The 57,671-nt window shown below is 38.3% G+C and carries 51 protein-coding genes and 1 pseudogene (1 of these 52 running past the window's edge); 18 read left to right on the forward strand and 34 right to left on the reverse strand.

The features are described 5' to 3' along the window. From IX38_RS05210 to IX38_RS05255, 10 genes and pseudogenes are all read right to left on the reverse strand, one after another. Positions 1 to 613, reverse strand: a pseudogene (locus tag IX38_RS05210) (lectin-like domain-containing protein); the annotation flags it as partial. Between the two features lie 156 nt (positions 614 to 769). Beyond that, positions 770 to 1,246 (reverse strand): ribonuclease HI, encoded by a 477-nt coding sequence (rnhA, locus tag IX38_RS05215; protein WP_034702577.1) that lies wholly within the window; start codon positions 1,244 to 1,246, stop codon positions 770 to 772. A gap of 68 nt (positions 1,247 to 1,314) precedes the next feature. Then, the gene (dnaB, locus tag IX38_RS05220) at positions 1,315 to 2,904 is read right to left on the reverse strand and encodes a replicative DNA helicase (protein WP_034702579.1); all 1,590 of its coding nucleotides are present in this window, start codon (positions 2,902 to 2,904) and stop codon (positions 1,315 to 1,317) included. 281 nt (positions 2,905 to 3,185) lie between these two features. Next, positions 3,186 to 5,306, reverse strand: coding sequence for a T9SS type B sorting domain-containing protein (locus IX38_RS05225; RefSeq protein ID WP_034702580.1), 2,121 nt, complete (start codon positions 5,304 to 5,306; stop codon positions 3,186 to 3,188). A 102-nt stretch (positions 5,307 to 5,408) separates the two neighbouring features. Next, positions 5,409 to 7,547 (reverse strand): T9SS type B sorting domain-containing protein, encoded by a 2,139-nt coding sequence (locus IX38_RS05230; RefSeq protein ID WP_034702581.1) that lies wholly within the window; start codon positions 7,545 to 7,547, stop codon positions 5,409 to 5,411. A 91-nt stretch (positions 7,548 to 7,638) separates the two neighbouring features. Next, complete coding sequence (locus IX38_RS05235) at positions 7,639 to 8,874, reverse strand: MFS transporter (RefSeq protein ID WP_034702582.1); 1,236 nt, start codon at positions 8,872 to 8,874, stop codon at positions 7,639 to 7,641. A 93-nt stretch (positions 8,875 to 8,967) separates the two neighbouring features. Further along, the gene (locus tag IX38_RS05240) at positions 8,968 to 9,330 is read right to left on the reverse strand and encodes a hypothetical protein (protein WP_034702583.1); all 363 of its coding nucleotides are present in this window, start codon (positions 9,328 to 9,330) and stop codon (positions 8,968 to 8,970) included. Between the two features lie 69 nt (positions 9,331 to 9,399). Beyond that, the gene (locus tag IX38_RS05245; protein WP_034702584.1) at positions 9,400 to 10,899 is read right to left on the reverse strand and encodes a GH3 auxin-responsive promoter family protein; all 1,500 of its coding nucleotides are present in this window, start codon (positions 10,897 to 10,899) and stop codon (positions 9,400 to 9,402) included. A 126-nt stretch (positions 10,900 to 11,025) separates the two neighbouring features. Continuing rightward, a complete protein-coding gene (locus tag IX38_RS05250; RefSeq protein WP_034702585.1) occupies positions 11,026 to 11,271 on the reverse strand; it encodes a hypothetical protein in 246 nt (81 codons plus the stop codon). A gap of 182 nt (positions 11,272 to 11,453) precedes the next feature. Further along, positions 11,454 to 11,846: a hypothetical protein gene (locus IX38_RS05255; RefSeq protein WP_034702586.1), complete on the reverse strand. Its 393-nt coding sequence runs from the start codon at positions 11,844 to 11,846 to the stop codon at positions 11,454 to 11,456. A 254-nt stretch (positions 11,847 to 12,100) separates the two neighbouring features. Between IX38_RS05255 and mfd the strand changes: the two genes are divergently transcribed. The 7 genes from mfd (at position 12,101) to pth (ending at position 20,925) form a co-directional block, all read left to right on the forward strand. Beyond that, entirely contained in the window at positions 12,101 to 15,469 is a 3,369-nt protein-coding gene (gene mfd / locus IX38_RS05260; protein WP_034702587.1) for a transcription-repair coupling factor, read from the forward strand. Between the two features lie 356 nt (positions 15,470 to 15,825). Then, positions 15,826 to 16,647, forward strand: a complete 822-nt coding sequence (locus IX38_RS05265) for a hypothetical protein (RefSeq protein ID WP_034703104.1) — start codon at positions 15,826 to 15,828, stop codon at positions 16,645 to 16,647. A 3-nt stretch (positions 16,648 to 16,650) separates the two neighbouring features. Next, positions 16,651 to 17,466, forward strand: coding sequence for a hypothetical protein (locus IX38_RS05270; protein ID WP_034702588.1), 816 nt, complete (start codon positions 16,651 to 16,653; stop codon positions 17,464 to 17,466). 9 nt (positions 17,467 to 17,475) lie between these two features. Next, the gene (locus IX38_RS05275; RefSeq protein ID WP_034702590.1) at positions 17,476 to 18,216 is read left to right on the forward strand and encodes a hypothetical protein; all 741 of its coding nucleotides are present in this window, start codon (positions 17,476 to 17,478) and stop codon (positions 18,214 to 18,216) included. Between the two features lie 153 nt (positions 18,217 to 18,369). Beyond that, complete coding sequence (locus IX38_RS05280; RefSeq protein ID WP_034702592.1) at positions 18,370 to 19,245, forward strand: hypothetical protein; 876 nt, start codon at positions 18,370 to 18,372, stop codon at positions 19,243 to 19,245. A gap of 98 nt (positions 19,246 to 19,343) precedes the next feature. Then, positions 19,344 to 20,276, forward strand: a complete 933-nt coding sequence (locus tag IX38_RS05285; protein WP_034702595.1) for a hypothetical protein — start codon at positions 19,344 to 19,346, stop codon at positions 20,274 to 20,276. An 85-nt stretch (positions 20,277 to 20,361) separates the two neighbouring features. Next, positions 20,362 to 20,925, forward strand: a complete 564-nt coding sequence (gene pth, locus IX38_RS05290; protein ID WP_034702597.1) for an aminoacyl-tRNA hydrolase — start codon at positions 20,362 to 20,364, stop codon at positions 20,923 to 20,925. A 175-nt stretch (positions 20,926 to 21,100) separates the two neighbouring features. Here pth and IX38_RS05295 read toward each other — a convergent pair whose 3' ends face one another. The 10 genes from IX38_RS05295 to IX38_RS05340 form a co-directional block, all read right to left on the reverse strand. Further along, positions 21,101 to 21,736, reverse strand: a complete 636-nt coding sequence (locus IX38_RS05295) for a carbonic anhydrase (protein ID WP_034702600.1) — start codon at positions 21,734 to 21,736, stop codon at positions 21,101 to 21,103. A 44-nt stretch (positions 21,737 to 21,780) separates the two neighbouring features. Further along, the gene (locus tag IX38_RS05300) at positions 21,781 to 23,373 is read right to left on the reverse strand and encodes a SulP family inorganic anion transporter (RefSeq protein WP_034702602.1); all 1,593 of its coding nucleotides are present in this window, start codon (positions 23,371 to 23,373) and stop codon (positions 21,781 to 21,783) included. A gap of 143 nt (positions 23,374 to 23,516) precedes the next feature. Continuing rightward, a complete protein-coding gene (locus tag IX38_RS05305) occupies positions 23,517 to 23,816 on the reverse strand; it encodes a hypothetical protein (protein ID WP_034702606.1) in 300 nt (99 codons plus the stop codon). 21 nt (positions 23,817 to 23,837) lie between these two features. Next, positions 23,838 to 24,506 (reverse strand): carbonic anhydrase, encoded by a 669-nt coding sequence (locus IX38_RS05310; RefSeq protein WP_034702608.1) that lies wholly within the window; start codon positions 24,504 to 24,506, stop codon positions 23,838 to 23,840. 346 nt (positions 24,507 to 24,852) lie between these two features. Next, positions 24,853 to 29,943, reverse strand: coding sequence for a T9SS type A sorting domain-containing protein (locus IX38_RS05315; protein WP_034702611.1), 5,091 nt, complete (start codon positions 29,941 to 29,943; stop codon positions 24,853 to 24,855). A gap of 431 nt (positions 29,944 to 30,374) precedes the next feature. Further along, complete coding sequence (locus tag IX38_RS05320) at positions 30,375 to 30,926, reverse strand: serine O-acetyltransferase (RefSeq protein ID WP_034702614.1); 552 nt, start codon at positions 30,924 to 30,926, stop codon at positions 30,375 to 30,377. A gap of 9 nt (positions 30,927 to 30,935) precedes the next feature. Continuing rightward, a complete protein-coding gene (locus IX38_RS05325) occupies positions 30,936 to 32,087 on the reverse strand; it encodes a glycosyltransferase (RefSeq protein WP_034702616.1) in 1,152 nt (383 codons plus the stop codon). A gap of 6 nt (positions 32,088 to 32,093) precedes the next feature. Beyond that, positions 32,094 to 32,972: a glycosyltransferase family 2 protein gene (locus IX38_RS05330; protein WP_034702618.1), complete on the reverse strand. Its 879-nt coding sequence runs from the start codon at positions 32,970 to 32,972 to the stop codon at positions 32,094 to 32,096. Next, positions 32,927 to 34,060 carry a glycosyltransferase gene (locus IX38_RS05335; protein ID WP_034702620.1) on the reverse strand — a complete coding sequence of 378 codons (1,134 nt, stop codon included), beginning with the start codon at positions 34,058 to 34,060 and terminating at the stop codon, positions 32,927 to 32,929. The genes IX38_RS05330 and IX38_RS05335 overlap by 46 nt, the downstream gene beginning before the upstream one ends. Positions 34,061 to 34,068: 8 nt before the next feature. After that, positions 34,069 to 34,638: an acyltransferase gene (locus IX38_RS05340; RefSeq protein ID WP_051884495.1), complete on the reverse strand. Its 570-nt coding sequence runs from the start codon at positions 34,636 to 34,638 to the stop codon at positions 34,069 to 34,071. Between the two features lie 44 nt (positions 34,639 to 34,682). On the opposite strand from IX38_RS05340, the gene IX38_RS05345 reads away from it, so the two are divergent. Genes IX38_RS05345 through IX38_RS05355 form a run of 3 tightly spaced genes read left to right on the forward strand, consistent with a single transcriptional unit; the run spans position 34,683 to position 36,680 of the window. Next, on the forward strand, positions 34,683 to 35,657 hold the full coding sequence (locus IX38_RS05345; RefSeq protein WP_034702621.1) for a 3-oxoacyl-ACP synthase III family protein: 975 nt from the start codon (positions 34,683 to 34,685) through the stop codon (positions 35,655 to 35,657). A 31-nt stretch (positions 35,658 to 35,688) separates the two neighbouring features. Continuing rightward, a complete protein-coding gene (locus IX38_RS05350) occupies positions 35,689 to 35,922 on the forward strand; it encodes a phosphopantetheine-binding protein (RefSeq protein ID WP_034702624.1) in 234 nt (77 codons plus the stop codon). Beyond that, a complete protein-coding gene (locus IX38_RS05355; protein ID WP_034702625.1) occupies positions 35,922 to 36,680 on the forward strand; it encodes an SDR family NAD(P)-dependent oxidoreductase in 759 nt (252 codons plus the stop codon). The genes IX38_RS05350 and IX38_RS05355 overlap by 1 nt, the downstream gene beginning before the upstream one ends. On the opposite strand, the gene IX38_RS05360 is transcribed toward IX38_RS05355, so the two are convergent. Genes IX38_RS05360 through IX38_RS05370 form a run of 3 tightly spaced genes read right to left on the reverse strand, consistent with a single transcriptional unit; the run spans position 36,677 to position 39,231 of the window. Further along, a complete protein-coding gene (locus tag IX38_RS05360; protein ID WP_034702627.1) occupies positions 36,677 to 37,843 on the reverse strand; it encodes a glycosyltransferase in 1,167 nt (388 codons plus the stop codon). The two genes, IX38_RS05355 and IX38_RS05360, sit on opposite strands and share 4 nt — an antisense overlap. Next, entirely contained in the window at positions 37,843 to 38,682 is an 840-nt protein-coding gene (locus tag IX38_RS05365) for a glycosyltransferase family 2 protein (protein ID WP_034702628.1), read from the reverse strand. Before IX38_RS05365 ends, IX38_RS05360 begins: the two co-directional genes overlap by 1 nt. A 6-nt stretch (positions 38,683 to 38,688) precedes the next feature. Further along, entirely contained in the window at positions 38,689 to 39,231 is a 543-nt protein-coding gene (locus IX38_RS05370) for an acyltransferase (RefSeq protein WP_051884498.1), read from the reverse strand. Between the two features lie 104 nt (positions 39,232 to 39,335). Between IX38_RS05370 and IX38_RS05375 the strand changes: the two genes are divergently transcribed. The 8 genes from IX38_RS05375 to IX38_RS05405 all read left to right on the forward strand — a co-directional run bounded on the left by IX38_RS05375 (position 39,336) and on the right by IX38_RS05405 (position 46,128). Next, positions 39,336 to 40,106, forward strand: coding sequence for a class I SAM-dependent methyltransferase (locus IX38_RS05375; RefSeq protein ID WP_034702632.1), 771 nt, complete (start codon positions 39,336 to 39,338; stop codon positions 40,104 to 40,106). Positions 40,107 to 40,221: 115 nt separating this feature from the next. Then, the gene (locus tag IX38_RS05380; protein ID WP_034702635.1) at positions 40,222 to 41,250 is read left to right on the forward strand and encodes an acyltransferase family protein; all 1,029 of its coding nucleotides are present in this window, start codon (positions 40,222 to 40,224) and stop codon (positions 41,248 to 41,250) included. 30 nt (positions 41,251 to 41,280) lie between these two features. Next, the gene (locus tag IX38_RS23335; protein WP_262483436.1) at positions 41,281 to 41,412 is read left to right on the forward strand and encodes a hypothetical protein; all 132 of its coding nucleotides are present in this window, start codon (positions 41,281 to 41,283) and stop codon (positions 41,410 to 41,412) included. Between the two features lie 14 nt (positions 41,413 to 41,426). Further along, on the forward strand, positions 41,427 to 43,154 hold the full coding sequence (locus IX38_RS05385; protein WP_034702637.1) for an HAD-IIIC family phosphatase: 1,728 nt from the start codon (positions 41,427 to 41,429) through the stop codon (positions 43,152 to 43,154). Positions 43,155 to 43,162: 8 nt separating this feature from the next. After that, positions 43,163 to 43,402, forward strand: a complete 240-nt coding sequence (locus tag IX38_RS05390; RefSeq protein WP_034702640.1) for an acyl carrier protein — start codon at positions 43,163 to 43,165, stop codon at positions 43,400 to 43,402. After that, positions 43,402 to 43,782, forward strand: coding sequence for a VOC family protein (locus IX38_RS05395; protein ID WP_034702642.1), 381 nt, complete (start codon positions 43,402 to 43,404; stop codon positions 43,780 to 43,782). Before IX38_RS05390 ends, IX38_RS05395 begins: the two co-directional genes overlap by 1 nt. Continuing rightward, positions 43,782 to 45,200, forward strand: coding sequence for an MBOAT family O-acyltransferase (locus IX38_RS05400; RefSeq protein ID WP_034702644.1), 1,419 nt, complete (start codon positions 43,782 to 43,784; stop codon positions 45,198 to 45,200). The genes IX38_RS05395 and IX38_RS05400 overlap by 1 nt, the downstream gene beginning before the upstream one ends. Before the next feature lies 1 nt (position 45,201). Next, entirely contained in the window at positions 45,202 to 46,128 is a 927-nt protein-coding gene (locus IX38_RS05405; protein WP_228377915.1) for a hypothetical protein, read from the forward strand. On the opposite strand, the gene IX38_RS05410 is transcribed toward IX38_RS05405, so the two are convergent. The 11 genes from IX38_RS05410 to IX38_RS05455 form a co-directional block, all read right to left on the reverse strand. Further along, positions 46,120 to 47,058, reverse strand: coding sequence for a glycosyltransferase family 2 protein (locus tag IX38_RS05410; RefSeq protein WP_034702649.1), 939 nt, complete (start codon positions 47,056 to 47,058; stop codon positions 46,120 to 46,122). The two genes, IX38_RS05405 and IX38_RS05410, sit on opposite strands and share 9 nt — an antisense overlap. Positions 47,059 to 47,060: 2 nt before the next feature. Next, on the reverse strand, positions 47,061 to 47,996 hold the full coding sequence (locus tag IX38_RS05415) for a glycosyltransferase family 2 protein (RefSeq protein WP_034702650.1): 936 nt from the start codon (positions 47,994 to 47,996) through the stop codon (positions 47,061 to 47,063). After that, positions 47,993 to 49,012, reverse strand: coding sequence for a glycosyltransferase family 4 protein (locus tag IX38_RS05420; protein WP_165570707.1), 1,020 nt, complete (start codon positions 49,010 to 49,012; stop codon positions 47,993 to 47,995). The genes IX38_RS05415 and IX38_RS05420 overlap by 4 nt, the downstream gene beginning before the upstream one ends. A 130-nt stretch (positions 49,013 to 49,142) precedes the next feature. After that, positions 49,143 to 50,945, reverse strand: coding sequence for an asparagine synthase (glutamine-hydrolyzing) (gene asnB / locus IX38_RS05425; RefSeq protein WP_034702656.1), 1,803 nt, complete (start codon positions 50,943 to 50,945; stop codon positions 49,143 to 49,145). 48 nt (positions 50,946 to 50,993) lie between these two features. Beyond that, the gene (locus IX38_RS05430; RefSeq protein ID WP_051884500.1) at positions 50,994 to 51,863 is read right to left on the reverse strand and encodes a glycosyltransferase family 2 protein; all 870 of its coding nucleotides are present in this window, start codon (positions 51,861 to 51,863) and stop codon (positions 50,994 to 50,996) included. Further along, positions 51,857 to 52,624, reverse strand: a complete 768-nt coding sequence (locus tag IX38_RS05435) for a class I SAM-dependent methyltransferase (protein ID WP_117585879.1) — start codon at positions 52,622 to 52,624, stop codon at positions 51,857 to 51,859. Before IX38_RS05435 ends, IX38_RS05430 begins: the two co-directional genes overlap by 7 nt. 48 nt (positions 52,625 to 52,672) lie before the next feature. After that, complete coding sequence (locus IX38_RS05440; RefSeq protein WP_034702658.1) at positions 52,673 to 54,271, reverse strand: hypothetical protein; 1,599 nt, start codon at positions 54,269 to 54,271, stop codon at positions 52,673 to 52,675. A 6-nt stretch (positions 54,272 to 54,277) separates the two neighbouring features. Then, the gene (locus IX38_RS05445; protein WP_034702660.1) at positions 54,278 to 55,063 is read right to left on the reverse strand and encodes a class I SAM-dependent methyltransferase; all 786 of its coding nucleotides are present in this window, start codon (positions 55,061 to 55,063) and stop codon (positions 54,278 to 54,280) included. Beyond that, entirely contained in the window at positions 55,060 to 56,604 is a 1,545-nt protein-coding gene (locus tag IX38_RS05450; RefSeq protein ID WP_034702663.1) for a hypothetical protein, read from the reverse strand. The genes IX38_RS05445 and IX38_RS05450 overlap by 4 nt, the downstream gene beginning before the upstream one ends. 5 nt (positions 56,605 to 56,609) lie before the next feature. Further along, a complete protein-coding gene (locus IX38_RS22885; protein WP_165570708.1) occupies positions 56,610 to 56,774 on the reverse strand; it encodes a hypothetical protein in 165 nt (54 codons plus the stop codon). Beyond that, positions 56,771 to 57,671 carry the 3' portion of a glycosyltransferase family 2 protein gene (locus IX38_RS05455; protein ID WP_034702665.1) on the reverse strand. Its footprint extends 26 nt past the window's final position, so 901 of the gene's 927 nt are visible here — the last part of the coding sequence; its start codon lies off the right edge, out of view; its stop codon occupies positions 56,771 to 56,773. Before IX38_RS05455 ends, IX38_RS22885 begins: the two co-directional genes overlap by 4 nt.

A 57,671-nucleotide genomic window follows, 5' to 3' on the forward strand; every position in this document is an offset into this window, starting at 1 on the left:
TTATTTTTACAATCCAGTTGGTAGGAACGGCTGGATCTACCTGGGCTGTTACTTCGACGTGTTTATAAGTCGTGCCCTGAAAGGGTTGGGTGGTATTCAGATCCGGAGAATGAAAAGAACTTCCAGGAACATTGAAAAATTCCACGTTGTTGGCATCTGTTGTATTGGCAACCTGTCCATAAGCAACGTGTACCTTGCTCATTGTTGCAGTAGTTGTGTTATTATAAGTGTCAAGCCCTACAATAAACCCTACTGCATTTTGGGAAACTCCAAGACCTGAGCCTAATACGCTTGCGATGGGAGGATTCGCTAAATACCAAAATGCGATTCCGTCTCCGTTGGATGTTTGGTTAGAATCCATTCTGAAATCGAATTCCACTCTCCATTTGTCACAGTATTTTAAATTGATCTGTTCATTGAGCCTTATGGATCCGGATTGATCATTGGCATCCGGAGTAAGCTGAACAAAATCGCCTATTATCTGTGTTGGAGAAACCGTTGTCCATCCAGTCGTATTTACGGGGTTTCCGGTTAGCTGATAGGTCTGGGAAAACACTCCTCCTGACAAGAAAAGCAGAAAGAGGGAGATATAAGACAGTAAAAATTTATTCATTGAATCGGGATTACTTTAATTAGAAGATGTAAATATATTAAATCCCAATTAATTAATGGGTATTTAATGTTAATTTTACCGAAAATGATAATTATCTTTCAATAAATGATATAATAATCAGTTGAATATTGAATGTTGCGAAAGTAAATCAGTTTTTTAAAAAAGAGAATTGTTTTCCAGCCCTTCAAAATAAGTATCAGTTTCAAGGTCAGATGAATTAGCAGCGGCTACGGCAAGCTTGTCGCAGAGTTCATTTTCAAAGTGTCCTGCATGCCCTTTTACCCAGTGCATTTTTGGTGTATGTTTGTTGTACATTTCAATGAATCTTTTCCAGAGATCCGGATTTTTTACATTTTTCCATCCTCTTTTGATCCATCCGGCAATCCAGTTCTGGTTCACGGCATCAGCCACATATTTGCTGTCTGTGTAAATATGAATATCGTTCTCCGAAGATTTTAGTTTTTCCATAGCGGAAATAACAGCCAGAAGCTCCATCCGGTTGTTGGTGGTTTTCCGGAAACCTTTGGAGAATGTTTTCTGATAATTTTTTTCAGGAACGCGCATGAGAATTCCATAGCCTCCTTTTCCGGGATTTCCGCTGCATGCACCGTCAGTATAAATTTCTATTCTCAAAAGTTCAGGTATATAAAATCAGTATTCATTTAAAATCAATCTGTTATTCAGTTTAAATACTGTTGGCTTTAGAACGGGAAATCATCATCGTCATCAAGATCGTTCATTGAGGATCCTGAAAGTTTTGAGCTATCCGGAAGATCAAATGCAGCACCAGGCTGGATGGTTGTTTTGATCTTGTCAAAACCGCTGGGTTCGCCGGAGCCGAAATTGGAAGGATAACCTCCCATACCACCGTCAAAAGCAGATTCAATATCACCGAATTTTGCAAAATGCTTCAGGAATGATAATCTTACATCGGCTGTAGCACCATTTCTGTGTTTTGCAATGATCAGCTCTGCCTGGTTTTCCGTTGGGGTTTCCTGACCTTCTTCGTCATTATCCCAAACGGCAATTTTATAGTATTCAGGTCTGAAAATAAATGATACAATATCCGCATCCTGCTCAATCGCTCCGGATTCCCTAAGGTCAGAAAGCTGAGGCCTTTTTCCGGGACGGGCTTCCACACTTCTCGATAGCTGTGAAAGAGCAATAACAGGGACATTAAGTTCTTTGGCAATAGCCTTCAATGAACGTGATATCATGGAAATTTCCTGTTCACGGTTTCCAACTCCTTTTCCTCCGCTTCCGGCGGTCATCAGCTGAAGGTAATCTACCATGATCAGCCTTACGCCGTGCTGCATGACCAGTCTCCGGCATTTTGCACGGAAGTCGAATATGGAAAGGGAAGGGGTCTCGTCAATGAAAAGCGGTGCGTTTTCAAGTTCGGACACATTGGAGAACAGTCTCTGCCATTCATCATCATCCAAAGTCCCTTTTCTCAGTTTTTCAGAAGAGATTTTCGTTTCCGAAGCAATCATCCTGGTGATAAGCTGTACGGATGCCATCTCCAGAGAGAAAAGCACCATCGGGATCTTGTGGCCAACGGCTATATTTCTGGCCATTGACAGAAGGAACGCTGTTTTACCCATTGCCGGACGGGCTGCGATAATGATGAGGTCGGAATTCTGCCAGCCTCCGGTCTCTTTGTCAATATCCCTGAATCCTGAAGGAACTCCTGAAAGTCCTTCTTTATCTTTCAGGGATTTAATCGTTTCGATAGCCTGCTTTACCAGTGAATTGGCCGTGTCGAATCCTTTTTTTATCGTACCGTTGGTAATTTCAAAGAAAGATTGTTCGGCTTTATCCAAAAGTTCAAATACGTCAGTAGATTCTTTATAGGAAGAATCGATCACATTGGCAGAAACGTTGATAAGGCTTCTTAATATATATTTTTCAAGAATAACACGTACATGATATTCAATATGGGCAGAGGAGCTTACCCCCATCGTAAGATCGATGATATAATGGTCGCCACCTGCCTGGTGGAGTTTATCTTCTTTTTTCAGTTCCTGGATAATCGTCATCAGATCCACAGGATGGTTGCCTTCATAAAGCTTTAAAATCGTGGCAAAAATAACCTGATGCCTCGGGTCATAAAATACTTCAGGTGTAAGAAGGTCAATAGAATGATCAAGCCCTTTTTTATCAATTAAAAAAGTTCCTATAACCAGTCTTTCAAAATCTACAGCATTGGGTGGCATTTTTCCATCCGCAATAGACAGCTCTCTTGCAAAATTTCCGTGTGTAAGGGATGATAATGTTTCTTTCTGCGCCATGATGCAAAGATAGTTTATTTAGAAAAAATAATTAAAAAATAGTAACTAACAAGTTATCAGCAATCTCCCGTAAGCTGTAATGGGCATACGCATGTGAATGTTAGTAAAAAAGGGATCAAAAATAGAAAATTTTCAACGAGTAATATTCATTGAGGTGAAATTGATCAATTGTTTTTTTAATTTTCAGATAAGAAAGGTGATTTTTGGGGTTAATTAAAATATAATGTACAAAAAAAGACTGTCGCAGATGACAGTCTTTTTTGTATAGCATAAGAATAAGCTTATTCTTTATTCTTTAACAGTATCCATCCTGAATATTTCGTTTCGGTACTGTTTTTATCGTTTTCGTTCCATGAGATCGTATACCAGTAAGTACCGGTAGGGATTTTTTTGCCGGAAGCAGTTCCGTCCCATTTATAATCTCTCATTTTATTAGCTTCGTAAAGCTTGTTTCCATATCTGTCATATACGATAAAAACAAGGTTTTTCTTATAAGACAGGGCAGAATAGTCGATCTCGTCGTTCACCTTATCTCCGTTCGGAGTGATTGCATTGATCAGATTCGGTACAGTAACTGTAATTTGAACCGGGGTACAGTTGTAAGAATCCTTTAAGAATATCTTATTTTCTCCTCTTGGAAGTCCGCTGAATGTATTAGTCGATTGCCAGTTGGTCCCGTCTATTGAATACATATAAGGAGGAGTTCCGCCTGAAGCATTCACTGTAATAGTATTGTTGCTGATGTCTACACTTGAGATTACCGGTTGTGAAGAAGCAGAAACCGTTACGGTCTGAAGCGTGAAACATTTTCCTGTTTTCAGCTTCACCCAGTAAACTCCTATTCCTGCATCGTTAATAGCTTGTGTGGTATCACCGGTACTCCATTCGTATCCGTCAAATCCAGGCCCTGCATCCAGTGTTGTTTTACCTTCAGCACAGATCGTTTTGTCTTTCAGAACGGCAGATTTTACCGGAGGAAGAACTTTTAGTGTGATCTTAGCAATCGCATAACACTGATTGGTATTGGTAACTCTTACATACACTTCAGTACTTGTCGTAAGGTAGGTGGCCGGAGTACCAATCGGGTTGGTTTCAGCTTTAGCATCGTTTAATGTTTTATAGAATTTTTTTGTCTGTCCTGCCACGGCTCCTACATCCGCTTTTGTCAGGTCAAATTTAGCTTGCATGATATCATTTTCGATATAGCACTCTTCCAGTAAGGCATCCTTTAGTGTAACCACCGGATGGAAAGATAATGTGATTGCGGCTGTTGCTGTACATCCAAACGCAGAAATTACCTTAACGTATACTATTTTCTCAGCCGAAATATAATCCGAAGGGTTTGTGATTTCGTTAGTATCAGCATTCAGATCGGCAAGGGTAGGATAATATTTTTTCGTAACGGTACCTGTAAATACATCTGCCGTTGTCAGGTCAAATTTTCCGGTACCTTCACCATTGTTATTACATGCGAAAATAGTAGCATTTTTTGCGGTTATACTTGCATTTACAAATTTGAACTTACCGCTTATGAAGCATTTATTGATAACGCTGTTTGGGTTTTCCGGATCCAGGTAACGGATTCTGTAGTAATAAGTAGTCGTCCCGTTTACGGTCGTTATTGTAAGTGGATCATCCCCTGTAATAACATCATTGACATTATCATGGTAAGTCACCTTGAAATTAGGGTTGTTTCCGTTGATAATACCAGGAGTAAGGGTATCAAAATTAAATTGTGAAGGAAGCCCGCACACCATCACCGTTGAAGGATCGTTTGCATCAGCTGCAGGAATACCAGGTGGAAGAAAAGGGTTAGGTGCCAGAACAGGATCATTAAATGCTGAACTCAGGCTGGCAGTACCGCCCCAAATCATTTTGAATCCGTCCGGAGAGCTTCTGAAATTGTCTACGACCAGATAATACGTTTCTCCTGCCTGTACCTGCATGTAAGGGCTCCACTCAAATGAATTCCCTGCCTGTCCGTTTGTATTGGGAGGTGGAGGAGGAGGTAAGGTTAGGGTAAGTCCCGTATTGCCCGTTGGAGTACTACCGTTGTAGTTACATCTCAGCGGTGTTACAAAAACGTTATTGGTGTTTAAAGAGGTACATCCATTAGTGGTAGGACCATATACTGCAAAATCGTAATCGTCGGCATTAACATTAGGATCAATAACGAATGTAAGAGTTCCAGATGTGGCAATAGTAAAAGTATACCATACCGAGAAATTTTCACTTCTGCCCAAACATCCGTTTGCGGATAAATTCTCTACAACATTTCCATGTCCTGATGGAGTGTATGATAGTTCAGAGTTTCCGCAAATAGGGATTGCGCTAATGCAATCGGACTGTGCGTAAAACACCTGCGCTATAAATAAAATTAAAAGGAGTAATGTTTTTTTCATGTTTAAAATGATTTTTGTGAGACAAAATCTGAGTAAAATAAAGTTATCAGCATTTATGTTGAAAAAAACCGCCCCGTAGAGCGGTTTTATTTTGACAGGAGATTATTCTCTATTTTTTACCATTATCCATCCTGAGAATTTGAATGGAGTATTCTTTTTATCATTTTCATTCCACGTTACAGAATACCAGTAAGTTCCCGTAGGAATCTTTTTGCCGGCTACTGTTCCGTCCCATTTAAATCCATTAGATTTATCAGCCTGGTGGATTTTGGTACCATATCTATCAAAGATACTGAATATAAGACCATTTTTACCCGATAATGCTGAATAATCTATAACATCATTTACACCGTCTCCGTTTGGAGTGATAACATTAATAAGGTTAGGTACAACAACTGTTATCTCAATAGGTTCGCAGTCATACGAATCTTTTACATATACTGTATGGTCTCCTCTTGAAACATTGGTGAATACGTTGGAGTCCTGCCAGTTAATATTATCCATAGAATATTTGTATTCAGGAGTTCCGGCAATTACATTCACGGTTATGCTTGTGTTAGAGATATCAATGCTTGAAACAACCGGCTGTTCAGAAGCATATATTTTTACATCCTGTAATGTGATACAGTCTCCGGTTTTTAATTTCACCCAGTATGTTCCTACGCCTACGTTGTTAATAACCTGTGTGGTTGCTCCTGTGCTCCACTCATAACCATTGAATCCAGGACCTGCATCCAGGCTGGTTTTATCCTCAATACAAATGATCTTATCTTTAAGCACGTTAGAGTAAACAGGGGAAAGTACGGTTAATGTTACTTTCGCAATAGAATAACATCCCTGCGCGCTAATTACTTTTACGTAGATTACTCCGGATGGAGCGGTATAGGTTAAGAAATTTAAAATTTCATTGGTTCCGTTTACTGCATCTGTTAGAGATGGGTAATATTTTTTTGTAGCACTTGTCAATGTAGTTACTGGTGCATTGCCTAGGTTGAATGTTCCCAGTGAAGGATTTGTTTGAAGGAAACATGTTCTCAAAGAAGCATCAGTCACGGGCACCAGCGGATGGAACTTCAGGGTGATCTCTGCTGTTGCTGTACATCCGAATTCATTGGTTGCCTTTACAAATATTTTTCCTTCAGCCGATACGAACTGGTATATAGCAGGGCTGGTGATCTCATTTGTTCCTGCATTAAGGTCGAACATCGTAGGATAATACTTCAGCACATCGGTTGGTGCAGCTCCTATAGTAGCAGTGGTAAGATCGAACATTGCTGTCCCGGAGCCATTATTGCTGCAGCTTGTAAGCGTAGCATTTGTTAAAGTAAAGCTGCCATTTCTGAATTTGAATTTTCCTGTAATAAAACAGCCGTTCATAGGGTTCGTAGGGTTCACAGGGTCCTGATATACAATTCTGTAATAGTAAACTGTTGTAAGGTTTACAGTCTCTGTAGTCACAGGATTTCCTCCTGTAATGGCATCGTTTGTATTTTTATGGTAAGACACCTTGAAATTCGAGCTGTTACCGTTAATAATTGCTGTACTCAGTGAAAGAAAGTTAAATGGGGTAGCAAGTGAACATACCGTTACCTCGTTCGGATCATTAGGATTGGCTGCCGGAAGTCCGGGCGTAACAAACGGAAACGGAGCCAGAGTAGAATCGTTGAACGCAGAGCTTAAACTGGCGGTACCTGTCCATGTCAGTGAGAATCCATCCGGAGAACTTCTGAAGTTATCTACAACAAGATAATAAGTCTCACCGGCCTGTACTACCATATGTGGGCTCCATTCATTCTGGTTTCCTGCATTTCCATTGGTATTTGGCGGTGGTGGCGGCGGTAGTGTTAATAATAGCCCGGTATTTCCCTGTGAGGATCCGGTACCGTTGTAGTTACATCTCAGTGGCGTTACAAAAACGTTATTATTGTTCAAAGAAGTACAGCCGTTAGTGGTAGGGCCATAAACTGCAAAATCATAATCGTCGGTATCAACGTTAGGATTAATAACAAAGGCTAATGTTCCGGAAGTTGCTGCCGTAAACGAGTACCATACCGAAAAGTGTTCATTGTCTGTATCGTTCAGACAAGAATTGATTCCAATACCTTCCAGTACGTTTCCTGGTCCGGCAGGGGTATAGGAAATATCTGAGTTTCCGCAGATAGATATTGCACTAATACAATCTGACTGAGCATATAAGATGCGGGAGCAGATGATTAGAAAAACGAGTAATGCTTTTTTCATAAAGGGGGATTTAAAAAAAACAAATATAAAAAATTATTAAAGTTAATTTAAAGATTTTATGATATATTTAATAGAATCGACTTATTATTGTCTAATAATTCATTTTTCTCAGCTTGGGATTTGTGCTTGCTACAAGAAGAGCTACCAGTACCGTCATGGTTCCCCCGAAGACTACAGACCTTACTACACCTAGTAATTTTGCCATCAGACCGCTTTCAAACTGCCCCATTTCATTACTCGACATGATGAATATGGAATTCACACTCAGTACGCGGCCCCTGATATGATCGGGAGTTTTCAGCTGTACAATTGTTCCCCTGATCACCACCGAAATTCCGTCAAGCATTCCGCTCATTACAAGGAATATAAATGAGAGCCAGTAAAGCTTTGAGAGCCCGAATCCGATGATGCAGAGCCCGAATCCGGCAACAACGACAAGAAGGATCTTCCCCTGGTTCTTTCTTAACGGAACAATCGCCAGAAGAGTGATGATACACATAGAACCTATATCCGAAGCGGCATTCAGAAGACCGAAACCTTCCGCTCCCGCATCTAAAATATCAGTGGCAAATACCGGGATCATAGCAACAGCCCCGCCAAAAAGAACCGCAAACATATCAAGGCATAATGCCCCCAGAATTTCTTTCGTTTTAAAAATATAGGAAATGCCCTCACGCATGCTTTCCACAACATTTACATCCTCTTTTTTATATTCGGAATGCTGCTGTTTCAGCTGCCAGAAGAATAACGAAGCAACAAATATCAATGAAATGATGACAACCAGAGTCCATTTGACTCCGAAGTAACCGATAAGAAGCCCGCCGGCAGCATGTCCGCATACCGAAGATATCAAAAAGGTGGCCTGGTTCAGGGTTACTGCATTCGGAAGATTCTCTTTCTTTACAATTTTGGGAATCATTGACGGAACAATAGGCCCGATAAAAGCTCTTGCAATTCCTGTGAAAAATATAACACTGTATATAAAATAAGTGATTTCGTGTCCGTTGAAATGCATTTCCACGTTGAAAAATGCCGGGATCAGCAGCAGCCCGATCAGGAAAATGTATGCATAATTGCAGATCAGAAGCAGTCTCTTCTTTTCATTCATATCAATTACATGACCGGCATACAAGGCACAGCTTACCGCGGGAATAACCTCCGAGAGCCCGATCAGGCCTATTGAAAAAGGATCTTTTGTTAGCTGGTACACCCACCATCCTAATAAAGTTGCGAGCATTCTGAAGGCTAAAACGATAAAAAATCTTCCCGTAAGAAGATTCCTGAATTCAACATTTTGCAATGTTTTTAACGGTGTAAAGGAAATCATACACAAAAATAGCCCTAAATATTTATTTAAGGCTGTTTGTATGAGGATTTTTTAAATGATAAATCAAATAGAGTCCGAAAGATAAAATCTATTTTAGTCCGCTCTTAATGAACTGATCACGATGGCTGCAACGCCTGCTGCACCAATCACGGCGGCACCGGCTGTTACCCTTGCTTTAGATCTGTCTTTTACAGCAGCTACATTGGATTTCGGGATAATCACTTCTGCACTGTCCTTTTTGCCTGCAGTTCCTATCAGGTTATCACCGTCAATGTTTCGGAACAGCATTTTCTGTTTTGGAGAACCATCTTTCATGGTAACAACATACATTTTTCCAGCCTGAAGATTAGAATAATTGTTTTTTGAAATGTCCTCGCTGTACTTTGTGGTAGCGCAGGATGAAATTACAAATAAAGATGTTAGTAAAGATGATTTTAAAAGTACAGATGCTTTCATTATTATTTTTTATTTTTTCAAATTTATAATTTTTTTCGAATATATGTTTTTGGAATTGAAAAAATATCTTTAAAGTTTGTAAATTTCCAACAGATCTGCGATTTTTCTGTCATTGGCAAGTCTTGGTGTTTTATTCTGGCCTCCCAGTTTGCCCTGCGATTTTGCATACTCGTGGAAAGCATTCTTTTTTAGCGGAGTAATATGTAGCTGCTGAAGGATATTTCCTGTAATAAGATCATCATAATATGTATTTCTTGCCCGAAGCTGTTCGTCCAGCTCACTCCTGAATAACTCTAAATTTTCCGGTTCTTTTTCAAATTCAATCAGCCATTCATGATAAGGAAGGCCTTCCGTAGGATTCACCTGCGGGGCAAGGTGAAATTCCGTGATCTGGGCAGCATTTTTTTCCACCGTGGCTTTCATTGCTTCTTCTACCTCGAAAGCAATTACGTGCTCTCCAAAAGCAGAAGTAAAATGTTTCGTTCTTCCGCTCACCAGGATTCTGTACGGATCTTTACCGGTGAACCTTACAACATCTCCTATTGAATAAGCCCACAAGCCTGAATTGGTACTAAGGATCAGGGCATAATCTTTATTGAGCTCTACATCTTTTAATGTTAATCTTCGCGCTTCAGGCTTACCATACTCCTCCAGGGGGATAAATTCATAGAAAATTCCATGATCTGTTAAAAGAAGCAGCCCTTCCTTAGTATAGTCATCCTGAAAAGCAAAAAAACCTTCAGATGCCGGAAACGTCTGAATGATATCCACTTTTCCGCCAAGGAGATCATTCATTTTATCCCTGTAAGGCTCGTAATTAACGCCTCCCGTAACCAGCAGCTGGAGATTGGGGAAAAGCTGTTTGATCTTTTTACCGTGTTTTTCAGTAAGCTTCTCAAAATACATGATCAGCCAGGGCGGAATTCCGGAGATCAGCGTCATGTTTTCATGTTCAGTTTCCTCAATAATCTTCTCTACCTTGGCTTCCCAGTCCTCCATTATATTCGTATTCCAGCTGGGAAGGCGGTTCTTTTGAAGATAACCCGGGATGTGATGTGCCACAATTCCTGAAAGGCGTCCCGTTTTTATTCCGAAAACTTCTTCCATTTCAGGGCTTCCCTGCAAAAAGATCATTTTCCCGTTCACAAAATCCGCATTGTTTTTCTGGGCAATATAATGGAATAGTGCACTCTGTGCACCTGCAATCTGGAAAGGCATTCCCTCTTTTGAAATCGGAATGTACTTTGAGCCGGAAGTGGTTCCTGAAGTTTTTGCAAAATATTCGGGAGTCTCTGTCCAGAGAATGTTGGCCTGCCCTTTTTTTACCCTTTCAATATAAGGTTTCAGATCTTCATAATCAGCAACAGGAACCCTGTCCTGGAATTCTTTTACAGACCGGATGCTTTCAAAATCATGTTCCCTTCCGAAAAGAGTTTTCTCTGCCGTTTTAACCAAAGACAGCAAAAGGGCTTCCTGATTTTTTACTGAGTTTTTTTTGAATTCCCCGCTTTTCAGGACATGTTTTTTTGCCCAGACAAGCGCCGCCTTTTTCTTGAAGAAGTTTAACATGCCTCAAATTTATAAATAAGTATAGAATATGAAATCATTTTCAACCCTATATGCCAAAAAAAACCGGTGAATGAGTCACCGGTTCTTCGAAATTTGATTATGAAAATAACAACTATATGTTAAAGTTTACTTGTTTGCTTTTTGCCTCTTGTCTGGAGTGCCGTCTTTTTTAAGATTCTTGTTTTCTTTATACCTTTTGTCAGGTGTTCCGTCCTTTTTCATTTTTGCTGCCGGCTGAGCTGTTTTCGCTGCCGGAGCCTTTACTGTTTTTGTTGTTGGATGAGAGGCAGCTGTAGTTGCCGGAGTAGTCTGTTGTGCGCTTGCAAATCCCAGTCCTAAGGCCAGTGACATTGCTGTTAGTAAATTTTTCATAGGATGACTGTTTGTTTTTTCTTGAGTAAAGGTATACAAAAAGCAGGCTGGAAAATCAGTATTTTCAACCTTAACTAAAGTTTATTACTGCTTAAAAAAAACTTAAATAAAAGGTCTTTAAAATGAAATAAGCCTGATTCTTTTAAAGAATCAGGCTTACATGTTAAGTATGAATAGTTGGTTTAACGTGTACAGTTGGCAGTCCAGGTTTTACCATCCTTGATATACAGAATTTTCAACTCATTATTGTCTATTCTTATATAAGATGTGGCACTTGCGCCAACCATTACAAGGGTATGGTCTCCCTGTTGTTGAAATTCCACTCCGTTAAGATCCGGGATCCCGTTTGAAAATGCGAAATTATATTTTGTTCCGCTGGCGATTTTAGTTACAAATACACTTCCGTTATCTGTGCTGTTGTTGGTAGATCCGTCATTATAAGAAATGTTTCCTTTATACGTTCCCGCAAAGAAGTCATTGTTTACAGGATCATCATCATCACTACACGCTGCAAAAGATAATGTGGCAACAAAGACCAGCATAAAAATTCCTAAGATTCTGATTGCTTTTTTCATAATTCTATTTCTTTAAAGTTTGATAGGGTAATTTTCCCAAACACTATGCCACTACGGAATAATGGGATTTTTTTAACTTTTAATTAAATAAATTAATAAAAAATTAAGGTTTGGGTATGTATAGGGTACCACATGCTATGTTTTCGGTAATTCCTGATTTCCGCTGAAAGAAAAAAATATCCTTATCTTTGTTGCAAGCAAACGGTTTCGGAACACTCCCGAAATCGCTTTTGTCGTTTATACCATTACTATTTATGCAGCTAAAACCTATTCACGAAAAGTTTCTACCCGAACTGCTTCAGAAAGAATTTGGAAAAGAGATCTTTACCCAGCTAGAAAAAAGCCAGCATATTTCCGTGAAGGGAAATGCAGGATCTTCAGTTTCTATCTTTGTGGCAGAGCTTTTTCTCGCACAGAAGAAGACTGTTCTGTATCTGTTAGATGACAAGGAAGATGCCCTGTACGCCAATACGGAAATGGAAGACCTGCTTGGAAAGGACAAGGTTCTGTATTTTCCGGCAACCCATCTTGAGCCTTACCAGGTAGAAAAGACACAGAATGCCAATCTCGTACTCCGCACAGAGGTTTTAAATAAGATCAATTCCGGGAAGGCCCCTAAAGTTATTGTGGCTTATGCCGGAGCTCTGTCTGAAAAAGTTTTGAAGAAAGAAGACTTTAAAGCGATCTCTCATCATATAAAAGTAGGTGATCAGCTGGATTTTGATTTTGTAGATGAGCTGTTGAATCATTACAATTTCCAGCAGACAGATTTTGTTTCCGAACCGGGAGAATTTTCAGTAAGAGGAGGGATTGTTGACGTATTTTCATACTCCTATGAAAAGCCTTACCGTCTTACCTTCTTTGGAAATGAAGTGGAGAACATTAAAACCTTTGATATAGAAACACAGCTTTCCATAGATAAGGTGAAAGACTTTCAGCTGGTTTCCAATATGAATTTTTCGGTAATAGGAACCAGGGTCTCCCTTTTGCAGCTGCTGTCTGAAGAGAGTTTCGTTGTTTCAAGGAATGGATTGGTCGGTATGCAGAAGATCAGGACTTTTTACGAAAAATCACTGGAAAAATATGATGCTTTAAGTAAAGATATTGCGCACAGAATACCACAGGAACTCTTTATTTCGGATCAGGAGTTTCTGTTTGATTTTAAAAAATTCAAAACAATTGATTTCGCCGGTATTCCTATTGAAGGACTTAAAGACATCACTGAAATAAAAATTGAACAGCTTCCACAGCCTTCTTTCCATAAAAATTTCGAACTGCTGATAGAAGATATTGAAGAAAAGCAGAATGAAGGTTTTGATACCTGGATCTCTTTTTCTACAGAAAAGCAGAAAGAAAGGCTGGAATCCATATTTGAAGAGCTTGAGCACGAGCTTCCTTTTAAAAGTTTTAAATCTGAGCTGCATGAAGGTTTTGTAGATAACGACCACAAGCTTTTAGTGTATACGGATCACCAGATCTTTGACCGCTACCAGAGGTATAAAGCGAAAAATACGTTTGCAAAATCCGAGCAGCTTACCCTGAAGGATTTAATGTCCTTGAAAATAGGGGATTATATTGCCCATATCGATCATGGTATAGGGAAGTTCATGGGGCTTGTGAAAGTAAATAACGACGGAAAAATTCAGGAATGCTTTAAGCTTACCTATAAAAACGGGGACTTGTTATATGTAAGCATTCACTCGCTTCATAAAATATCAAAATTTAACGGTCCCGACGGAAAAGAAGTTGTACTGAGTAAATTAGGTTCTCCGGCCTGGAAATCTTTAAAGCAGAAAACAAAGGCAAAAGTAAAGCAGATCGCTTTTGATCTTATCAGGCTGTATGCCGAAAGAAAAACGGCAAAAGGGTTTGCTTTTACACCGGATTCCTATCTGCAGAATGAGCTGGAAGCCAGTTTTATTTATGAAGATACGCCGGATCAGGAAAAAGCAACCATTGATGTAAAACGGGATATGGAAGCAGATACGGTGATGGACAGACTGGTTTGTGGAGACGTTGGTTTCGGTAAAACGGAAGTTGCAATCCGTGCTGCGTTTAAGGCGGCAACTGATGGTAAGCAGGTTGCCGTATTGGTTCCTACCACCATTCTGGCGTTCCAGCATTACAGAAGCTTCAAAGAAAGACTGAAAGACTTTCCTGTGAACGTTTCTTATGTTAACAGATTCAGGACACCTAAGCAGAAAGCAGAGGCTTTGGATGGGCTTAAGAACGGGAAAGTAGATATCATAATAGGAACCCATCAGCTGGTGGGCAGTTCTGTAAAGTTCAAAGACCTTGGGCTGCTGATCATTGATGAGGAACATAAATTCGGAGTTTCGGTTAAAGACAAACTGAAAACGATGAAAAATAATGTGGATACCCTTACATTGACTGCTACTCCTATACCAAGGACACTTCAGTTCTCCCTGATGGCTGCGAGGGACCTTTCGGTTATAAAAACACCACCACCCAACAGGCAGCCGGTTGATACGCAGCTGATCGGTTTTAATGAAGAAATTATCAGGGATGCCGTTTCATATGAAATCCAGAGGGATGGGCAGGTATATTTCATTAATAACAGAATCGAAAACCTTAAAGATATTGCCGGACTTATCCAGAGGCTAGTGCCTGATGCAAAAGTTATTACAGGACATGGGCAAATGGAAGGCAAGCAGCTGGAAAAGAATGTCCTTGATTTTATGGAAGGGAAATATGACGTTCTTGTTTCCACAACCATCGTTGAAAGTGGGGTAGATGTTCCCAATGCCAATACAATCTTTATTAATGATGCCCACAGGTTCGGAATGGCGGATCTTCACCAGATGAGGGGAAGGGTAGGGCGGAGCAACAGAAAGGCTTTCTGCTACCTGATCACGCCGCCGTACGATATGATGACTTCTGATGCCAGAAAACGTCTTGAGGCTATTGAACAATTCTCAGATCTTGGAAGCGGTTTCCAGATTGCAATGAAGGATCTTGAGATCCGTGGAGCAGGAGATCTCCTTGGGGCGGAACAGAGCGGCTTTATTAATGAAATGGGCTTTGAAACCTATCAGAAACTGATGCAGGAAGCTTTGGAAGAATTAAAAGATGATGCGGATTTTGAAAACCTGTTTGATAATGAGGAGGACAGGCAGAAGCTTTTCAAGTCTGTAAAGGAGGTCAATATTGATACCGACCTGGAGCTGATGCTTCCGGATTTTTATATCTCCAATACGGAAGAAAGATTATTGCTGTACCAGAAAATTGCAGAAATCGACAATGAAAAGGATCTCTATCAATTTGAGCTTGAATTGATTGACCGTTTCGGGGCTTTGCCGAAAGAAGTGGTTAATTTATTAAAGAGTGTCGCCTTGAAATGGCTTGCTGCAGAAATCGGATTCGAAAAGATCGTTATGAAGAATGGTGTGTTTTTAGGGTATTTCCCTGCAAATCCCCAGGATAAGTTTTACCAGACGGACAGGTTCAGGCATATCATCAGCTATTTAACGCAAAATCCCGCGGAAGCCCAGCTTAAAGAGAAGATCGGGAAAGATGGCAACCTGCTTATGATGAGAAAGGAAAAAGTAAAAAATGTAGATGAGGTCAATGTGCTTTTAAAAACAATTATCGGACATAATTAAGGAATAAATGACTTAATTTTTTAACTGAAAAAACAAAGAAAGATCCAAAAAATTACTTTTTTGGGTCTTTTTTATTGATTATTTTAATGTCAATGCTGAAAAAAAATCTGTTCCAGACAGGAATTGGAAGCGTTTAAAAATCACTATATAATGAAAAATAATAATAGTGGATCTGCTTATGGTGCTGTATTTAAGCGATGTATATTCAGGAAGGATAATAAAAAAAGAATGGTTTGTAGTAATAATTCTACTTTTGTGTACGTATAATTCTATAACATAATTGCTTTGTTTATACGGGTTTACGTGGATTTGAGTGGTTTTTTATGATTTTAATTTATAACTTTGCAGCCCATATTATGAAAAAAATTATTTATTATTGCGCAACCGGGCTTTTATCAGTCAGTGTGAACGCGCAGGTGGGAATTGGGACCACTTCTCCCAAATCTACTCTCGATGTCAACGGGAAAACCACCTTAAGAAAAGAACTTAGAGTAGGCGGTACATCTGCCCAGGCTGGAAATGCCGGGTTGAACGGTCAGGTTTTGGTTTCACAGGGAGAAGGTCTGCCTCCTGTCTGGAAATCAGTGAATGTTTCCTTTATGGAGGAAGGGCAGTACAAATTGATCAATTCATACCTGTCATCTGATCAGGCGGGTGTTTCAACGCTTTCTAACGGTGTTGCGGCAGATAATGTTTATAAGAACAATGTAGGAGATGATATTGCCGATACATCAAAAGGAAAGTGGTCAAAAATTGCCGGGCTTGAAAACAATTTTATTATCAAAAACGGAAAAAACAGGCTTACTTACCAGTTTCAGACGGGGATAGAGATGAAGGCTCCTAATGCGGGAACTTCCGAATCTGTTACGTTTACATGCGGGGTTTTCAGAAACGGAAAACTGGTAGCGGTAAGGCCTGATAAGGTTACTTCAAACAATAATACAGAGAAATCAGGAATCCAGGATTATATTTTCACGCTTAATTATACAGAGCAGAATGTTCCGCTAGGTGCACAGAAGCTTGAAGTGGCATGCCGGAAGATCAATACATCAAATGCAAACTCACAGTTTACCATAGGCCGTAATGTTTCTGACACGAATACAGTTTCTAATGCATTTACCCTTGAGTCTATTATGAAGATAGATGTTATTGAATACGTAACTTATAAAAGCAATTAATTGATGAAAAATATTATATCCATGCTGCTGTTTACGGCAGGACTGACTCTTTCTGCGCAGGTGGGAATTAACACAGATTCACCGAAATCAACCCTGGACGTTAACGGTGATCTCAATTTAAGAAATAAAATTGTTGTCCTGAATGTCACAGATAATACTCTTTCTCAGGGAAATAACGACCAGCTACTTGTTTCGCAGGGTGAAGGCTATCCTCCGATCTGGAAGTCACTCCGTATCCCGGAATATGAACCGAATAAATTTTATCTGATATTCAATAACTCCTTTTCAGACAAAACAGGGGTGAAGTTTACCAATAGTGAGCAATCCAGTATTGTGTCCAAAAATACAGCTTTTGTTAAAGGGGCGGATATTTCCAATCTTCCCGGATTCAAAAGAATTACAGGTCTTACACAGCCTATCAGTGTATTCAGTACAGAAAGCAAGACCTATTTTCAATTTGAGACCGTGGTACAGGCCAACCTTCCCGTGAACGGAACGCCGGATATTTCCATAGATTATGCCTGCGGTATTTTTGTGGATAACAAGCTTGTCAATCTTAGACAGAGAAACTTAAAGGCAAGTAGCGCATCCAATACTTTTATTACCCATAACCAGATAGGAATTATATCCAATCTTTCAAAAGGAACGCATACCGTAAGTGTTGCCTGTTCAAGATTAGGCTCATATAGAACAGCGGCCGATATTGTGCTGGCGATCGGAACGAATGCATCAACCAACATCAACAGTTTCATTACCCAGTCCTCTCTTAAAGTGGATGTATATGAGATTCCTCAGATATTTAACCCAATTACAAACTAAGATACAGACATGAGAAAAATTATTATCATACCCTCTTTACTGCTGGCTGTTTCGGCAGCTGCTCAGGTGGGGGTGAACACTTCAAATCCTGTCAATATGCTGGATGTAAACGGGGATGTAAACGTAAGAAAGGAATTAAGAACCGGCGGGACAAACCTTCTGAAGGGATCGGCAGGATCAGCAGGAACTATGCTTCATAATGATTCGGAGCTTAATGCGAATGACTGGAAGAGCGTTAAAATTGCAGACGGGCAGGGAAGTATGTCTGTGTTTTCATTAAATACAGTTGCAGATCAGACCGGCGCTTCTTTTTCTGAGCCGAACGGATCTCCTACACCTTATTCCGAAGGTTCTGCCCTCACCAGTGACTGGACGGTTCTTCCGGGAAGTGTAGATACATTTTCCATTACCAATGCCGTGAATAAAGTGGCCTTTACTTTCCAGACTACTGCCCAGAAAACGGGTAATGGAAACTCTGCAGGTTTTGCATGCGGAATCTTTGTAGATAATCAGCTAAAAGCCGTTCGTACAGATGTTTTAATAGGCTCGGAAGGAAGCTACAAGATTTTTAATCTTAATGCTACACTTGCGAACCTTACTCCTAAAAATAATTATAATGTAAAGGTTGCCTGTACAAAGAGAACTTTAAACTCCAATACTCTGGGTATAGGAAAAGCTGTAAACACGACCTTTCTGAATAACGAAATGTCACAGTCCGTTCTTACAACATCTGTTCTGCAGCCTTATTAAATTTCATAGTATATCATAATTTAAGGACCTAAAAGCATCTTGTTTTTAGGTTTTTTTTGTAAAAAGATAAAGATTACTATGAATTTGTTGAATAAGTGAATGTTTTCATCAAAAAAATGAATTATATTTGTCAACTCACTAAAATATTTTTTCATGGGAAAAAACTATCTTTTTAAAATCATTGCCGGAGTGTTTTTCGGACTTATGGTTTCTTGTGACAACTCTTCTTCAGATCAATTTGAGCCTAGTGCCAATAATGGCGGAAACAATGGTAATACAACACCTCCTCCGGCCAGGGTTCTGGAAAAGATCACCTTAAGCACTAATCTTCAGGAAGAGTATACAGTTAATGGAACGGTCTTTCAGAAAGGAATGCTGCGGGATGGAACTACCAGTAATTATTATACAGGTACTGTAACGTATATTAATAATAAAATTGGTAAAATAAAGTTTCTCGGAAGTTTGTCCGGAAGTATGACCTATGATTTTAGCGTAAGTGAAGACAGCAAAGGAAATGTGTACAACGCAACATGTACTGCTACTGCCACCACGGCGATAGATTCTTTTGTAAGTGACTATACCTTTACTTATGATGCGAACGGTAAAAAACTTGTGAAAATTCTGGAAAAAAGAAAAGTGGCTGGAAATACGGCATACAGCTTATTCACTGAAAGCACTTTTACTTATATAGGAGATAATATTTTTAAGGTAGAATGTGCTAAAGGAACACTTACTGGCACAGGCGCACCGAACATGGCGACCGCAAAGCTTACCGTTTACAGCTACCAGAATTATGACTCAAAGGTCAATCCGTTCTCTACGCTTCCCAAAACGTTCTTTACTGCATGGAGCCTGGTTCGTCCGGAGAATTTTTACAGAATTTCTCCAAACAACCCTACATCGGTATATGTAATGCCGCCATCTCCTGCACCGGCAGTGAATACGCCTATGACCTATTTGTATGATGCTTATAACTATCCTGTTTCAGATAAGGACCAGATCCTTAAATATACTTACAGAACGTTATAAAACTCAATTGATTATCAGTTTTACCGGAATATAAATAAAAACATGACTTTTGTTCAAAAAAAAGTTATATTTGTCAAAAAATAAACAATTACCTGGAAATGAAACAGTTTTTCTACTTAATTTTATTAATCGCAGGATTTTCTTCAATACATTCCTGTAAAGACATGCTAGACGAAGACGGGGATCCATTATTGGATCTGAATGATACGGGAGGACTTACAGGTCCAAGAGCATTATACAGAGAAATTACAGATAAAGATACATTAGCAGAATATCACTACAACGGACTTCTGGTAACAAAAGTAATCACAGACAGTGCATCGATTACAGATATTGCATACAGCGGCAACAAAATAAGCCAAATTACCTTTAACGGGTTTTTGGATTTGGATGGAAACGGGAAACTGGACAAAGACAGCGTTTCTTACAGCCAGCTATTTACCTACGGATCAAATGACAGACTGGAAACTATTTCTGAGAACCGTTCTGTTTTCAGAAGACCTGCACCTGTACCTCCGGCAACTAACCCCGGACCGCAGACCCTTTTACGTAAAACAAAGACCCTTTACGGATTAAAGTATAACGGTTCTACTGCCAAGCTGGATTCTATCATCATGAGAAACGGTCCGGATGCTCCCGGAACACCGTTTGCTTTTATCAGCTATTCCAGAACAGGATATACTTATCTGGGTGATAACGTATCAAGAGTTGTAAGAAATTACGGACCTATGACCGGAAATGTATTTGGAAGACCTACCACCAGGCTGGCGTATGATTTCTTAAATTATGATACAGCAATCAGTCCATTTACACTGCTTCCTGACGTTTATAAGATTTCAAGACTTTTATCCACTGAAATTAACGATAAAGAAAGTCATATCTTATCTCCGAACAATCCTAAAAAACTGTCTGTAACAGATCTTATACCTCCTATTCCGTCTCCTGTCACCAGAACGACGAATTATAACTACGATCCGCAGACTTATATGAAGAAAGGATTTGGTATCAACTACATTTACAAGCCTTTCTAAAAGAATCTTTAAAATATACAGGCCCAATCTTTTGTAAGATTGGGCTTTTTATTTTTTATACCTTAATTTTGCAAAAAATTTCTCAATGAAATATTTAATAGTCGGGCTTGGAAACAAAGGTCCTGAATACGAAAATACACGCCACAACATAGGATTCAAAGTCGCTGAAAAAATAGCCGAAACACTGGACGCTTCATTCAATACAACTAATTTCGGCTGGATGGCAGAAGGAAAATACAAAGGAAGAAAGGTTCTTGTCCTGAAACCGGATACTTATATGAATCTTTCGGGAAATGCTGTGAGATTCTGGATGCAGAAAGAAAATATTCCATTGGAAAATGTGCTGATCATTACTGACGATCTTGCCCTTCCGTTCGGGACTTTAAGAATGAAGATGAAAGGTTCTGATGCAGGCCACAACGGACTGAAAAGCATTAATGAAACACTCAATACCCAGAATTATGCAAGGCTGAGGTTTGGGATTTCGGCAGACTTTTCCGAAGGACGCCAGGTAGATTATGTATTGGGAACATGGAATGAAGAAGAATCTGAAAAGCTGAGCGAAAGAATTGAAAAATTTACTAAAGCCAGCCTGTCTTTTGTGTTTGCCGGTGTCAATAATACAATGTCAGCATTCAACGGAAAATAAAATAGGGTGTCAACTCTTAATGGTTTAAAAGTATAGTAATTTCCAAGCTATTCCCCAAAAATAAAGACCATCAGAGAAATCCGATGGTCTTGCTGTATACTTTAAAAATCAATTCCCGATCTAACCATAGCATGATTTTATCTATGTGTAATAAAAATGTACGGATTTTGATCTCTTAAATCCAGGTTACAACTCCTGTTTCAACATCATAATTGGCTCCAACTATTTTTATCTTACCTTCGTCTTCAAGCTTTTTAAGCGTTGAACTTTGCGTACGGATATCTTCGATGGCGTTTTTTACGTTTTGCTGATTTAGTCTTTCCAAAAGCGAACTGTTTTTTGATGAACGTTCTTCGCCTTCTTCAATGATTTCATTGATGATTGGGTCGAAATGATGAATTAAGTGATTGAGATTATCCATTCCCATTTCCTGGATCTGTGCTGCGTCCAAACCGCCTTTTAATGCACCACATTTAGTATGTCCTAAAACTACAACAAGCTTGGAGCCTGCAACGTTACAGCCAAATTCCATTGAACCTAAAATGTCCTGATTTATAAAATTACCGGCAATCCTGATACTGAAAATATCTCCTAATCCCTGATCAAAGATAAGCTCCGCAGAAGTACGGCTGTCTATACAGCTTAAAACTACTGCAAAAGGCCATTGACCTTCACGTGTTGCGTTCACTTGTTCTAAAAGATCTCTGTTTGCCTTTAGATTATTCACAAATCTTTGGTTTCCGTCTTTTAAAAAATCTAATGCTTTTTCAGGATTAATTGTAGATTGGGTTTCGTATGTATGTGCTTTCATATGATTGATTTATTCTTTTTAAAATTAAAATTACTGTAATGAGCTTACATAGCTCTTCTGTGTGTGATAAGGATGTGGGAGTCTTCATCTGTTTCATAATCCTTATATGAAGTTTTGAAGCCTAAAAGCTCCACATTGATATCTTCCTCTTTAGCCCTGATATTGGCGAAATCCTGGATCATTTCCAGTACATCCGTTGCAATATAGGAAGTCCCTCTCGCGTCAATGGTTACAGTAGAATTGGGCTTGACATTTTTCAACGTTTTTTTGATGGCTGCTTTGTTTAAGAAAGAAACTTCTTCGGCAAGCTTAATGTTGATCCCGTCAGCATCATTCAGTTTTTCTCTGCTCAGATAATAGGCGCGCTTCATGTTCCCCTGAAGGATATAGAATATAGAAATGGCCAGACCGATTCCGACTCCTTTAAGAAGGTCAGTTGCCACAACAGCAACAACTGTAGCCACGAAAGGAATAAACTGGAATTTACCCAAATGCCAGAAATGCTTGAACGTGGCAGGCTTAGCCAGCTTATATCCTACAAGAATCAATACTGCAGCAAGCGTGGCAAGTGGTATTAAATTTAATATAAACGGAATAGTAAGCACACATACCAGTAAAAGGACTCCGTGGATCATCGCGGAAAGCTTTGAAGTGGCTCCGGCGTTGGCATTGGCAGAACTTCTTACCACTACAGATGTCATTGGCAGCCCTCCGATAAATGAACTGATTAAGTTCCCGATCCCCTGTGCCTTAAGCTCAAGATTGGTATCGGTAATTCTTCTCTGCTTATCCAATCTGTCTGAAGCTTCAATACACAGCAGCGTTTCAATAGATGCTACAATGGCAATGGTTGCGCCTACTATCCATACCTTCGGATTGGTGAATCCGGAAAAATCCGGTATCGTAACAAGATTTTTGAAATCATCCAAAGACTGTGGAACAGGCAGAGATACCAGGTGCTGTGTGCCGATGGCCAAAGAGCTTCCGGACAGCTTGAATGCCTCATTAAGAAGTATTCCTGCCACTACTGCTACCAATGCTCCGGGAAGCATTTTCATCCTTTTCAAAACCGGGATTCTGTCCCAGGCAATAAGGATCCCTACAGAAACCATTGTTACCACAATAGCACCTGTATGTATGGCTCCTAATAATTCCGTGAAATATTCAAAGTTAAGACCGTTATCGAAAATAGATTCGTGTCCTTCGTAATCTTTGTCGAATCCCATCGCATGAGGGATCTGTTTTAAAATAATAATAATACCGATGGCGGCAAGCATTCCTTCAATAACATTATTAGGGAAATAATTGGATATACTTCCGGCTCTGATAAATCCTAAAATTAACTGGATAGCCCCCGCAATCATTCCTGCACAAAGAAAGAGTTCGAAAGCTCCCAGGTCTGTAATGGCGGTTAAAACAATGGCTGTAAGTCCGGCAGCCGGACCCGATACGGATATATTTGAATTACTTAGAAATCCTACTACTAACCCGCCTACTATACCGGCGATGACACCAGACAAGGGTGGTGCTCCCGATGCTAAAGCGATTCCGAGACATAATGGAAGCGCTACTAAGAATACAACGAGTCCTGAAGGGAAATTCTCCTTGATTCCTCCTATAAATGATGTTTTTTTCATGATGTTTTTGAAAAATACTATAACCGATTTATCTGTCTTCAGATAATCAATTATAAAAAATTGGAATTTAATTTTAAAGCACGCGTACCCGATATCAGTTTTGATATTGAATACTATAAAAAAATATGGCTATACTTAAAAAATTAAGCTTCCGGAGGCGGAGAAAATATGGTGAGTAAGGGCGACAGATGAAAGGAATCATCTATCAGCTCAAAAGACACGCCCTGAAGATGAGGTTCGGAAAACTTCACGTAATCGAATACGTTCAAAGGTTTCGGAAGGGTCTTTTCGTAAACAATAAAAGATGATGGGTGAGAATGAGGCTCCTCTTCATTGATTGTTACATTGGTCCTTGCTATATCCCAGCCTGCAACCGCAGCAATGCCGGGCAGTGCTGTGAAGTTTAGGAAGAAGGTCAATACAATAATACTCCAGAATTTCATCTTACATTCATTTTAGAAAAACTAGTTTGTTTTTCTGCTCATTACCCAGTCAGAACTTGTAAGGTTATAGATTTTTTGGATGTCTTTCAGGATTTTCTCGAAATCGATCTCCAAATCAATGATCTTACCTGTTCTAAGGTCAAATACCCAGCCGTGTACGATAGGATACTCATCAATGATGTATCTTTCCTGTACGCAGGCCATTTTGATCACGTTGATGCATTGCTCCTGAACATTAAGTTCTACAAGCCTGTCATAACGTTTTCCTTCATCTGTGATAGAATCTAACTCAGCCTGGTGCAACCTGTAAACGTCACGGATGTTTCTCAGCCAGGGATTCAATAATCCCAGATCCTGAGGAGTCATCGCTGCTTTTACACCGCCACAGTTGTAGTGTCCGCACACGATAATGTGTTTTACTTTAAGGTGTTCTACAGCATATTGAATGACAGCTGTGGAACTCATGTCTAAAGTATTGACGACATTAGCAATGTTTCTGTGGACAAAAATTTCTCCAGGTTTTGCACCCATGATCTCTTCCGCTGTAGCTCTGCTGTCTGAACATCCGATGTAAAGATAATCAGGATTCTGAGTTTTTGCAAGCTCGTGAAAGAATTCCGGGTCCTGTGAAATTTTAGACTCTACCCACTTTCTATTGTTTTCGAAAATAACTTCGTACGATTGTAACATAATTTTAAAAATTTAAAAAGGTTTATAATTATTTATTTCGTTTAAATTATTTTCAAATTCAATAGATTAAATCAATAATCATACAAAAATATAGTTTTTACCGAAAAAGCAATCACTTTTAACAATATTTAATATTAAAATATGTTTAAAATCATGTCCAAAGCAGCTGATGTATACAGTTTCCGGATGAATTGGCCTGAAAAATTAAATAATTCAAATTCAAAATCTGTTATAAAATTACAAACTATAAATGATAAAATTAAAACCGGAGATGAAATATTCCTATTCTACTAAAAAACCGCCTCAATATACATTGAGACGGTTCAAATTTTACCTGTTTGGTGTACTATTCTTTAATAATTTTAACTATTGTTTCAGAATTGTTGATTCTTACTAAATAGATACCTTGAATGAGTGAAGAAAGATCTGTTTTCTTGTTTTCAAATTTTCCTTCTTTTACAAGTTGTCCTGAAACATTGTAAATCTGGTAGTAGTAATCTTTATCATCAGCATTGATGTAAAGAAGACTCTTCACCGGGTTCGGGAACACTGAAAGTTTTTTCTCGTCTTTCTGAATTTCTTCAAGTTGTTTTTTGGCAAAAGTATTCACTGCTTTTCCAGTTGTGTTTTTTGGAACAGCAAGTACAAACGGGTCATATCTGCCTATTTCATTTCCGTTGCCATCATATTGGATTTTTGCACAACGACAAGACATACCTGCCTGTGGATTGAAAGCATATGATGGAGTAAGATAATAAAGCAGGGTTGGATTAGGGGATTGACTTCCTCCCTCAACATTAAAATACATACCGGCAGCTTTTCCAAGTTGTCCGATTGGAGAGGCAGACCAAACGCCTGATTTATAGAAACTAGCAACAGTATGATTTGTAGGTATGATTCCATCCATATTGTTTCCCCATTCAAAACCTCTGATTCCATTGTTCGAAAAGTTACCAATATTGTATTCAGGCTTATTAAGAACAAATCCATATCTTACGGTCTGTCCACCACCTGCAGCTCTCACATAACCACCAATGTAGCTTCCTTTATTAATATTGTAATTTTCGTAATAAACCCTATTATTCGGAGCATAACTAGGTAGAGAGGACGGAGTACTGAAGATGGTTGGATCTATTCCAAAGAAATTCTTATAGCTTCCATTTGACTGAAGGATATTGAATTTTGCCTGGTAATACCATGGTGTATTTCCCTTTGCGTACGATAAACCAAGACCATCTACTCCACCATCAATGCTCTCAAATAGGTCAGGTATTCTCCAGCCTTCCGGGCATGGATCATATGGCGATTTTTCTTTGCTATGTCCCCACCTGTCTGTCATTAAGCCATTTTCATTGGCAAGCCAGTCATATTTAGGACTTTCATTAACAGCCGGCTCAGTTTGATATAAGAATGTAAAAGGATTGTTGACTGAGTATTTCAATACCTTTTTGATTTTGTTTTCCGTGTTGTCTGTAGGTAGAACATTGGCATTTGAGCTGTTAGAATATACAGAATAGCTCTTCGTTCCTGACGTCAAATAATCATCATTTGTTAATCCAACAGGTAATGGCGGATTTCCTGACATAGGATATGTTATTACTCCGCTAACTAAATTGTTTTGTCTGTATACCTTATACGTATTGAATGGTCTTCCTTTGAAAACACCGCCAACATATAACTGTGGAAAATTATAAAAACCACCAGGATTATAAAACACAGGAATAGGATCTTTTCTTCCCCATTGATAATGCATTCCTCCACTATCTCTTATTTGTTCTACTCTCAAACTGTTAGCTGAATTAGGGTTACCGGAGTCATATCCTAATGGTGAAGTAGCTGTAGCTGAACTTGATTCTAAATGTTCATTAATAAAAGGCATAAGCGCTCCAAGATCTCTGTCCATGAACTTCGTATTCAATGGGACTCCATATGGGCTGTTTGCAGGGTTTACAAACTGTTCATTTGCAGATCTTATTCCTGTGCCAGTAGTTTCTGTTACAAATTCTGTCTGTTCCTGTACCATAGATTTCGGAGCCCAAATATGCCAGCTCCAAAGAATTGGATCTGCATTATTTCCATTTACCCATTGTCCTGAGTTTCCTAGATGAAACGCAATGACTGCATTACCTGCTTCTTGTTCATCAAGTGTGACTCTTAATTTTCCATTTTCAATAGAAGATCCATCAATAATTTCAATATTTGAAATTAAACTTGGGTTAGTAGTCCAGACTACAGAGAAAGATGTTACACTTCCAGCCGGCATCTCATTATTCTGAGAAAAATAAAGTTTATTCATTGCATACGCCTTTCTTAAAGGAATATCAATTATTTTGTCTTTACTGGCGGCTGGTACATCTAATGTAGAATTGGTATATTCAATATAACTGTTAGGTTCCTTTGTCCAGCTTTTTAATTGCTCTAAGGTATATTGAGAAGCTGGAGTATCCACATATTCTGTTTCAAATATTGTAGGCATGTATGCGTTGTTAGGATCTTTTATACAACGTACTCCTCGTGATTCAAATGCATTACCATCAATAAGTGAATTTTGAATGATCTTATGGAAACCTACACTTGTATGACCGGTTGTATTACCGGGGTCTGACACTAATGCCAATCCTCTTGTTCCTGTATTTTCCGGTTCTGCATAAGTAAAGAATGTTGAAGAATGTAGTTGTCCGTCACTAATTTCATCCTGAAGAACGGCTTCCGGCCCTATATTAGCATTCATTCCTAAATACACTTTATCCGCACTTCTGGTTATGTCTTTTACTTTTACATTGCTGCTATTATATTCATTTAAAGTCATTGGTTGTGGGTAATACTCATAATTACCATTAATTGGAATTACCCCTAAATTTCTGCCCGAAACTCCTGTGAAATCAAATCCCAGTGATGGATATACTTTGATCCCCGGGAATGATGAATTCATTGAAGTTGGTGAAATTTCAACTGCACCACCATAGAAATCATTTTCCTTTCCCCAGGGACTTGCTTCAGGTTCTGTAGAAAAGCCTGCTGTACTAGAGTAAAAGGAAGGTGTTCTCCATTCGCAAGGACAAGGGTCATAAGGTGATTTCATTGCATACATCATACTTTGTGCTTTTAAATCGGCATCGCTTGTATTCAATTTAGTCTGCTGTCCACCTCTCGGATCTCCCCATAAATCCCATGCAACATTTTTTGAGAAATCTGTCTGGTCGTAGTTTTTATACTTGCTTTTAGAGAACCAGGTTGTTTTATCTTTTCTTACCCAATCCTTTACGGTAGGGCCCTGAATAGCATAGCTTTCTCCATTATTAACAGGTGTTTCGCCTATTCTGTAAATGTAAACGGGAGGAACGATATAATTTATAGGATTATTAATGGAATATCTGATATTTCCATTAGGTGAATCAAATCCTGTATTATTAGTGATACCGGCTGCATTGGCAGGTTGTATACTTCCTCTGAATTTTACGGGAATCGGGTTTGCCTGAGCAATACCGGGACTCAATTTTCCGGCCTCACCTTCTATCTTAGATGTAGGGAATGGGTCTTTTCTTCCCCATTGGTATTGTAAACCTTTAGTTTTATAGAAATCATGACCTGTAAGTTTTGCATTGGTAGCTCCAAGATTTCTGTCCATCCATTTCCAGTCAGTAAAGGAATTTCCGTTTTTGTCTTTTTCAAAGCCATGATGATAAGTGCTCCCGTCTCTAGGATCATCCGTTACCCAAACATGCCATGTCCAGTAGATCTGGTTATTTACTTTATAAGAAACAACAGCATTCCCTTCTTTAAGTTTGTTTACTAAAACTTTGATTTTAGCATCTTCTCCGTTACCTTCTAGCGTTACAGATTTGATCAAGCCCATTTCATCTTCCCAATAAAGCCCTGCACTGGCAGATCCTCCATCAGGAATTTTAGTATAATTGCCTTGCTCATCTTTCATAAACTCACCTCCTTTCGCCCACATTTCGTAAGCTTTTTTTACAGGGATATAAAGACCGTCAGCATCAACAATTACATTATTTTTTTTATATTTTCCTGTGAAAATATAACTGTTTGGTGCCTTGGTCCAGTCTACATAATCTGATTGAGCTCCTGAATTGATCGTATAACAGGTAACTGGACAATCTTCCGTGACAGGATTTCCGAAAAGGCCTACATATTTTATAAATTTATTGATTTCAGTTTCTATATCCATCAAAGGTCTTGACGGACCGTTCCAGCTACTAATTACCTTTGTATTTCTAATAGCACCCACACCATACAATGACGCCTGCGAAGTGTTACTTAATGAAAAATTTTCAGAGCCAGGACCTCTATGCTTGCTGTATAAATCAGGATAGCCAAAATCATTTTGAGTATCATAATTACTCGTTGCAGAAAGAGAAACATATTGTCCGTTATTTTTATATACCCTTAAGCCTGTAACTTTACTGATAACGATTACTACAGGTTGCTGATTTGTAAAGACATCACCCAATTTCTCATTGATATAATTGTAAAGATTATAATACCTGTTAACAAGAGCATTAGGGTTTGTGAAGTCAAGATATCCTCTTCCCGACGGCTCTCCTCCTTCCTCCGGAGGTAAGAACCAGTTGCTGAAATTGATAAAAAAGCTTTCATTTGAAAATTTTCCGGCAAACATATACACCGGATCATGATATGAAAACTCAAAAGGACTCATATCACTACCCTGATAGATAAATTTCTGTGAACTGGCGATCGTAGAAAGGCCATTGGGATTGGTAATGTTAATAATCGGTGAGTTGGCATTAGAATTATCCAATGATGCATTACCTTGAAAAGACAAAACAATATCATCTAATTTTTTTGTCAGATGTTGAGACGTTACCCTGTCTTTAACCCCGGAAACAGATCCATTTGAGTTGTATAAAACCGTTCCGTCCTTTTTAGGGGTAAATAGAATCGTATACTGGTTTTCATCTAAATCACAGGTTCCATAGGTATAATTCGCCTTTTTGTAGTGGTTTAATGTTTTGTTCCATGTGATGGACTGCCAGTTGGTAATGCTTGAGTCTGAACTTAGTTCGACCTTTACCGAATGGGTATTCAAAGTCGATTCAGGTAATTCGAAATTAGCGGTAAGATCTTCATTGTATTCATAATTACCTGCAAAAGTCTTACACCATACCGAGACCCAATTATTTTGGGAATCCTTGTACTTGATTGTAATTTTTACATCTCCCGAGGTATTTGGTTTTTGAAAGTTTCCTTTCATGACAACCAATCCCTTCTCATTCACGTTTTGTGAAATAACGATAAGAGGATCCAGATCATAAACACTTGGAGGTACAGGTGTTTTATGATTGGGCCCAATACTTGTCTCATTAGGCTTGGGGACGATAAAGGTCCCCGAATAAGCATGAGATGATGCAATACAAAAGACTGCAGCAAAAATCTTTAAAGTCGATTTTTTTTTCATACGTATAAAAATTAAAAGTGTTTTTAGAAATAGATAAAATGGTAGCATGGTAAGATCTCGTTAAATAAGGTGCAATAAGCTTTAAGAATACTGCTTTATTTCTTATCCCAACTTAATCAATACCGATAAGCTTTACAATAAATAAAATATTTACTGTCTTTATATCAGGCTGTATAGGTGATTTAAATCAGATCTCTGAAATTGAAAAATGGGGCAGTATGGAAAACTGCATCATGTTTGGGAAGTAAGTTTTTTTCATTTGTTGTGTTTAAGTTTTGTTGTGTTTTTTGAAAGATTAAAAATTTAAGACAAAGCTTTATTTTTAAAAATTTCTTTAACAAAATTCGATAAAATAATTTTCTCCGACAATAGATACATTAATTTTTTAAGAAAAATGTTATATCGATTTTATGAATTTATAGCAAGGGTTTTTATATTTTATTATTGATATAACCTTCTGTAGCGCTTTCTGTTGGGTAAATTTTGCCGGGATTCCCAACCACTACAGAATTGGCGGGAACATCAAAATTTACATACGAATTGGGTGCAATTAAAACATTGCTTCCAATAGTAATTCCACCTACAATCACGGCATTGGGCCCTATCCATACTTCATCACCGATTGTAGGGAAGCCCTGGAACTTCCCCCGGTTTTGCTGGCCGATCGTTACCCCTTGTGCAATATTACAGTTTTTCCCGATTTTAGCTTTAGGATTGATCACCAGACTTCCCCAGTGCCCCAAATAAAAGCCTTCCCCTATTTCCGTGTCGGGATAAATCTGATACCCATATTTTATCTGATAATGTCTGAGAACAAATTTCCAGAATATCCCTGAAACAGGCTTTTTGTTATACTTCTGAGCTTTTCTTAAAATATAAATAAAATGCAGATTCGGATTGATACATTTTTTCCATATCTCAAATGAAGAGAGCCATTTTCCGCTTTCCCTGTAAAAATCTTTTTGTATGACAGTGTAGCTCATTTTAATTTTTTATAGTTCATCAATGATTTCCTGAAGCTTTGCTACAGATTTCTGCAGGACAAAAGGCAGGTCAGTCGCGGCGATTTCTTTTTCGTAATGGCCGGCAAGTTCTGCGTCGGTAAGGAGTTTTTTCATTCCTTCGTAAATTCCTTCTTCAGAATTTGGGGTGATAACGCCTAATTTTCCTTCCTGGAGAAGATCTTTTATTCCGGAAACATCTGTGGATACAATAGGTTTATTTAAAATCAAAGCTTCTGCGATAATGGTAGGGAAGCCTTCGTGTCTTGAAGACATCACATAAAATTCAGCTTTTTTCAGATACGGATAGGGATTGCTTCTGAAACCGAGCATTTTTACAGTCTCCTGAAGACCTAATTGATTTAGCTTTGTCTGGATATTCTCAAAATCAAAACCATCACCAATAATGATGATCTGATGCTTCAATCCCTCACCGATCAGTTTTTTATGCACATCAATAAGCCTGTCGTAGCCTTTCTGCGGATAAACCGTTCCAATAGTAATAAAAGTGGGGATGGTGTTGGAAAAAGGATAATCATTGATGGCCGTATTGGCTTTACTTAAAGTATCATCCTTATCGATCGGGTTAAAGATTTTAATAACCGCCTGTTTCTCTCTTTCATTTTGGGCAGCCTTTTGCATTTCTTCTTTCAGCTTATTGGAAATTACCAGTATTCTGTCAAACCTGAAAAGCTGTCTGATCACGTCCGGCGTATATTCTTTCAGATTAAAAATATCATTCTGTATCCAGATAATTTTTTTTGAATCTTTCTGTGGACTGGAAAGCAGCTCTCTATACATACCATGGATAGCCGCTATTTCTACATCGTATTTTTTATTTTTCAGAACGAACCTATACAGAAGCCCCGGAAACCACAGGAACATTTTCTGATAAAGCACCCTGAATGCTTTCACCGGAATTTCGTGAGGTCTGTTGGTGGTTATCATTTCCCCTTTAAGGAGATAATGCAGATTCACCCATGACGGAACTTCCTGGATGTACATTCCTGTGTAGAGATTGATCAGCAGGTCTATTTCATATTTGTCCTCAGGGAGGTTTTTGAGAAAGTTGATGAGAACTTTTTCTGCACCGCCATGCCGGAGAGAACCTATACGAATAAGAACTTTCTTTTTTTGTGACATAAACTATTAGTCGGTTACGATATTGTTTTTATAAAATCCTTTGGATACAAAATAACTGAATAAAGATGGGAAAAATATTATTAACAGGAGTTTAATAATATGTTTTTTATGAGCAGTGAAATTGTTAATGACATATTTGTTGACTTCTTCCTGCGTAATCTCCCGGTGGGCATCGAATTGTGATTTTATAAAAGATTCCACCTCATTTTTCATTCCAATATTCTTCTGCGAAAGAGACTGGCTGTTGAAAACCCTTCTGTAAAGGCAAAAAGGCTTTTTAAAATGTTTGAACTGAAAGCCTGAACTTGCTGCTCTTGAAAAAAAATCCCTGTCCTCCGAATAAGAAAGACTTTCATTAAATAATATTTTGGAAATTAATTTCTTACTGAATAATGTGGAAGAGGGAGTAAGCATATTGCTGACGTACATAAGCTGGAATTTAGAAAATTCACATTTCTTATGCAGGAATTCTGTGTCCCCGAAAAACTGAAGATCACAGTATAAAACATCATAATTTGTATGATTATTAAGATAGCTGATCCCATCACTGATGGCCGGTAATAAACGGTCATCTGAATCCAGACACAATAAAAAACTACCTTTTGCCTGCTTCAAACCCATATTCCTGCTGGCGGAAACTCCTGAGTTTTCTTTATGAATTATTACGGTGTGAGGATTCTTATATTCTTTCAGAAAACCCAGTAGTTCATTATCTGTAGATCCGTCGTTAACAATAATAACTTCGTAGGAATAACGGATCTGAGCCTGATCGATGCTTTCCAGGCATTCTTTTACATACTTTAAAGGTGTGTTGTAGACAGGAATGATAATGGATAACTCTAAAGAATCTGTTTCCATTGCTGTGTTATTTTTTCTTTCTTCCATTTGTGAGTTTCTTCGTAAGAAGATTTTATAAGAGAGTTTAATCTATTTTCATCGTGCACCAGCGTTTCAAGTTCCTGTATAAATTTATCTTTATCATGAAGCGGAATGAGAAAACCGTTTTTTTTATTAATAATATCAGAAGGTCCGTAATTACAGTCATAGGCAATCAGGATATTGGAAAAGAACATAGCCTGTATCAGTATCGTAGGCAGCGCTTCTTCAGTAGAGGTAAGGCAGTTGATTTTTGAAGACATAAGGATCTGGTATACCTCTTCCATGCTTCTGTTTCCTAAAAGCTCAATCTTTGAGGTAAGGTTCTTATCAATAACCTCCTGCTGAATTCGTTTTTCCTCCCGGCCGCTTCCTATGATAACTACTTTCCAGTCTTCGGGCAGATGGGTTTTAGAAATGATATCAATGAATTCACTTATATTTTTCTCCGGATCAAGTCTTGCTACCACGGAAATAATATTCTTCTTTCGGTCAGGCTCGATGTAGCTTTGGGTTTCAACCTCATTGTCCATGAGATTATAAATAGTCAGTGAATTTTTATTAATCTCCTTATAATATTTTTCGCCGGGAATATTGGTGCTTACAACTGTTCTTAAATTTTTGTAGTAGCGCCTTAAGCCTTTATTCCAGAATAGGCCTCCTGATGTATAGCTCATATGTTCCCAGGCAATAGTCTTTTTACTGATTTCCCTGTCTAAAGAAAGCATGGAGGAAATTTTATACCAGCAGGAAACGATAGTGTCGTAATTGTGGTGGTTTTCCTTTATCCATTCCTTTAAAGTCTTATAAGAACCGAAATCATACAGGTAAGAATAGATATTGTAGATTTTAGGAACTTTGTTGAATTTCTTATAAATGGAAGTTGCAAATCTCGAATGTTTGTTGGCAAAAGAATCAATATAATGCTTTTTTATTTTGGGATGGATAGGATAAAAATCCTTGTGGGGAGCCATCAGAAAGAGTATTTCAATGTCATAGTTCTGCTCTGTGAGTTCTGAGGTGAGATTAGAGAGCACTTTAGCTACGCCGCCGGGCTTGATATTCTGATAGTATATAAATAAAATTTTTCGGGTCATTTGCGGTGTTATTTTATTCTTCTGGCCTTTTTGAATTTATAAGGGAGATTGGCCTTAATATATTCGTCCAGTTTTTTTCTGTCCTTTTCCAGTTCCCTGGGATATTCCGGGCTGCTTTTTAAAACAATATCGCCATAATCTTCTATGGTACACAGAAACTGTGCGGGATTACCAATAAATACCGTATTATCAGGCATAGACTGGGACAAAACAGAATTGGCTCCCAAAATACAGTTGTTTCCGATTTGTACATCATGGGTGATAACACAGTTGATTCCGATTGTGCTGTTGTTGCCGATTTTTATTCTTCCGAAGATCCTTGCATTCTCATAACCGGGAAGTTTTCTCAGGAGGGTAGTGGTACCGCCGTGGTTAACAAATCTTACCCCGGCAGCAATATTTACATCATTTCCGATTTCAATCAGGTAAGGCTCTGTTCCGAAATAAACTTTGTCGGGCATATTGAAATTTTTCCCGACCTTCATACCGCGGTATTTTGCTGCCTCAAGGCTGGCCTTGTTGAGAAAAGCATGATAGACGGAATGTATTTTTAATACGATTCTGAATATGAACATCATTATTGTGAATTTGTTTTTTACTTTTGCAAAGAAAAAGAATTTATATGATAAAAGTTTCCAAAATAGAATATTATTTGCCTGAGAAGGTTCTTACAAATGAGGATCTTGAGAAAGAATTCCCTGAATGGAGCTCCGATAGAATTCACGAGAAAGTAGGCATCAGGCAGCGCCATATTTCTTCGGACAGCGAGACCGTTTTGGAACTTGCCGTAAAATCTTCCGAAAAAATTTTCGAAAATTATGACAGGAATAAAGTAGATTTTATTCTTTTCTGTACCCAAAGTCCGGATTATTTTCTTCCCACTACTGCCTGTATCCTTCAGGACAGACTGGGCCTTAGAAGAAATATAGGAGCAATGGATTTTAATCTTGGCTGTTCCGGATTCGTTTATGGACTGGCTTTTGCTAAAGGATTAGCAGCAGCCGGTATTGCGAAAAGTATTTTACTGATCACATCAGAAACCTATACCAAGCATATCAACCCAAAAGATAAGGCCAACCGAAGTATATTCGGGGATGCATCCGCATCGGTGATTGTAGAGAAGGATGAAAATGCTGAAGGTTACCAGTTCTGCCTCGGTACAGACGGAAGCGGAGCCGAAAATCTTATTGTAAAGAAAGGAGCTTTCAAAAAAGATTTTGAGCTCAATCCGGAAAATGATTTTGAGCCGGAAAATCTTTACATGAACGGACCCGAAATTTTTAATTTCACCATTGAAAATATTCCGGGACTGGTAAAAGAAACTTTGGAAACAAACGGGCTGACGATGGATGATATCGATCATTTTGTTTTCCACCAGGCCAATTCTTTTATGCTGAATTATTTAAGGAAAAAGACCAAAATACCAGCAGAAAAGTTTTATATTGACATGGAAAACACGGGAAATACAGTTTCCGCAACCATTCCTATCGCCCTGAAAAATATGATGGATAAAGGAATGCTGAAGGAAGGAGACCGGGTCTTAATGGCTGGTTTCGGAGTAGGATATTCCTGGGGAGCAACCGTGATGAAATTTTAAGTAGTAACATAATGTTGTAAAATAAAAATATATGAAGACATCCGTTTTTTTAGAGAAATTACAAGAAGAATTAGAAGAAGACGAAACCCTGACAACTGAAACCAACCTGAAACAGCTGGAAAGCTATGATTCTATCAGCCTGCTTTCCGTTATTGCATTTGTTGATGAAAATTTCGATAAGAAAATTGACACCAAGCATTTTAAAGATATAGAAACCGTTTCTGATCTTATGAATGCTATTGGTAAAGAAAACTTTGAAGATTAATGAACCAGTTTTCTTTAAAAGATAGAACAATTCTTATTACAGGCGCTTCTTCCGGTATCGGGAGAAGCTGTTCTGTAGAATGCAGCAAAAGCGGGGCAGACCTTATTCTTATTGCCAGAAACGAAGAAGAACTGAAGAAGACAGTATCCATGTTGGCTCCGGATACCAAAGCCGAAACCATTATTGCAGATATCACCGGAATTGAAAATCTTGAAGACCTGATCGCTGAAAAAGTAGCAGTTTCAGGTAAGATATCTGGATTTATCCACTGCGCGGGAATAGAAAAAACCCTTCCGCTGAAAAAGCATACTCCCCAGCTCTACACAGATATCTTTGCAGTCAATGTGATCTCAGGCTTTGAAATTGCCAAAATTTTATCCCTGAAAAAATATAAAAACGAAACTTCCAGTTTTGTCTTCATTTCCTCAGTAGCCGGAATGGTGGGCGAAATAGGAAAAGCTGCTTATTCAGCCAGTAAAGGTGCTGTAGTTTCCGGAGCGCGCTCTCTGGCTATGGAACTTTCAAGAAGCGGAATCAGGGTGAATAGTGTAAGTCCAGCCATGGTAAATACCCCCATACTGGAAAAAATGTTTGAAAACATTGGTGAAGATGCCGCAGAAGAGATTCTTAAAAAACATCCGCTGGGAATAGGCGAGCCTGAAGATGTGGCCAACGCATGCATTTTCCTGCTTTCAGATGCTTCAAAATGGATTACGGGATCCAACCTTGTGGTAGACGGAGGATATTCCGCCCATTAATTTTTCCGGTAAAGATCTTCAAGAATTCCTTCCACCGCATCAAAGATTTTCTGATTATCAAACTGGTCCTCTATGGTTTCCAGGTTTTTTCTTATTCGGGCAATAAGCTCCGGGTCCGTCAGAAAAGTCTTCATCGCAGCATACATCTCATCCTTTTCGTAATTGATGAGGTAGCCGGTTTCCCTGTCTTTGATCATCACACCTACATCTCCCGTATCGGTAGCAATGATAGGCTTCTGAAGAATAAGGGCCTCGGCAATTACTAACGGCCACGCCTCAGATTCGGAAGGCATAATGAAATAATCTGCATTTTTTACGTAAGGATAGGGATTCATTCTGTTACCGATCAGAATAAATGTATCCTGAACATTATTGGTACGGATCTGCTCGGTAAGATTTTTCATTTCTTCACCGCTGCCTATGACTATAATGGTATGGTGAAAACCTTCATCAATCAATTTTTTGTGGGCATCAATCAGTTTATGGTATCCTTTTCTGTTGTGAAGACGTCCTACCGAAACAAAAACAGGTCCTTCGGGAAGCGGTTCTATCTTTTCCTGCGCTTTTCTCTTGATTTCGTCTATAGGAATAGCGTTGATCACCACACTTTCTTCAGGATATTTCAGCTCCGGATAATATTTGTGCATCAGGTCCTTGATTTTCTGTGAACAGTAAATCATGTGGTCAAACTGCGGGAAATTGTCAAGAATATCAGGAACCAGTGGCTGCAAAGTAGGGACATTGATCTCGGAATGAAACCAACCTACTTTCTTTGAGGCTTTGTTGCTGGACTTGATGACAGATGAAAATGCTGAATAAGTAGGAGCGATCTCAATATCGAATTTTTTATTTCCTAGAAGGTGGTCAGAGATTTTATGGCTTCTCAAAGCGCTGGAAAGCTTCAGCCTTCTGCGAACCAGCTGCAGTTTATGGATCAGTGGATTTTTAGAGAAATCTTCCTTTCCATCGGTAAAATATACTTTTTTAACATGTTCCGGGAATTCATTTCTAAGCTCACCCTGATTCAGATTCAGACAGACCGTGATGTCAAATTTTTCAGGATTAAGATTGTGAAGAATACTGAGGATCACTTTTTCCACGCCGCCCATTTCCATAGAGCGGTGCCTGAAAAGGACTTTTATTTTCTGATTTTCTGCTGGCATTACCTGAAAAGTTTTTGCAAAGTAATAGAGATTTTTCTTTTTATCCTATATGGAACTGAATTCTGATATTCCAAAAGTTTAAAAATTTCCTGTTGACCGGGATAAGCTTCCGGAACCTTCATTCCATTAATACTTTTGATATTTCTTCTTTTCATAGCATTAAAGACCACCTGGGCAAAATACCCGTAGGACTTCTGCTTATTTTCATTCTGGGATATTCCTCCCGTGTGAGTTCTGTAAAGATAGTTGGTATCGTTGATGAAATAAACGTCCCCTTTTTCATACATTTTTAAATACAGGTCCTGGTCTTCCGATATCTTCAGTTCCGGATTCATTTTTTCCGTCTGTTCATAAATGTCCTTTCTGAACGTTACAAAATGAGCGATCTGAATAGGATAATTAAAGAAATACGGATCTTTATTCTGAACCTGCATGGCAGATTTAAAAGGAGCAATAGGTTTCAGATCTTTGTCACAGCTCATTAATCTTGAATAAGCCAGCACTACATTTTTTTTCCGGGTAAATATGGCTACTGCTTTTTCAACAGCATCAGGAAGAATGGCGTCATCCGGGTCCACAAAACCGCAGATCTCTCCGGAAGCCAGTTCAATAAGCTTGCTTTTGGTGATGCCGACACCCGAGTTTTTTTCATTTTCGAAAAACCTAAACCGCTCATCTCCTGCAATGATGGCTTTGATCTGTTCTTTCTCTCCTTCAGACGAGGCATCATCCAGGATGACAGCTTCCCAGTTTTTATAGGTTTGTGCAAGTAATGAACTGTGGCAGTCTTTAAAAAGCACAGCATTATTGTAGTGGGCGATAAGTATGGAAAATTTCATCTGAATTTAAAGAGAATTGAATACTAAATCCTGTTTATTGACAACCCGTGTATTGGCCGGAATGTCTTTATATATTGTACATCCTGCTCCGATAATGCAGTTGTCGCCTATCGTTACCCCTTTCAGCACCGTAACGTTGCTTCCCAGCCAGCAGTTGCTGCCTATTTTGATAGGAGCTGTTGTAAATTTTGATGGATGAACCTTGAATGCCGGAGAGGTTTCATAAGCATGGTTGTGATCATACAGTCTGACATTTTCACCAAACAAAGTGTTTTCGCCGATTGAAATATGCTCCAGGCAGTTGATCGAGCAGAAGTTATTCATGAAAAAGCGGTCACCTATTTCCAAATAGGCATCTTTCATAACCAAAACACAGGTATAGTTTCTGAATTCAACAGATTTTCCAATACTTACCTTTTTTAAATCCTTGTCAAGAACAAAGCGTCCGCCCATTCCTATTCTGATATTTTCAAAAAATACTTTAGGATTTTTTTTCAGGATAGAAAGCTGCTGTTTTCTGTAGATTTTTTCGAAAAAACTGTAGAACATATCGAGACTTTTATTTTTTCATTTCATTTGAGTATCACAAATATAACCTGTTTTTAGATAAATGAGAAAAAAATATTTATTTTTGCGGTATTAAAGACAACACAGTGAGTGAAATAACAAGAGTTCTCAAAACATTTATAGGGTATCTGAAAAGACCCGATCTTTACCCGGAACTGGGCAGGAAAATCATTAAAAATACAGTCAACAGGGGCAATGCCTTCAAAGGCAAGGAAAAAACGAATTCCTGGGCTGCCGGAAAAGCAATTTCCCAGGAGGAGGCTGTTTTAAAACTATTCGGTCTTGAAATCAGTGCTTTCCGCAGTGATTATGCTGAAATCCTGAAGACAGCAGAGCAGCGGGAAAAAGAATGTCCTGTAAAAATGGGCGGTCCGGGAGCTTTAGAGTTGATCTATTATGCATGTGAATTTGCCAATGCAAAGCATGTAGTGGAAACAGGAGTTGCTTACGGATGGTCGTCACTGGCTTCCCTTCTGTCTCTGGCGAAAAGAAACGGAACGCTGTACAGTTCAGATATGCCTTACCTGGCACAGGACGGAGATCAGTATGTAGGTTACGTCGTTCCTCAAAACCTTAAAAACAGCTGGAAACTGTTCCGTTTTGCAGATAAAGAATCGCTTCCGAAAATTTTTGCTGAAAATTCAGTTTTTGATGTTCTTCATTATGATTCCGATAAGAGTTATAACGGAAGAATGTGGGCATATGACGAGCTGTATAAGCATCTGAAAAAAGGAGGTGTCTTTATCAGTGATGATATTGGTGACAATTCTGCTTACCAGGATTTCTGTGAGAAAAACAATATAGAGACCACCGTGGTGGAATACGAAGGAAAGTATATCGGCGTTTTTGTTAAGTAATTTTTAGAGCGCGATGTATCTGTTTGTTTTTCATGAGTATAAAATTGCTTTATTGAAAACCTCTGCTTTTTATAATGACTAAAAATATTGTAAGGCTGTTGAACAGTTTTTGTGAATGAAGATAAGCCAGATAACCTTTACCCGATTCCTTGCCGCTATAGCTATCGTTATTTCTCATTTTAATAAAGATATGTTTGTCTATAAGACCGATTATATTTCAGCTATCTTTTTAAAAGCCAATGTTGGGGTGAGCTATTTTTTTATCCTCTCAGGTTTCATTATGATTGTAGCCTATCATAAAAAAGAGAAAATCAACTATTTAGAGTATTATAAGAACAGGTTTGCAAGGATCTATCCGCTGTATGTGGTGGGACTGCTGCTTTATCTGGTGACCAGGTATTCAAACTTCAGTATTACGAATGTTTTTTTGTATCTGTTAGGGCTTCAGAGCTGGATTCCGGGTAAGGCCATGATCCTGAATTTTCCGGGATGGTCTATTTCCGTGGAATTTCTGTTTTATCTGATTTTCCCGGTGCTGTACAATTATTTTTACTCCAAAAACAATAAAAGCATTTGGGTAGCGGGCATCGTGCTGTGGATTATTACCCAGGTATTTTCGCATCTTTATGAAGCTTCACCGTCTTATAAAGGGCCGCATACGGAAAGCCATGAGCTGCTGTATTATTTCCCGCTGATGCATGTAAGCGAATTTTTAGTGGGAAATCTTGCCGGACTGTTTTTTGTGAACAATTTTAAGCAGAAGAATTATGATATTCCTGTGGTCCTGATCTTTGCAGCTGTTATGCTTTCGCTGATCTTTGTTCCGCTTTTTTATCATAACGGGCTTATGGCAGTGCTTTTTATTCCGCTGATTGTTTTTATCTCATGGAATAACGGGCTGGTGACAAAAATTTTCGCCTTGAAACCGCTGGAATACCTGGGCGAAGCAAGTTATGCCGTCTATATTACGCATATCCCCATTCTGTATATCCTGAGGGAGATTCTGAAATGGCAAAATTATAAACCTGATATTAACAGCGTGTTCTGGATTTACCTGGCTGTTCTTATCATTACTTCGATGCTGTTTTATCAATTTATTGAAAAACCGCTCAGAGATTATCTTAAAAAAGTAAATATCAGATAAAATCTTTATTTTTGCAGCAAACAAAACACAATGAAAAAAAACACGAATGTTCCCAACCCATATACTGCATATCTATATGCTGAAGATCCGTCGCTTACGGAAACCTTTAAATGGAATAACACAGACCTGACTGAAATGGAACCCGGTACATTCATTTTTTAATAAAATAAAAATTCATGTACAAAACGTTTTCGGAACTGAAAAAAGGGCTCCGCAGAGACATCCCTCAGCTTAAGAAGGTCAGGGTGGCATTACTGGGCGACACGGCGACACAATTTCTCAATGTTGCTTTGAGGGGAACTGCTGTGAATGAAGGCTTTGAATTTGAAATTTTTGAAGCGGATTTCGGCCAGATTTCCCGGCAGATCCTGGATCCTGCCTCAGAATATTATGAGTTCAATGCAGACTATACGATCATCTTTGAGTCTTCTCATAAATTATTAAGCCAATATTATAAATCTTACGATACGCAGAATACTTTTGCGGAAAATAAGATTTCCTATATCCGGGACCTTTACAGAACGATTCAGGACAGGACTAAAAGCAGGCTGATTTACTGTAATTTCCCGATGATCAATAATCAGATCTTTGGAAACTTTTCCAACAAGGTAGAATCTTCTTTTGTTTTCCAGCTGAATAAGCTGAATTATCTGCTTTCGGCGGAACTGGCGATCAGAAATGATAATTTTTTTATTGCAGATCTCCTTTCAATACAGAATAAATGGGGAAGAGACTTTATGTTTTCTCCAAACATTTATATCAACACGGAAATGGTGATTTCACTGGATGCTCTTCCGATTGTTGCCCACCATATTACAGGGATTATTTCTTCTCTGGAAGGGAAGTTTAAGAAATGTCTGATCCTGGATCTGGATAATACAACCTGGGGCGGTATCATTGGTGATGACGGTCTGGAAAAGATCCAGGTAGGAAGTCTGGGAATAGGAAAAGCCTTTACCGAATTTCAGTATTGGATCAAAGCACTTCAGAGAAGAGGGGTGATCCTGGCTGTTTGCAGCAAGAATGATGAAGATAAGGCTAAGGAACCTTTTGAAAAGCATCCGGATATGGTCCTTAAGCTGGACGATATTGCCGTTTTTGTGGCTAATTGGGATAATAAAGCGGATAATATCAGAAAGATCCAAAGCATTCTGAATATCGGATTGGATTCCATGGTGTTTCTTGACGACAACCCGTTTGAAAGAAATATTGTACGGGAAAATCTTCCGGAAGTCTGCGTCCCTGAACTACCTGAAGATCCGGCAGAATATCTGGAATATTTATATGGCCTGAATCTTTTTGAAACCTCCAGCTTCTCGCAAAATGATGCGGAGCGAACGAAACAATACCAGGTGGAAGCACAGAGAGCGGTTGATCTGGACAGTTTTACCAACGTAACAGATTTTCTGAAAAGCATGAATATGGTTTCTGACGTGAAATCTTTCGACAGCTTTTCAAAGCCGAGAGTTTCACAGCTGACCCAGCGTTCCAACCAGTTTAATTTAAGAACGGTAAGGTACACGGAACAGGACGTGGAAAACCTGATCAATTCTGAAGAACACCACACTGTTTCTTTCACTTTGGAAGATAAATATGGTGATAACGGGTTGATCTGTGTGGTGGTTCTGGAAAAGAAAGATCCGGAAACTCTTTTTATAGATACCTGGCTGATGAGCTGCCGTGTCCTTAAAAGAGGGATGGAAGATTTTACCCTGAATACCATTGTGGAAACGGCCAAAAAGCACGGATTCAAAAATGTTGTGGGAGAATACCTTCCTACCGCAAAGAACCAGATGGTAAAGGATCATTATGAAAGATTAGGATTTACAGAACATAATGGACAATGGATACTGAACGTCAGTGAATACCAGCCAAAAGAAGTATATATTATTAATAAAAATTAAATAAAAACATGAATAAAAACGAAATTTTATCTAAGCTTACCAAGGTCTTCCGTGACGAATTGGACAATGAAGAAATTGTATTAAACACTGAAACTACAGCCGATGATGTTGAAGAATGGGATTCCCTTTCCCATATTCAGTTAATTGTTGCCGTGGAAAAGGCTTTCGGAATCCGTTTTACTTCTTCTGAAATTCAGGGGTGGAATAACGTAGGTGAAATGGCTGATTCTATAGATTCAAAGCTGTAATGAAATTTCATCATGTTGGGGTTGCCTGTAAAGATATACAGGCAGAACTCCAAAATATCAGACAGCTGCATACAATTATTGAAGAAACTCCTGTTGTTTTTGATCCTAACCAGCAGGCAGAACTTTGCATGGTTACCGTGGAAGATGGCTTAAATATTGAGTTTGTTTCCGGAAAGCCTGTAGAAAATCTTTTGAAAAAGAGAATTTCATATTATCATATCTGCTACGAAGTTGAAGATATTGATAAGGCTATAGAACATCTTACACAAAGCGGAGGAATGCTTATTTCCCCTCCCAAAGAAGCTGTTCTTTTTAATAACCGGAAAGTAGCTTTCCTGATGCTTTCTTATGGAATTGTTGAACTTTTAAACAGTAACTAATGCAGTTTACATCATTAGTATTCATTCTTTTTTTCTCAGTTGTTTTTGCTGTGTATTGGTGGGTTTTAGGTAAAAAGCTTAAAGCTCAGAATATCTTTTTATTGTTAGCCAGCTATGTATTTTATGCCAACTGGGACTGGCGGTTTTTGGTGCTTTTGATCATAAGTTCAGCTGTCAGTTATTATTTAGGGTTGAAAATTTCAGAAAGCAAGACTCCTCAGAGGAAGAAACTACTGGTAAACTTAGGGCTTCTTTTCTCCATTGGAACCCTGTTTTATTTTAAGTATTTTAATTTCTTCATAGATTCTTTTGCGCAGTTATTTCATATTAAAAGTACACTTACCCTAACGATAATTCTTCCTTTGGGAATCAGCTTTTATACGTTTAGAATGATAAGTTATCTGCTCGATATTAAGAATAATAAGCTGAAAGCAGAGACCGATGTACTGGCGTTTTTTAATTACATTGCCTTCTTTCCGAGCATGACTTCTGGGCCTATTGATAAGGCAGGATTGTTACTGCCACAATTAAAGAAAGAACGGATTTTTACCCTGGAAAACAGCTCAGATGCTGTAAGGCAGATTCTTTTGGGAGCATTTAAAAAATTAGTTGTTGCCAACAGTATTACACCGGTTACTCAGGAAATATTTCAAAACTATGATCATCTTTCAGGGAGCACGGTTGCTTTCGGGATGATCTTATTCCTTTTTGAAATGTATGCGGATTTTTCCGGATATTCCGATATGGCCATTGGTTTTGCCCGGCTTTTAGGATTTAAAATAACGAGAAACTTTGCCTTCCCCCTGTTTGCGCAGAACATCGCAGAATACTGGAGAAAGTGGCATATTTCGCTGACTTCATGGCTGACGGAGTATGTTTTTACTCCTTTGGTCATTCAGTTCAGGGATTATGAGAAGAAGGGACTCATTGCCGCCATTATTTTAAACTTTATATTAATAGGAGCCTGGCACGGACCGAGATTTACTTTTGTGCTGTTTGGTCTGCTTCACGGGCTTTATTATATCCCTTTGATTTTAAATAATAAGCTGAACAAGAAGAAAAAGTTTTCAAAGTCTGTTCCTACATTTCAGGAATTGGGGAATATCATACTGACAATGGCAATGGTCTGTTTTGCTTTGGTACTGTTCGTTGCGCCAACACTTAAAGACGCATTGGGAATGTACGGAAGGATTTTCAGTCTCTCTGTTTTTTCAGTTCCGGAATTTATTAAGATTAAGATTTTAGGATTAATAGGAATTGTAATATTGATAGACTGGCTGAATAAAGATCAGGAACACGGTCTTGAAATCAGCAGGTTCAGGCCTGTTACGAGAAGACTTTTTTACGTATTTCTTATTTTCATGATCTTGTATTTCGGTGTGTTTGGTAATAGTAGTTTCATCTATGAACAGTTCTGATATGAAAAAGTTTTTATTTAAAATATCCTTTTATATTGTTGCCGTTGCTGCTGTTTTATTGTGGCTGGGAAGCTATGCAGACGGTAATACGGATGATAATTACAGACATTTTACAGGTCCCAAGCCTTCCAATATGATCTTGGGAGATTCCCGCGGTTCCCAGGCTTTGGTTCCTGATGTTTTAGACGGGAAGTTGAAAGATAGAAAATTTGATAATTTTTCCCTCAACCTTACCGAATCACCTTACGGGCAGATCTATCTTGAAGCAATAAAGAAAAAGCTTCACCCTGGCACAAAGGATGGCATCTTCATCCTGACTGTTGATCCGTGGAATGTATCCACCGGTAAAGACGTAAAAGATGCGAAAGAATATACCGAGAATACTTCCGCGCTGGCAGATATGCATTTTTACGACATGGCACCCAATTACGAATACCTTTTAAAGCATTTTCCCAAAAGCTGGTTTAATATCTACAACGACAGGGAAGCAGTGGGAAGATCCAATACGTATCTGCATAAAAACGGGTGGATGGAAGTAACGGTTGACATCAATCCTGCCGATTTAAGAAAAAGAGAAGCCAGCAAAATAACCCAGTACAAAGAATTTGCAGCCAATCAGAAAATATCCCGTTACAGGCTGGATGCCCTGGAAGACATCATTCAATATCTTGACACTAAAGGAACGGTTTATATTGTCAGAATTCCCGGATTTAAGGGAATTATGGATATAGAAAATGCATTTTCCCCTGATTTTAATCAAATTATAGGATCTATTGCCCAAAAAAAGAAGGTGAAATTTTTTGACTTTTCTTCACAATACGATCAGTACATCTATACGGACGGAAACCATATGTACAAAGAGTCTGGAAAAGTATTTACTGCCCGGATTGCCGATTCTATTCTTCTGGATAAGAAGATGTTAAAATAGATTTTTCCTGAAATTAATATTGAATAAGCCCGAACGGATGCCCGGATAATCTGTAATCAGGTATTTTGCGATCATTCCCCATTTTTTGAAAGCCGGAGCGACGGCGATCTCGAAACTGCGGAGCATTCTTTTGATGTGAAGTTTTACATGATCAGGAACGGTTTTCTCATTTTCAGCCCATTTATTTAATTCTCTCCAAAGTAAAACACGCGTTTTTGCAGGGTTTATTTTCCCTGAATCTACTTTTGTGATCCTGTTATTTTCATGCACCCCTCTTAACGCAATAGCTTTATCATTAATACCCGTATAAAGCTTAAGGTAATAGGCGAATCTTATGGTGATTTCCGAATCCTGATGAAGTCTGAGAGAAGTCTCAAAAAACCTGTCCATTTTAGACAGGGAAGATTTTCTTAAGGTTAAAGTATCCAGGTGAATGAACCCGAAAGAGCCCCGCAAACTTATCAGTCCCATATAAACATCCTCAGGATTCGTTTTTTCGTATACAGTATCCAGTTTGTCTTTATAAATAGGGTAGTACTGTTCTCTGGCTTTCTCCGAATAATATTTTACTCCTATTGCTCCATACACGCCTTCCACTTCAGGATTTTTGAAAAGTTCCCTTTCCGCATCGAACCTGTTGGGCAAATAATAATCATCCGCGTCCAGAAATGCAATGAAATCCCCGGTTGCCTTCTCCATACCTAAATTTCTGGAAGCTCCGGCGCCATGATTTCCTTTGTCAGGATGCTGGTAAAGCTTAACCCTGCCGTATTGTTCAGCTAATTTCTGACAAACCTGAAGGGCGTTATCCGGCGATTTATCTTCAACTAAGACAACTTCATATACTTCTTCAAACTGAAGAGCCGATTCTACGGCCTGTGACACATATTCTTCAGCATTATAAACGGGAATAATTACGGATATTTTCATTCTTATCGGTTGAGATACGTAAAACGGTATTGTGTTTTTGCTAGTTGAGGATTTTTAATCACCTCTAAAAAGGTACAAAAATATTTATTGAATCCTGTTTTTAAGGATAAATCAAATGATTTGTACGTTAAATAAATCTTTCTTTTGCAGTCGGGCGGCAAAGGATTGTTCTCTGCCCAGTCGTTTAATGATTTCCATAAAAGGAACTGCCTCTGATTGTATTGTGGTGAATACCTTATAATTTTGGTTATCCTGTTATTGTCATGAACCCCTCTTATCGCAACAGCCTTATCTATAATACCTGATTTTAAATAACAGTGATAGGCTAATTTGATGATAAAATCGGAATCCTGATGTACACGAAGGTTTTCGTTGAAGCGAAGATTATTCGCCACCAGCGCTGATTTTCTGAGGGTAAGCGTATTCAAATGAAAGAAGGTTCCAAAAAAAATAGAAGTTAAGCCCAGTAAACCTTTCAGAACCTCTTCGCCTTCCGCCGGAAAGTTAACCGTAGTTAAGGAAACATTTTTAAACTTATCCTGAAACTCTTTTCTGCCTTTTTCGGATAAATATTCTACGCCGATAGCTCCGAAAACACCCTCAATTTTTTGTTCTCTGAAGGCTTCCTTTTCAGCATCAAAACGGTTGGGAAGATAATAATCATCGGCATCTAAAAAGGATATGAATTCACAGCCTGCTTTTTCGAGCCCTAAATTTCTCGTGGCTCCTGCTCCGTGATTTCCTTTGTCCGGATGCCGGTATAATTTAATCCTTGAATCTTTTTGGATCAGTTTCTGGCAGATTTCCAGTGAATTGTCAGTGGATTTATCCTCAGCCAATACAATTTCCTTTACTTCATCAAACTGTAAAGCAGAATCTACAGCCTTTTCCAGGAATCCGGATGCATTGTAAACGGGTATAATTACAGAGATATTCATGCCTTGCTGTATATTGCTTTTAATTGTTCACTGAAAATAGCCGGATCGTGATTCTTTTTGATTCTTTCCAATGAATTCCCTGACTTTTCAAGAAGTTGTTCAGGGTTTGTAAAAATATCCTCCAGAATATTTTCAAGCTGTACTTTCAATGTTTTTTTAAGCTCTTCCCGCTGTTCACCTGTAAAGTAAAGAGCCTGTTTTAAACGGTTTTGGGGAAGATGAATAAGCCAGCCGCAGTTTTTATTATTAATTTCCGGCAATGCGCGGATATCTGTCGTGATAACAGGAACACCTGCTGCCTGCATTTCCAGAACAGAAAATCCATAGGTGTCCGACCAGGTGGGTAAGAGGCCGATGTGGGACTGCCTGATAAGCTCTATTACTTTTTCGTTGGGAATATTTTCAAAAATATCAATCCATTCCTCCTTTTTCAGCATTTCTTTAGTTTCCAGAGCTTCCTTTTCAGTTACTTTGGTTACGTAATTGTCCGTTTTAAACGATGAAACAATACTGAGCCTGAAATTGTATTTTTGTCTTAATTTCTTCAAAACCTCGATCATTTGGGGGCCTCCTTTCAGATGAAACTGTGTTCCGACGAAAATAAGATGAAAGATTTCCGTGTTTTGGTAAATCTTCTGCGAATCTCTCGGGATAATTTCCTGAGAGGGATGGATCACTGAAAGTTTAGACTTTATCGCTTCCTGAAATTCAGGATAGTTTTTTAACAGCTCCAGCTGGATATTGGCAGAAGCCTGTGAAATAGAAATAATTCCCAGACAGTTCTTTTTGCCAATCTGCTTGAGGGCATTTTCCGTTTTTTCGTTGCGGATATGCTGAGGTTCTGTTTTCTGATGGTCATTTTTAGTTTCAGGAAATCTGGGAACAAGGGTCTCAAAAGAAGTTACCCATTTCTGAGAAGAATAATTGATGTCATTATAAAGATGGAGGATATCAATCTTAGGTTTCTGATAAAAAAAATACCTTCCTTCGATATCCGTTTTTTTTCTGAATACCATTTTTTTGACAGTAGAGAGTGAATGAAAAAGATTGTTGTTCTTTCTCAAAAAAACATATTCACATCCGGAAACTTTATTTAAAATATTTCTTTTAATGGGATAGTCATTTTGTGTCAGCCCTATTCTCATATTACTGTAAATGATTTTTATTGTTCTTAAACCAAAGTGCTAAGATCAGCAGGCTCCAGTGCTGGTGGTGCTTATTCAGTTTTTTCTGTACCTCGTCAAAATCTAGAAACTCAAAAATATAGCTGTTCTTATTTTCAAGAAGTTCTTTACTTAGAGTCTGAAGTTCAGGTTCTTTGAACCATTCGTTCACAGAAGCTCCGAAGCCGTTTTTGCTGCGGGCTGCAATTTCTTCCGTCCATGCCTGAGCATAGGCTTTTCTCAGTATGATTTTATCTTCCGTTGAATTTACCTTATACTGCCATGGCATCCGGATACAGAATTCGGCGAAATCAATATCTAAAAACGGGATCCTTACTTCTACGGAATTGTACATGGAAGTTCTGTCGCCCTTCAGCAGCATGTTGCCCGGAACATATTTTTCCAGATCTATCCGCATCAGATCATTAAAGTCTTCATTGGATGGCTTAAAGCTAAATTCCTGCCCGGGAATTTTATCGGTGATTCCCAGTTTTCTGATTTCGGAGGCAGAAAAATAATTCCGTACTTTATTCTGATGATAATCCAGGGTGTCGTTATATTCTGCCCTGAGGCGTCTTTCCGAACCAATATCCCTGAATTTACCGGCTAAAAGAAGCATTTTTGAAAGATACCGCGGGTAATAGCCTTTCTGGGAAAGGTTGATGTTGTATTTATAAAAAGTATATCCTCCAAACAGCTCATCACCTACATCCCCTGAAAGGATAACCTTCAGATCTTTTGAGGCTTCTTTAAAAATAAGATGGGTAGGAAGCAGGGAAGAATCCATCAGCGGCTCATCCATGTATGAATACACTTCCTGCAGTGTTTCGGAGATTTTCTGTTTCTTATCTAAAAGAATATGATGGTCCGTTTTGTATTTGTCTGCAATGGCCTGTGCATACGGCATCTCGTTCAGATCACCGCTTTCGTACCCGTAAACCAATGTTTTTATATTCTCCTGATACTTTGATGCAATGGCAACAATGGTGCTGGAATCCAGACCGCCTGAAAGAAAAGAACCTACGGGAACATCGGCCACCAGCTGCTTTTTTACGGCATTGTCTAAAAGATATTTAAATTTTTCAATGCTCTCGTCCAGGCTCAGTTTCGAGGTTTCGGCAGGAATGGTCCAGTAAGGTTTTATCTCTGTTTTTCCACCTTTAAATACCAGCGTATGGGCAGGTTTAAGGTTGAAAATATTCTTGTAAATGGTTTTCTGAGGATGAATGTAGCCGTTCTTTAAATAATAGGCGATCTGTGCCTGGTCAATTTCAGGCTTTACTAATCCTGAGGCCAGAATGGCTTTAATTTCCGAAGCAAAAATAAATTCACCGTTCTTTCCGATGGTATAGTAAAACGGTTTTTCCCCGAAACGGTCTCTGGCACAGAAAAGCTCCTGTTTTTCTTCATCCCAGATTGCAAAAGCGAACATTCCGGGAAGATCATAGATGAGATTTTTTTCTTTTTTCTGATACATGGCAAGGATCACTTCGGTATCTGAGCTCCCGCGGTACGGGTAATCAGAATACTGATCTTTTATATCCTGGTAGCCGTAAATTTCACCATTCAGTACGATGCATTCCTTTTTGGTGCCGGAAAACATGGGCTGCTTTCCGTTTTCGGACAGGTCTATAATAGAAAGCCGGCGATGGCCTAAAGCTGCATGATCATAAAATTCAAAGTGTGAAGAATCGGGACCGCGATAGGCGATGGCATCCGTCATTCTCTGGATTTCATTCTGGTAGTTTCTGGCATTATTGGATATAATTCCGGCTATTCCGCACATAGCTTTATATTTTTTTTAATTTTTTGATTCTTTTCTGCAAATCATATTTTATTTTAATGGCATAGAGTGCCCTGAAAAAATTTCTTTGGCTAATATAATTTTACTGAAATCTATATTAATATCAAAACCGTTTCTCCATATGATCTCACGGTATTTCTTTAACAGTAATTCGATGAAATCTTCAGGAAATATCTTTCCATAATTTTTAATAATATGTTCACAAAATAGGTAAGTGGCCAATTGCTTATCTCTTGTGGTGTTGTCCATTCCTGAAATGCTCTCGCTTGAAATCCTTACTCCCACTTTTGCATCATGTATAAATAAAAAATCTTTCAGGTCTGAAAACTCAAGGATTGCCAGATCATCGGAATGCCATGCCAAAGGGAATTTTTTGAATCTGTATTTCAGATATATTTCCTTACTGAAAATATTTTCTGATAAGCTATTGGGAAACTGGCTGCTTATTTTTTTAATTAAAAAATCTTTTGAAGAAACAATATCCTCCATATGGGTAGGCTTTCTTGTCTGAGATCCGTTTTCATCTATAATATACTGAGAGAATTTTACTAAAGAAATTTTATTGTCCTGAATTGTTTCCAGATTTTTATAAAACATTTCCACTACGTTATTCTCCAATATATCATCGTCACCCAAGATCATTATCCATTCTTCATTTTTTGCCTCACCAATGACTCTTTCCCATTGTAAAGCCAGGTTTTTGCCTCCCAGATTTTCTTTGTACGGGAAATAGGTATAACTGGTGTTTTTGAGTATCTGGTTGATAAGGTCTTCCGGATCTTCCGGACTGGCATCATTTCCTATATATACATTAAATCTTTTATCGGTTTGAGCTTCAATAGATTTCAATGTTTCCGAAAAAAAACTTTTTTTGTAATAAGGAACGATAACTGCTAACATATAAAAAACGATTTAAATGTATCAAAAGAAATTAAATTCAGGCTTTCCTGTCTATATTTTTCAAAAGTATGATATTCAAAAAAATTATTTTCAATTTTATTGGAAGAACCAAAATTCATTTTTTTTGAAATGATCCCAATGCCCCAATCCGTATCAATACAACAGGAATAGATGTCGTCTCTTTTTCTGTTTTTAACAAATGCTTTCCATGTCGTGCCATTCCAAAGAGTTGAAGCCGGAGACAAATTATAATCATAATTTTCTGAAGCATGAAATTCGGTAGGAGGGTTACAGTCATGCATCACAATAAACCCGTCTTCTTTAAGATAATTCAAAGAGTTTTGGATATCTTTTTCCACCTGTTCTGCAAAATGGGAGCCATCAATGAAAATAACATCAAACTTTATGCTATCGTTAAGGGCTGTCCCGTTTTTCAGCATTTCAAAAAACTCATCACTGGTGACTTTGAAATCTACACTGTTTTCAGCATTTTCATACCCCGGATCGACACTGTATTTTTCCTGGGAGGAAATCTTATTAAAGTTGTCATTAGGATTTCTTACCCCTATTTCCAGATAGACCGTTGGTGAGGTAAACTGGCCTAAAAGAAAATTAATGATATCCGTTCTCAAAGGGGTTTTCCCGATTTCTTCAACAAACTTCTGTCTGGCATTGAGGTGATATTTATCATTAAGGTATCTGTTAGCTAATTCTATTTTTCTGATTTGAGTTTTTATAACGTTTACTCCGGGTATTTTCATGATTTTTGTGTTAATTGTGTGTTTATTCGAAATAAAGAAAGTACTATTTTATTTTTTTTGAAATTGAGAGGGAAGATATAAGGTAAACCGTCCTGCTTTTACCACTTTATACTGTTCAGGATGATTTACGAATTTTAAAGGTACGAATTCTTTCGGGCTGAAAGGATAGTCGTTACTTTCAATATAAATATAATCGTCCGGCGTTTTGCCCGCTTTTTTGATGATATAATACATATAATCCTTTAAGGGAAAATAATAATAGATCGGGGGGTTGGCATCAAGAATATACAGATATCCTATCAGGTGATTGCTGGAATAAATAACATTGGGCTGATTCTGCAGGTAAGGGCGTAAATCTTCTATGTCTTTTTTCCTCTGTTTATCCAGGTACAGATCATATCCGTTTACCTTGACTTTTTCTGTCTGTTCTGTAAATATAAAGTCTTTCCAGCCTTTGGTATGAAGAGTGTCCGGAAATGCAAAGATCATCAGGGACAAGGCTGCGAGATAACCCGACATCCACATCACATTCTTATACAATCTTATCAGGCATATAAAGATAAGGAGGAAATAATAATATTTGTAGGCAGGAAGACGCAGGTGGAACCAGGTCTGGGAACCGAAAGCCAGGCAGTATGGGATGATTAAAATTAAAATAATCAGGTATTTATTCTCTCTGGATTCGGTTTTACTGGTCCAAAACCTTACGGCAAGCAGATGGGTGAAAAGAATAAAAGAAAAAATAAAATAGGAGTGTGAGAATATAAGCAGTCCTAAAGTAACAGCCCCGGTTACAGCTAATATTTTATCTAATGTTGTAACGGAGCTCTCAGAAAATTTTGCCCGCCATAACAGGAAAAATGCAATTGCTGAAGGTAAAACGGCATTTACAAAAAGATAAACACACCAAAGCACCATGAAGGTTTTGGAATGCTGCTTCTTATGAAAACCAAGATAATCTTTAAGAAATTTGAACTGGTAAATAAAGTTGTCTAAGGTATCAAGGAATGTGAAATAGATCACTATTCCCAGTATAAATCCGGTCAAAAACCAAGTAATATTGGTTCTCCATCGTTTGAGATCACACAAAATAATAAAGGCAAAGATGGGAGCTATGATAATACTGTGGGAATTCCCGTTAAACAAAACAAACGATAAAACAAATCCTGCCAAAGTCTGAATGATCTGTTTTTTGGTAATCAGTGATATCAGTATCAGCGAAACGCCGGTGTTTATTAAAATGGTGTTTCCAATATACTGGTGAATAATGAGATTGTTGATAGCCCAGCTTTCAAACCCGATCAGAATACCTAAAAGGCTTAAAATAAAAATGTTGTTTTTTAAGTTAAAATATTTGAACACCGAGAAGCAAAACAGAAAATTACTCAGCACCAGTGCGGTGATAGAAATAATTCTGAAATGATAGATATTCGGGGTATAAAGAAACCTGAATATCCTGAAAAAATTGGTTCTGTCAAAACTTAAGCTTTCACCTTTGTTTTTGTAATACGATAAATAGTAGGCCTCATCATTAAAAATAAAGCCTTTGTCAAGATTGGCATAAGTAAGGTAACCCAGAAATACAGCCCCGGTTATCAATACAAAATAAATGAGTATCTGAACAGGATTTTGAAATAGTTTATTCATGTCCTATTATTTTTTGCATTCAAAAATAAATGCGGAAGCAATATTTTTACTCATTGGGTGATACTGTAAAATGACATCCAGAAATTTAATAGGGAAGGTAAGGCACATAACAATGATCAGTAAGATATTATGCAGCGGTTTGATGCCGAAAGAAAACAGCATAACGATCCATTCCTGTAAAGGCCATAGCATTCCTCCCGTAGGGCTTATGGAGTGTATTTTAAGGTCTTTGAAGTCTTTGAACTGCACTTTGATCCCTTCATAGGTGAATCTTTGGAAATCATAAGGAGATGCGTGAAAAGCCTGCATAAAAGGAATTTCGCATAACAGCTCTCCGCCGGGTTTCAAAACCCTGTGGATTTCTGCAATTACGGCCTGCGGATCCGGAACGTGCTCCAAAACTGCAATATTGATAATCTGGTCAATGGAGTTGTCTTTAAAAGGCAGTCTGGTAATATCGCAAACGACATTCACCGGATTGTAAGGGATAAGATCAACGTTGATGATGTCCTCTCTCAGGTCCGTATAGCCGCTTCCAAGGTTCACTACAACCTTATCGGAATTTTTGGTTTTTTTCAGGACTCTTCTTAAGAAAAAATACCTTGAAGGGTATAGAGGGGCTATGATATAAATGAGCAGCTCATATAACCATACATATTTTTTGAAAAATGTTTTTATCTTGTCCAGGGAATCGGAAACAATGTCTTCATCGAACTCAAGAAATACAAATTTTCCGTTTTTGTATTCATACCTGGTTCCTTCAGCAATAATTGACTGTATTTTTTCTTTCATTTTGAATGTTTTTTTAATTTAATAGTTGTATAATTTTCTATAATATAAACTTCCTTATTATTAATATACTGATTCAAATTTTTATAATTTTCTTCAGAAATCAATAAAGGATAGCTGTCCATTTCATAGGGATTGGAATTGTATAATGGATGCTGTTCTTTTATTAAAGGGAAATTGGTAATCCAGCCAAAGAACATTGTTTTGATCCCGGGTTTTTCAAAAGCCAGCCTGCTGTACATCAGCATATTACTTGTAGCATCAACAAGATAGATCTTGTTTTTTGGAAGCTGTTTTTCCAGGGTTCTTATATGATCCAAAGCCCTCAAAGCAAATTTTTTTGTCTGATTTACATCTTTCAGGGCCAATAAAAAGAAAAGGCCTGTAACGGATATATTTACTATAAAAAGAGAAGGACGTTCATCATCTTTGAAATTCTGTAGAAAGAAGAAAACGATACCGAAAAGCGTAGGGTAAAGGATTCTGTACTGTACATTATTTACATATTTCATGGTAATAACGATCAGGATAAAGTGCAGTAAAATGAAAAGAGCTACTTTATAGTTTCTGAAAACTAAAGCCAGAACGAGAAAAATACTGATTGCTATACAATATGAACCCGTATAACTGAAGCAGAACTTTAAAGCATCAATCACTGAAATAGATTTTTTATTCTCTTTTGAGAACTGTTTCATGACTTCGGTACTGAAATTTTCCGTAAAAATAAATTTCTCTGCCAGGGTGATGTCTTTTTCAGAAAGCCTGAGTTTCTCATTATTTTTTCTGTTGTCAAAATCAATATTGCTGTTGGCTGTTATGGATTGCCGGGCTTTATTAAATTCATAATAATCTTTCCACTTCGCCTCCGAACCATATTGGTAATTGTGAAACAAATTTAAAAGGACCGTCAGAAACAGTCCGGCATAAACGATTTTATAATCCCTGAATTTTTTAATGTTGAAAACAAAGACGGCAAAAAATATAAAATAGGTAAATAAAAACATTTCAAATCTTATGGCGGAAGATAAAGCCATTAAAAGAACAGAAAAAAACAGGAGTTTTTTGGCTCCGTTTTTATAACCGTAATATTGTAAAATCACGGCAGAAACAGCCAGGAACCCGGTGATGTAACTAAACTGCAGCCTGGATAAAAAGTATATTAAAAGAATATTAAAAAGGGTAAGGGTAAGCCTCTTTATTCCTGTTTCATATCTCAAAATACAGTAAAGATTACTGAAAAAGGACAGCAAAAATGCTGTTATCATGAATAAAGCATACCATTCTGTATCGTGAAAGTTTCTGTACAGGAAACTTAATAAATAGCCAATCACATTGTTTTCATAAACAAGATGGAAATCCGGGCTGCCTGTAAAATATCCACTGGCAATTGAACGAAGCCAGATATCATCGTTCTGCTCATAAACCACCGGAAAAAAAGCAAAGTATCCCGATACACAGAGAATGCTTATGATAAGACAGGTTATCCATGATGATGAAATCCGGATAACAGCTGAATCGTTAAAAGTGTTTTTCTTTGGCAACATTGGGGTTACAAATAGGTATTGTATAATTTTGGAAGGTATTCTTCAGCAGCTGGCCGCAAAAGATGGATTTCTTTCATTTCGGGAGAATCAGAACCTCCTGAAGCGTATGAAATTATATTTTCCGCACCGACAGATCTTAATGCCTTTGAAATTCCCATTCCCGTCATCATATGTTGACCGTTTTTTCAATAATGGTATAAGGCCTGTTTCTCACCTCATTATAAATTCTGTAAATATATTCTCCAATAATTCCTAAGCTGATCAGCAAAATAGAATTGAAGAAAAGAATAATAATGATAATAGTGGTATAACCGGCTACTTCAATCTCATTTGTAAAATATCTTATAATGGTAAAAAGACTGAATAGTATAGAGATCAGCAAACCAATATTTCCGAGTATGCTGATGATCTGAAGGGGAAGGGATGAAAAGGAAAAAATTCCGTCTTTCGCAATTTTGATAAGCTTTTTTAAAGAATATCCGGATTCACCCTCTATTCTTCCGCTTCTGTCATATTCCAGGCCGATCTGTTTAAAGCCTACCCATGCTCTTATGCCTCTCAGATAAGGATTCTGCTCATTAAGGGTCAGCATTTTATCTTTTACATTCTTTGTCATGACACAGAAATCCCCGGAATCTAAAGGTATTTTTGTTTCACTTATAGTATCAAGCAATCTGTAAAATCCGGTATAGGCCAGTTTTTTCAGCCTGCTTTCTTTTCTTTTTCTCCGGATTCCATAGGCAACTTCATAGCCCGAATCAAGCTGCTCAAAAAAGCGGGGAAGCAGGGAAGGTGGATCCTGTAAATCATCATCAATAATCGCAATATAATCACCGGTGGCATAATGCAAACCTGTTTTTACAGCGATCTGGTGTCCGAAATTTCTTGAAAGTTTAATTCCTTTGATATAAGGATATATCTTCGCAAGGTCCTGCACCACCTCGAAGCTGTTGTCCGGGCTTCCGTCCTCTACCAGAACGACTTCCAGATCCCAGCCGGATTCCTTTTTCTGATTGTCAACGGCTTCTAGGGTTTTGTGAAGGAATTTGGCCGAGCGATAAACCGGT

It is taken from the genome of Chryseobacterium luteum, from assembly GCF_000737785.1.
GTDB lineage: Bacteria > Bacteroidota > Bacteroidia > Flavobacteriales > Weeksellaceae > Chryseobacterium > Chryseobacterium luteum.

Excerpts from the sequence above, each read along its gene's own strand:
- dnaB (WP_034702579.1), bottom strand. The coding sequence starts at position 2,904 with ATGGCGCAGAAAGAAACATTATCATCCCTTACACACGGAAATTTTGCA.
- IX38_RS05225 (WP_034702580.1), bottom strand. The coding sequence starts at position 5,306 with ATGAAAAAAACATTACTCCTTTTAATTTTATTTATAGCGCAGGTGTTT.
- IX38_RS05230 (WP_034702581.1), bottom strand. The coding sequence starts at position 7,547 with ATGAAAAAAGCATTACTCGTTTTTCTAATCATCTGCTCCCGCATCTTA.
- IX38_RS05235 (WP_034702582.1), bottom strand. The coding sequence starts at position 8,874 with ATGATTTCCTTTACACCGTTAAAAACATTGCAAAATGTTGAATTCAGG.
- IX38_RS05240 (WP_034702583.1), bottom strand. The coding sequence starts at position 9,330 with ATGAAAGCATCTGTACTTTTAAAATCATCTTTACTAACATCTTTATTT.
- IX38_RS05245 (WP_034702584.1), bottom strand. The coding sequence starts at position 10,899 with ATGTTAAACTTCTTCAAGAAAAAGGCGGCGCTTGTCTGGGCAAAAAAA.
- IX38_RS05250 (WP_034702585.1), bottom strand. The coding sequence starts at position 11,271 with ATGAAAAATTTACTAACAGCAATGTCACTGGCCTTAGGACTGGGATTT.
- IX38_RS05255 (WP_034702586.1), bottom strand. The coding sequence starts at position 11,846 with ATGAAAAAAGCAATCAGAATCTTAGGAATTTTTATGCTGGTCTTTGTT.
- mfd (WP_034702587.1), top strand. The coding sequence starts at position 12,101 with ATGCAGCTAAAACCTATTCACGAAAAGTTTCTACCCGAACTGCTTCAG.
- IX38_RS05265 (WP_034703104.1), top strand. The coding sequence starts at position 15,826 with ATGAAAAAAATTATTTATTATTGCGCAACCGGGCTTTTATCAGTCAGT.
- IX38_RS05270 (WP_034702588.1), top strand. The coding sequence starts at position 16,651 with ATGAAAAATATTATATCCATGCTGCTGTTTACGGCAGGACTGACTCTT.
- IX38_RS05275 (WP_034702590.1), top strand. The coding sequence starts at position 17,476 with ATGAGAAAAATTATTATCATACCCTCTTTACTGCTGGCTGTTTCGGCA.
- IX38_RS05280 (WP_034702592.1), top strand. The coding sequence starts at position 18,370 with ATGGGAAAAAACTATCTTTTTAAAATCATTGCCGGAGTGTTTTTCGGA.
- IX38_RS05285 (WP_034702595.1), top strand. The coding sequence starts at position 19,344 with ATGAAACAGTTTTTCTACTTAATTTTATTAATCGCAGGATTTTCTTCA.
- pth (WP_034702597.1), top strand. The coding sequence starts at position 20,362 with ATGAAATATTTAATAGTCGGGCTTGGAAACAAAGGTCCTGAATACGAA.
- IX38_RS05295 (WP_034702600.1), bottom strand. The coding sequence starts at position 21,736 with ATGAAAGCACATACATACGAAACCCAATCTACAATTAATCCTGAAAAA.
- IX38_RS05300 (WP_034702602.1), bottom strand. The coding sequence starts at position 23,373 with ATGAAAAAAACATCATTTATAGGAGGAATCAAGGAGAATTTCCCTTCA.
- IX38_RS05305 (WP_034702606.1), bottom strand. The coding sequence starts at position 23,816 with ATGAAATTCTGGAGTATTATTGTATTGACCTTCTTCCTAAACTTCACA.
- IX38_RS05310 (WP_034702608.1), bottom strand. The coding sequence starts at position 24,506 with ATGTTACAATCGTACGAAGTTATTTTCGAAAACAATAGAAAGTGGGTA.
- IX38_RS05315 (WP_034702611.1), bottom strand. The coding sequence starts at position 29,943 with ATGAAAAAAAAATCGACTTTAAAGATTTTTGCTGCAGTCTTTTGTATT.
- IX38_RS05320 (WP_034702614.1), bottom strand. The coding sequence starts at position 30,926 with ATGAGCTACACTGTCATACAAAAAGATTTTTACAGGGAAAGCGGAAAA.
- IX38_RS05325 (WP_034702616.1), bottom strand. The coding sequence starts at position 32,087 with ATGTCACAAAAAAAGAAAGTTCTTATTCGTATAGGTTCTCTCCGGCAT.
- IX38_RS05330 (WP_034702618.1), bottom strand. The coding sequence starts at position 32,972 with ATGGAAGAAAGAAAAAATAACACAGCAATGGAAACAGATTCTTTAGAG.
- IX38_RS05335 (WP_034702620.1), bottom strand. The coding sequence starts at position 34,060 with ATGACCCGAAAAATTTTATTTATATACTATCAGAATATCAAGCCCGGC.
- IX38_RS05340 (WP_051884495.1), bottom strand. The coding sequence starts at position 34,638 with ATGATGTTCATATTCAGAATCGTATTAAAAATACATTCCGTCTATCAT.
- IX38_RS05345 (WP_034702621.1), top strand. The coding sequence starts at position 34,683 with ATGATAAAAGTTTCCAAAATAGAATATTATTTGCCTGAGAAGGTTCTT.
- IX38_RS05350 (WP_034702624.1), top strand. The coding sequence starts at position 35,689 with ATGAAGACATCCGTTTTTTTAGAGAAATTACAAGAAGAATTAGAAGAA.
- IX38_RS05355 (WP_034702625.1), top strand. The coding sequence starts at position 35,922 with ATGAACCAGTTTTCTTTAAAAGATAGAACAATTCTTATTACAGGCGCT.
- IX38_RS05360 (WP_034702627.1), bottom strand. The coding sequence starts at position 37,843 with ATGCCAGCAGAAAATCAGAAAATAAAAGTCCTTTTCAGGCACCGCTCT.
- IX38_RS05365 (WP_034702628.1), bottom strand. The coding sequence starts at position 38,682 with ATGAAATTTTCCATACTTATCGCCCACTACAATAATGCTGTGCTTTTT.
- IX38_RS05370 (WP_051884498.1), bottom strand. The coding sequence starts at position 39,231 with ATGTTCTACAGTTTTTTCGAAAAAATCTACAGAAAACAGCAGCTTTCT.
- IX38_RS05380 (WP_034702635.1), top strand. The coding sequence starts at position 40,222 with ATGAAGATAAGCCAGATAACCTTTACCCGATTCCTTGCCGCTATAGCT.
- IX38_RS23335 (WP_262483436.1), top strand. The coding sequence starts at position 41,281 with ATGAAAAAAAACACGAATGTTCCCAACCCATATACTGCATATCTATAT.
- IX38_RS05385 (WP_034702637.1), top strand. The coding sequence starts at position 41,427 with ATGTACAAAACGTTTTCGGAACTGAAAAAAGGGCTCCGCAGAGACATC.
- IX38_RS05390 (WP_034702640.1), top strand. The coding sequence starts at position 43,163 with ATGAATAAAAACGAAATTTTATCTAAGCTTACCAAGGTCTTCCGTGAC.
- IX38_RS05395 (WP_034702642.1), top strand. The coding sequence starts at position 43,402 with ATGAAATTTCATCATGTTGGGGTTGCCTGTAAAGATATACAGGCAGAA.
- IX38_RS05400 (WP_034702644.1), top strand. The coding sequence starts at position 43,782 with ATGCAGTTTACATCATTAGTATTCATTCTTTTTTTCTCAGTTGTTTTT.
- IX38_RS05405 (WP_228377915.1), top strand. The coding sequence starts at position 45,202 with ATGAAAAAGTTTTTATTTAAAATATCCTTTTATATTGTTGCCGTTGCT.
- IX38_RS05410 (WP_034702649.1), bottom strand. The coding sequence starts at position 47,058 with ATGAAAATATCCGTAATTATTCCCGTTTATAATGCTGAAGAATATGTG.
- IX38_RS05415 (WP_034702650.1), bottom strand. The coding sequence starts at position 47,996 with ATGAATATCTCTGTAATTATACCCGTTTACAATGCATCCGGATTCCTG.
- IX38_RS05420 (WP_165570707.1), bottom strand. The coding sequence starts at position 49,012 with ATGGTATTCAGAAAAAAAACGGATATCGAAGGAAGGTATTTTTTTTAT.
- asnB (WP_034702656.1), bottom strand. The coding sequence starts at position 50,945 with ATGTGCGGAATAGCCGGAATTATATCCAATAATGCCAGAAACTACCAG.
- IX38_RS05430 (WP_051884500.1), bottom strand. The coding sequence starts at position 51,863 with ATGTTAGCAGTTATCGTTCCTTATTACAAAAAAAGTTTTTTTTCGGAA.
- IX38_RS05435 (WP_117585879.1), bottom strand. The coding sequence starts at position 52,624 with ATGAAAATACCCGGAGTAAACGTTATAAAAACTCAAATCAGAAAAATA.
- IX38_RS05440 (WP_034702658.1), bottom strand. The coding sequence starts at position 54,271 with ATGAATAAACTATTTCAAAATCCTGTTCAGATACTCATTTATTTTGTA.
- IX38_RS05445 (WP_034702660.1), bottom strand. The coding sequence starts at position 55,063 with ATGAAAGAAAAAATACAGTCAATTATTGCTGAAGGAACCAGGTATGAA.
- IX38_RS05450 (WP_034702663.1), bottom strand. The coding sequence starts at position 56,604 with ATGTTGCCAAAGAAAAACACTTTTAACGATTCAGCTGTTATCCGGATT.
- IX38_RS22885 (WP_165570708.1), bottom strand. The coding sequence starts at position 56,774 with ATGATGACGGGAATGGGAATTTCAAAGGCATTAAGATCTGTCGGTGCG.